Below are 51128 nucleotides of genomic sequence, written 5' to 3' on the forward strand. Positions count from 1 at the left end.
CGGCCGGTTGGCTCGGACCATGCCGAGGAGCACCCTCAGGTAACCGCGCGGCCCGCTGACGACGTACCGCAGATCGGCGATCTCCTCCTCACCGACCTGGCCAGGGTGAATAGGCGCAAGACGACTGGTGAAACGTCCCAGCGACTGACGCTGGGGAGGTTCCTCAGCCCCAGTGGCCCGCGGAGTCGCCAAACTCAGCACAACTTCTTCAACCGCCCGCAGGGCCCTTCTCTGAAGACGCAGGCCCCCCAGCGACGGAAGGGACAGCAGTGCCAGGCCGTCTTCATGACTCAGCTCCACCACGAGCTTGCGCCCGTGTGAGTGCAGCGGAAGATCGGTGAGAGCCACGACGATGTCCCAGTTCTCGCCTCGCCTGCGGTCCCTGATCCGGCGCGCCAGCGTGGACAGGTCCTCGGTCCCTGCGGTGAAGGGCTCACTGACCACCTTGACGTCGAACCGTCGCCCCTGGCCTGACTTGTCGGCGAGCCGATCAGGGAGTATCCGCGCCATACGCTGCGCGATCTCCGTCGGCGCATCCGGATCCGCCAGGAGAGCCACGACCGTGACGTCCTGCGACGACTCCCGCATGACCGGACCCTTCCCGTGCTGCCCCGGCGCTCACCAGTGCCCCCAGGATGCCCCCGAGACAACTTCAGCGCCCCCTGACGGGGGGCAAACAGACCGAAGCGTAGAAGTGCCTGAGGGCCTTCGAGCTGCGGAGGGGCCTGCCGGTGTTGTAGGGCCGGAGACGGTCACCACTTCGTCCGGTGGTGTCGGGACCATGCGTTCACCAGGCTCGTCATCTCGGACCGGGACAGGCCCATGCGGTGGGCGACCTCCATGCGCTCCTCCCATCTGCGTACAGGGCGCAGGGCCACGTACCGGAATCCGGTGCAGAACCCGGTGAAGGTGATGAGGAGCATGGCGCCCCAGAGGTCCAGCCAGGCGATGTCACGGGCCGGGTCGCCGCTCTTCCCGGCCGACCAGCCGATGGTGGCGCACAGCAGGACAGACGAGGCGGTGACGATGAACGCCCACATGACGTAGAGGAAGTTGAGCATCCTGTTGAGGTGGGCGCGGAGCATCCGGTAGATCCGCACCCCACTGCGCACCGCGACCCTTCGCGGTGCCGGAATCCCGACCCCGGTCCGGTGCGCCACGGCACTCTCGCGGATCTCGTCCGCGAACATGAGGCGCAACTTCTGCTTCTCCGCGGCCGCGGTCCGCTGCGTCCTCGCCGCCTCGACCGCGCTCACCAGCAGGATGGCGCCGAGCAGGGAACACAGGATCGCCGCGTAGTCCTGGGTCATGCGGAGCTCGTGCGGGTCGCTGGTGATCAAGTGAACGATCCGGCTCGACATCGACTCACCCCCCTGAGCGCGCCGTGCAGAGCGTATCCTCCCGGCCCGGGCGAGGGCGCGCTTCTGACGGGCGGGAAAATCGCTGTCCCGGCTCCGGGGACCGGTGATAGACAGCCGCAGTGGAAGACAACCTGGAGTTCTCCGGCCTGCTGCGGCTGATCGACGAACGGTCGGCCGCCTTCCGTGCCGCCGTCGCCTCCGCGCCCGACCTCGAAGCGCGGGTGCCGTCCTGCCCCGAGTGGACGCTGTTCGACCTGGTGCAGCACCTGGGCGGGGGAGACCGCTTCTGGGCCGCCGTCGTCGGCGCGGGACCCGCCGACGTACCCCCGGCCGAGGCCGTCGCCGAGCGCGCCGCTGTCGCCTCCGGCGCCACCGTGGCCGCGCCGCGCGAGCGCGAAGCCCTGTCGGCCTGGCTGGCCGAGGCGACGGAGCTGCTGCTGAGCGCGCTGCGCGAGGCGGGCCCGGACCGCGGCTGCTGGACATGGTGGGGTGCGTCGCAGTCGCCAGGCGACTCCGGTGGCGTCGCCCGGCACCGGGTCCAGGAGACCTCGGTGCACACCTACGACGTCCAGCTCACCCTGGGCGCCCCGCGGCCGCTGCCGGACGAGGCGGCGCTCGACGGTGTCGAGGAGTTCCTGTCCACCTGCTGCGCGACCACCAGCGCCTGGCCGCACAAGCCGACCGCCTTCGACTTCCACGCCACCGAGGGCCGCTCCTGGCGCCTCACGGTGGACGGCGACGGCGCACGGTTCACCCGACTGCCCGCCACCGGCGAGGGCCCGGAGAAGGCCGGCGCCTGCGTCCGGGGCACGGCCGGCGAGCTGGTCCTCTTCTTCTACGACCGGGTCCCCGCGGAGTCCGTACGAGTCGACGGGGACGCCGGGCTCATCGACCTGCTCCGGGCCTGGGAACCGGAGGACTAGGGAACTCCCGCGCGCGGGTCAGCAGTTGACGGGCCGGTTGCCGGAGGCGACCCGGCAGAAGTCCACCCCGGGCCCGCCGTCGACCGTGCCGGCGTTCGGGCCCACGAAGAGCGAGTCGCCGCCGTCGCCGCCGAGGATCCTGCCGCTCGCCGTGGTACCGGAGTTGGCCGTGACGAAGTCGCCGCCGGCGCCACCGTCGACGGTGCCGGCGACGACACCGTTGATGGCGATGTAGTCGCTCCCGCCCAAGCCGTTGACGCTGTCGCCCGGGGCGAGGGGACCGCAGCTGATGTAGTCGGAGCCGGCGGTGCCGTTGACGGTCGTGCCGGACATGGGAAGGCCGTTGACCGTGCACGACGTCAGGGCCTGTGCGGGCGTCGCGGTCAGGACGAGGGGAGCGGCCACGAGGGTGGCGGCGCACAGCGTGCGCATCGCGTGTCTGATCATGCAACGAATGGATTCACGGTGACCGCGTGATCGCAATCCAGCACCGTGGGTGAGGCCGCCGTCCGGGGCGGTCCGCCGCCCGGACGGGCCACCGGAAGTCGGTGGCCCGTCGTGCGGGTCATCTGCCCCGGGCCGCCTGCGCGGGGCGCTGCCGGTGGCGGGAGATGCGCTCGCGTGGTGGCCGGGTCAGAGTGACCTGACGGACCAGTTGCTGGAAGCAGGTCAGGGCGGCGAGGGCCGGCAGGACGGCCGCGGCCACCCCGGTGAACGACCTCTCGGCCTCGGCCACGCAGAGCGTCATCGCGACGGAGGAGAACAGCAGCACCACGCACCAGGAGTGCAGGGCGCGCCGCCGGTGCAGCGCGGTCCGCAGGACGGAGAGCGAGGCCACCATCCAGGGGCCGTAGACGAGCAGCGGCCACCAGTGCAGCGGGCCGCTCCGGGTCCTGGCCGCGATGTGCTGCAGCGGGGCGTAGGCGGCCAGGCCGCCGAAGACGCTCACCATCGCCGCGATGGCGGCGGCGAGGGCCGCGATCAGGAAGCTGACCGTCTGCAGCCACGTGAAGCGCAGTTTCCGCGTCCGCACCTTACGGTGCCCGACGGGATGGCGCCGGATGGGCGGCAGTTCACTGGTGATCCGCGCCAGATTCTCCATCGGATCGCCGGTGCCCGGATCGGCGCCGTACGACGGGTCGCTGCCGTACGACGGCTCGGCGCCGTAGGACGGCTCGGCGCCGTGGGACGGCTCGGTGCCGTGCGCGGGCGCGGCGCCGTACACCGGCTCGCCCCCGTACGCGGTCCCCGTGCCGTACGACGGCTCGCCCCCGTACGCGGTCCCCGTGCCGTACGACGGCTCACCCCCGTACGCGGTCCCCGTGCCGTACGACGGCTCACCCCCGTACACGGCCCCGGTGCCGTACACCGGCTCGGTGCCGTACGGCTGCCCGCTGCGCGGTGGCGGCACGGCGGCCCCCTGATAGGCCGCCTGCGCGCTCGCGGCGTCCTGCAGCAGATAGGTGAGTTCCTCGACCGGGTCCCAGCTCTCCTCCAGGGGGGCCGTCGAATAGAAATCCGCGTATTCGTTGTTCACGGAAAAGATCCGCCCCCGTCAGCCGGCCGCGTGGCAGCCGGAGCGTCCCTGGTCGTTCCGGCGCCGGCCGAGGTCCCCCTGGGCCGCTTCGAGCACCCTCAAGCGCCTTGCGTTCGTCATATTCCGCTAACGCCGCCGAACTCCTCCGGATGCGCGGCATTCGAGTGAGTCTGGACCGGATAAGGCGTGCGCGACGTCATTTCTGATGAAGAGTCGAATACTCCGTTAAGAAGTCGTTCAACCCGGAAACGCGGGGGACAGGCCCGCCGTCAGCAGACGCCGTGCGGTGCCGGTCCCGTCCGCCGGGACCGCGTAGAGGTCGGCCCCGTAGTCACCCGGCAGCGCGTACACCACCGTGTGGTCGTCCCGCCACAGCGCCTGGTCGTCCACGCTCCGGGTCTCCGCCAGCGGTGTCTCGCGCATCGTGCGCAGGTCCAGGACGTACAGGCGCCAGGGGGCGTCCTCGGGCAGGCCCTTCACCCGCTTCTTGTAGGCGACGCGGGTGCCGTCGGGGGAGAGGGAGGGGCACTCGACATCGGCATGCAGGGTGGTGACCGTGCGGGCTCGGAGATCGCCGCGCACCAGGTAGGTGCTGCCCCCGGTCGCCAGCGTCGCGTAGAACGTGCGGTCGTCGGCGGCGAACGTCACGCCCCAGAAGTTCACGTCGGCCGCCCGGTAGCGGCGCCCGTCCTTGACGATCCGGAAGGACTCCAGGGTCGGGATCAGCCTGCCGGTACGGGTGTCGACGATCGCCGCCCGGGTGGAGAAGTCGGTGCCCGCGTACGAGTCGCCGCCCACGAACGCCGTCCAGGCGGCGAAGTGCCCGGTGGGGGAGACCCGGGCCCGGGACGGGATGCCGGGGACGTCGTAGCGGGCGCGTTCCTTCAGGCGCGCGTCGAGGATCAGCGCGCGGTAGGTGTCCGAGACCGGGCCGTGCACGGCCTGCAGGCAGACCCCGGTGCCGGCGGCGGCGTGGAAGCGCAGGCACTTGACGCCCGAGGCGGTGCGCGGCCCGGACGGGGCGGCGGCCGGGACCGTGGTCAGCTCGTCGCGGTGCGGGCCCCACGCCATGTTCCGGAACACCATCCGGCCGTGCCCCGTCAGCGTCACCGGGCCGGGGGCCACGGCCGGGCCGCCGGCCTGCGTGCGGTCGCGGCGGTCCGCCCGCGCCGACGCGTGCAGCACGGACGCCAGGGCGACCGCCGCCAGCACCGCGACGGCCGTGAGCAGGATCAGGATGCGGGTGCGTGCGGTCATGCGGTCGCGGTGCCTTCCGGTGTGCCCGGGACGCGGGGTGTGCTCCCGGGACGCAGGGTGAGGGAGAACGCCGCGCACCCGGCCAGCGCGACCGTCGCCCCGGCCAGTGCCGCGCGGTCGCCCCACACCGTCCAGGCCGCGCCGAACAGCAGCGAGCAGGCGAAGCGGGCCAGCGCCTGCCCGGTCTGCACCACCGCCAGGCCCGAGGAGCGCAGGGCCTCGGGTACGCCGTCCGAGGCCGCCGCCATCAGCACCCCGTCGGTGGCCGCGTAGAAGGCGCCGTGCAGGGTCAGGACGAGGTACGGCAGGGCGGTGCCGTGCCAGGAGGTGAGCAGCAGGGCGTAGCAGAGGAGCAGGGCCGCGTGGCCGGCCAGGAAGACCGCCCAGCGGCCCACCCGGTCCGCCAGCCGGCCCAGCGGCATCGCCAGCAGCAGGAACGCGGCGGCCGTGCCGAGCGGCAGCAGCGCGAACCAGCGGTCGGGCACGCCGAGACGGCGCTGCAGCAGCAGGTAGACGAAGGAGTCGCTGACCGTGGCCAGGCCCAGCAGCAGCGCGCAGACCGTGACGCGGCGCAGGTCGCGGCGGCGCAGCAGGTCCAGCGCCGCGCGCACCGTGGGGCGTTCGGCGGGGGCGGGGGCCGGTCCCGCGGGGCCGCCGCCCGGCACGAACAGCACGAGCACCAGCACCCCGGTCACCGCCACGCAGAAACTGACCGTGAAGACCGCGTCGTAGCCGTCCACCGTGGCCCGCAGGATGAGGAAGGCCGCCAGCGGGCCGAGCAGGGCGCCCGCGGTGTCCATCGCGCGGTGCACCCCGAACGCCCGGCCGCGTGTCTCCGGCGTGCTGGACAGCGAGATCAGCGCGTCCCGGGGAGCCGTGCGCAGCCCCTTGCCGGTGCGGTCGGCGGCCAGGACCATCCCGATCGGCGTGAGCGAGTGCGCCACCAGCAGCAGGGGCTTGCACAGCGCCGAGACGCCGTAGCCCAGCCCCGCCACCCACTTGTGCCGGCCGCCGCCCCGGTCGGCCAGGTGCCCGCCCACCAGCCGCACGAGGGCGGAGAAGCCGTTGTGGATGCCGTCGAGCAGGCCGAAGCCCAGTGGGGACAGGCCGAGTCCGGCCACCAGGTACAGCGGCAGCACCGCCGTGACCATCTCCGACGACACGTCGGTGACCAGGCTGACCGTGCCGAGGGCGAGCACCGTGGGGGCGACCGCGGCACGGCGCCGCCCGGCCACGGGCCGGACGGCGCCTTCCGCGGACGCCGGCGTACCGGCGCGGCTGTCCGCTACGTACACGTCAGGACGCCCAGACGCCGGTGATGTCCTTGGCGGCGGCCGCGTTGCCCGCGTGCGTGCTCAGGCCCTGGGTGTCCTCCAGGGTGCGCAGCAGGTCGTAGTGGTTGTAGGTGGTGGCGGACGACGAGCCCGGGGTGACCGGCTGTCCGTACAGGACCGTCGGGATGCGGTTGCCGCTGAGCCGGTTGTCCTCGTCGAAGGTGACGACGAGCAGGCTGTTGTGGGTCTTGGCCCAAGTCGCGTACGTGCCCAGGTTGTTCTGCAGCCAGGTGTCACCGCTCGACACCGAGCAGTCGTGCATGTCGCTGCACAGGTTGGGGACCACGAAGGAGAGCTGGGGCAGCGTCGAGTAGTCCGCCGGGAACTGCGCGAAGGTCTTCGCGCTGGACGTCGGCACGTTGCTGAAGCCGAACCACGGGTTGTGCTTGCGGGCGTACTTGCCGCTGCTGCACGTGGTCGAACCCTGGCTGGGCAGCGTCTCGTTGTAGCTGGCCCAGCTGCGGCCGGCGGCGATCATCTCCGAGGCCAGGTTCGGCGCGGACGAGAAGCCCGGGGTGTAGCAGCTGTCGTCCGTGACGCCCTGCGTCGAACCGGAGAACAGGGCGAAGTAGTTGGGCTGGCTCGGGTGGGTCTCGGCGTACGCCTGGCTCAGGTTGGCGCCGCCGGACTTGAGCGAGTTGATGTACGGGGCGCTGGAGGACCCGATGACCTGGCTGTAGGCGTGGTTCTCGAAGACCACGACCACCACGTGGTCCGGGCTCGGCACGGCGCCCGCGGCATGCGCGGACTCACCGCCGAGCCCGGTCCACAGACCGATCGCGGCCGCGGCGAGCGCGGTCGCCGAGGCCACGAGCGTACGGGCACGGCGGTACACGGGACTGCCGGACACATCAACCTCCGGGAGGGGTACGGGGCTGGCGGTGCGGACAGAGCATGCGCACGCCAATATGCCCGTGGCCCACGGGCCCGAACCCCGCGGATGAAGAGCGGGTGAACTGCTGGGTGCCGGTCCCGTCCGGGCCGGGTACCCACGGGCCCATGGCGCGGATTCTCGTGGGCACATGCGGCTGGACCGACCGGGCACTGATGACGAGCGGCTGGTACCCGCGCGGCCACCGGGACACCGAGGGCCGCTTGCGGTACTACGCCGGCCGCTTCCCCGTGGTGGAGGCCGACTCGCCCTACTACGCGCTCCCGAGCCCCGGCACCACCCGCCTGTGGGCGGAGCGCACTCCGGCCGGATTCCGCTTCGACGTCAAGGCGCACTCGCTCCTCACCGGCCACCCCACCCGTCCGGCCGCACTCCCCGCCGACCTGCGGGACCGCGCCCGGGACGACGGCCTGCTGGACGAGGTGTGGGCCCGCTACGCCGAGGCGCTCGAGCCGCTGCGCCGGGCCGGCCGCCTCGGCACCCTGCTCTTCCAGTTCCCGCCCTCCCTCGCCCCGGGCCCGCGGGCCGAGGCGTTCGTCCGCGGCTGCCGCGAACGGGCCCGCGACTGGCCCTTCGCCGTCGAGTTCCGGAACCCGGCCTGGTGGCGGGCCGGCCAGGAGCGCGCCACGACCGCTCTGCTCGCCGGCCTGGACGCCACCGCCGTCGCCGTCGACACGGCGCAGGGCCTGCCCACCTCCATGCCCCCGGTCGCGCCGGTGACCACCACCCGCCTGTCGGTCGCCCGTTTCCACGGCCGCAGCCCGCACTGGGGCACCGGCGGCAAGGAGGACCGCTTCCGGCACGGCTACACGGAACGCGAGCTGGCCGGCTGGCTGCCCCGCGTCCGCGAACTCGCGGCCCGCACCGACGAGGTGCACCTGCTGTTCAACAACTGCTGCGCGGACGCGGCGGCGAGGGCGGCGGAGACCATGCGGGGCCTGCTGGACGTCACGGTGCCGCGCCAGGCGGGCCACGCCTGCCACGAGCCGATCTGACCGATCGGCCTCAGCCGGACGGCCCCCGCCCGCCCCCGCCGCGACCGCGCCGGGCACGGCGATCCACCCGTCCCGGACGGGCGTACGCCGGCCCGCCGCGCCGGGCACGGTTGTCCACTGGCCGGGGCCCGCCGCCGGCCGGGCCCGCCCGACAGTCGGCGTGAGCGAGCCGGTGATGGGAGCCGGTGATCCCCCCGCGCTCCACCACCCCGTAACGGCCCGCGCCCCGGCGCCGCCACGGGCACGGCGCCGCCACGGGCACGGCATCGGCCCGGGCACGGCATCGGCCCCACCCACAGGGCCGCCACCAGGACCCGGGTCGAGGGCGCCCCCGTCCGGTACCTGCGGGGCCCCGCGTCGCAGGCCCCGCCACCGAAGGCACGCCCGCCCGGTCGCCGCGGGCGTCCCCGCCGCCGGGATCAGGCGGCCCCGGCCCCACTGCGGTTAGGCTCGGCGCAGGACGAGGTGGACTGATCGCAGGGGAGGCCGGGCATGACGCCGGGGCGCAGGAGCAGTACCTTCACGCGGCTGCTGCGGCACGGCTTCACCGACCCGTCCGACGCCGAACGCCTCCTGGACGGTGCCGAGCTGGCGCCGGTGCGCGACGACCCGGTGCTGCTGGAGGCCCTCGGCGCCACCGCCGACCCCGACCTCGCCCTGCACGGACTGGTCCGGCTCCTGGAGGCGCAGCCCTCCCCGACCGCCCGCCGCGAGCTGCTGGACACCCTGACCGCGGCCAAGCCGCTGCGCGACCGCCTGCTCGGTGTCCTCGGCGCCTCCGCCGCCCTCGCCGACCACCTCGCCCGGCACGCCGGCGACTGGCAGGCCCTGGTCACCTACGAGCCCCGGGACCTGCACCGCGGGGTGGAGGAGTTCGAACGGGGCCTCGCGGAGGCCACCGACCCCGTCTCCCTCCGGGTGGCCTACCGCCGCTGTCTGCTCTCCATCGCCGCCCGGGACGTCTGCGGCACCATCGACGTCGCCGACACCGCCGCCGAGCTGGCCGACCTCGCCACCGCCACGCTGCGCGCCGCCCTCTCCCAGGCCCGGAAGGCCGCCCCGGAGGACGCCGCCGCCTGCCGCCTCGCGGTGATCGCGATGGGCAAGTGCGGCGGCCACGAGCTGAACTACGTCTCCGACGTGGACGTGATCTTCGTGGCCGAGGCGGCCGACGGCGCGGACGAGGACAAGGCGCTCAGATCCGCCACCAAGCTCGCCTCGCACATGATGCGGATCTGCTCGGAGACCACCGTCGAGGGCTCCATCTGGCCCGTCGACGCCAACCTCCGCCCCGAGGGCCGCAACGGCCCCCTGGTGCGCACCCTCAGCAGCCACCTCGCCTACTACCAGCGCTGGGCCAAGACCTGGGAGTTCCAGGCCCTGCTCAAGGGCCGCCCGGTCGCCGGTGACGCCGAGCTGGGCAAGGCCTACGCCGACGCCCTCCGCCCCCTGGTCTGGCAGGCCGCCGAGCGGGAGAACTTCGTCGCCGACGTGCAGCGGATGCGCCGCCGGGTCATCGAGAACATCCCCGCCGCCGAACTCGACCGCCAGCTCAAGCTCGGCCCGGGCGGGCTGCGGGACGTCGAGTTCGCCGTACAGCTCCTGCAGCTCGTGCACGGCCGCACCGACTCCGCCCTGCGCAGCGGCACCACCCTGGACGCCCTGCGGGCCCTCGCGGCCGGCGGCTACGTGGGCCGCGAGGACGCCGCCCGCCTCGACGAGGCCTACCGCTTCCTGCGCTCCATGGAGCACCGCATCCAGCTCTACCGGCTGCGCCGCACCCACCTCGTCCCCGAGGCGGAGGCCGACCTGCGCCGCCTCGGCCGCTCGCTGGGCCTGCGCACCGACCCGGTGGCCGGCCTGCAGCGCGAGTGGAAGCGGCACGCCGGCGTCGTACGGCGGCTGCACGAGAAGCTCTTCTACCGCCCGCTGCTCGACGCGGTCGCCCAGCTCGCGCCCGGCGAGGTCCGGCTCAGCGCCGAGGCGGCCCGCGAGCGCCTGGTCGCCCTCGGCTACGCCGACCCGGCCGCCGCCCTGCGCCACCTTGAGGCCCTCGCCTCCGGAGTGACCCGCAAGGCCGCCATCCAGCGCACCCTGCTGCCCGTCCTGCTCGGCTGGTTCGCCGACTCCGCCGACCCGGACGCCGGCCTGCTCAACTTCCGCAAGGTCTCCGACGCGCTCGGCAAGACCCCCTGGTACCTGCGGCTCCTGCGCGACGAGGGCGCGGCCGCCGAGAACCTGGCCCGCGTCCTGTCCGCCGGCCGCCTCGCCCCCGACCTGCTGATGCGCGCCCCCGAGGCGGTGGCGCTGCTCGGCGACGGCGACGCCGGCGGCCTGCAACCGCGCGAACGCGGCCAGCTCGAGCAGGAGGTCCTCGCCGCCGTGGGCCGCGCGGAGAACGCCGCCCAGGGCGTCACCGCGGCCCGCGGCGTCCGCCGCCGCGAGCTGTTCCGCACCGCCGCCGCGGACATCGTCGGCTCCTACGGCACCGAGACCAGCCCCGCCGAGGCCGACCAGGGCGCCCTGGTGGACCGGGTCGGCGCCGCCGTCTCCGACCTGACCGCCGCCACCCTGGCCGGCACCCTGCGCGCGGTGGTCCGCGAGGGCTGGGGCGACACCCTGCCGACCCGGTTCGCGATCATCGCCATGGGCCGCTTCGGCGGGAACGAGCTGGGCTACGGCTCCGACGCCGACGTGCTGTTCGTGCACGAACCGCAGGACGGCGTCGCCGAGCAGGAGGCCGCGGCGGCCGCCAACAAGGTCGTCGCCGAGATGCGCCGGCTGCTGCAGCTCCCGAGCGCCGACCCGCCGCTGCTCATCGACGCCGGCCTGCGCCCCGAGGGCAAGTCCGGACCGCTGGTACGCACCCTGAAGTCGTACGAGGCCTACTACCGCCGCTGGTCGCTGGTCTGGGAGTCGCAGGCGCTGCTGCGGGCCGAGCCGGTCGCCGGGGACGCCGATCTCGGGCGCCGCTTCACCGAGCTGATCGACCCGCTGCGCTACCCGCACGCGGGACTCGGCGAGGACGCGGTCCGGGAGATCCGCCGGCTCAAGGCCCGCATGGAGGCGGAGCGGCTCCCGCGCGGCGCCGACCCCAAGCTGCACACCAAGCTCGGCCCCGGCGGCCTGTCCGACGTCGAGTGGACCGTGCAACTGCTCCAGCTCCGCCACGGCGCCCACGAGCCCCGTCTGCGCACCACCCGCACCCGTGCCGCCCTGGCCGCCGCCCGGGAGACCGGGCTGCTCTCCGCCGAGGACACCGCCGTACTGGACGAGGCATGGGTGCTGGCCACCAGGGTGCGCAACGCGGTCATGCTGGTCCGCGGCCGGGCCGGCGACACCTTCCCCACCGAGCCGCGCGAACTGGCCGCCGTCGGCCGCTACCTCGGCTACGGCTCCGGGCACGCAGGGGACATGCTGGACGCGTACCGCCGCACCACCCGCAGGGCGCGCACGGTCGTGGAGCAGCAGTTCTACGCGGACGGCGCCTGAGCCCGCGCGGCGGCCCGCGACGGCACCAGCCTCGGCAGCCCGTACGGCAGGGTGCCGTACCAGAGCCGGGCCACCGTGAAGCCGAGGGCCAGGCAGACGGCCCCGCCCACCGCGTCCAGCCAGAAGTGGTTGGCGGTGGCGACGATCACCAGCAGGGTCGCCGCCGGGTACACCAGTCCCAGCACCCGCACCCACGGCACCGACGCCAGCGCGAAGACCGTCAGACCGCACCACAGCGACCAGCCGATGTGCATCGACGGCATCGCCGCGTACTGGTTCGACATGTGCTTCAGGTCGCCCGAGGCCATCGAACCCCAGGTGTGGTGCACCATCACGGTGTCGACGAAGCGCCCGCCGTTCATCAGCCGGGGCGGGGCCAGCGGGAACAGGTAGTAGCCGGCCAGGGCCGCACCCGTGGTCGCGAACAGCGCCGTCCGGGTCGCCGAATAGCGCCCGGGATGCCAGCGGTAGAGCCACACCAGGACCCCGATGGTGATCACGAAGTGCAGCGTGGCGTAGTAGTAGTTCATCCCGACGATCAGCCAAGTGACCGTGTTGACGGCATGGTTGACGGACTGCTCGACGGCGACGCCCGCCTGGTGCTCGGCCCGCCAGACCCAGTCGGCGTTGCGCAGCGCTTGCGCCCGCTGCTCCGGGACCGCGTTGCGGATCAGTGAGTACGTCCAGTAACTCACCGCGATCAGCAGGATCTCGAACCACAGCCGGGGCCGGCGCGGGCCGCGCGGACGGTACCGCGGACCCTGTCCGTCCTCGCCCGTGACGGCCCGCGGAACGGCCGCGTCCTCGCGGCCTTCCGGATCTGTCACGGCCGAGTCGCTCATGGTCACGCAGTCTGCCAGAAAAGACATCTCCGACAGATCATCCCAAGCCCGGTTCGGGGCCGCACGTTCTACGGCGCGCGCGGGGCTCCCGTCCGCGGTCCCGGGCGGGCCGCAAGGCGTGCTCGCACCGGCTCAGCCGCGGGCACGGTCCCCCGGGGCCGAAGCGGTCGAACCGCGCACCACCAGCTCGGGCATGAACACGAACTCGCTGTGCGGCGCGGGCGTGCCGCCGATGTCCTCCAGCAGCGTGCGCACGGCCGCCTGCCCCATCGCCGGGACCGGCTTGCGGACCGTGGTCAGCGGCGGGTCGGTGAACGCGATCAGCGGGGAGTCGTCGAAGCCCACCACCGAGATGTCCCGCGGCACCTCCAGGCCGAGCTGCCTGGCGGCCCGTATCGCGCCGAGCGCCATCATGTCGCTCGCGCAGACCACCGCCGTGCAGTCCCGCCCGATCAGCGCGGTCGCGGCCGCCTGGCCGCCCTCCAGGGTGTACAGCGAGTGCTGGATCAGCTCGGTCTCCACCGTCTGGGCGGCGAGCCCGAGCTGCTCCTGCACCGCCCGTACGAAGCCCTCGATCTTGCGCTGCACCGGCACGAACCGCTTCGGGCCGAGCGCCAGCCCGATCCGGGTGTGGCCCAGCGACGCCAGGTGCGTCACCGCCAGCGACATCGCGGCCCGGTCGTCCGGTGAGATGAACGGTGCCTGCACCTTCGGCGAGAACCCGTCCACCAGCACGAACGGGACGCCCTGCGCCCTCAGCCGCTCATAGCGCTGCATGTCGGCGGTGGTGTCCGCGTGCAGCCCCGAGACGTAGATGATCCCCGCCACCCCGCGGTCCACGAGCATCTCGGTCAGCTCGTCCTCCGTCGACCCGCCCGGGGTCTGGGTGGCGAGCACCGGGGTGTAGCCCTGCCGGGTCAGCGCCTGGCCGATGACCTGGGCCAGGGCCGGGAATATCGGGTTCTCCAGCTCAGGGGTGATCAGCCCCACGAGCCCCTCGCTGCGCTGCCGCAGCCGCACCGGACGCTCGTAGCCGAGCACGTCCAGCGCGGCCAGCACGGACTGGCGGGTGGTGGCGGCGACGCCGGGCTTGCCGTTGAGAACGCGGCTGACGGTCGCTTCGCTCACCCCCGCCTGCGCAGCGATGTCCGCAAGCCTTGTGGTCACGCCACTGGACTGTACCGGCCGGACCCCGCCTTGCACACCGACGGGACGCCGTGCGCGGGCGGCTGAACGGCCTGCCGTGGATTGCTGCCTCATCGCGCTCCTCGTCCTTCGCGGTCCCTTGTGAGGTCCTTGTCGAGCCGGTGTCCGCTCGCAAGGGGATGATTCCGGCGACGGAGGCGGATGGCAAGGCCTTGCAGAGTCTTGCACAAGTGTCCGTCAACCCGTGTACCGGCGGTGGATCAGGGTTTCGGTGGGATCCAGCGCAGGTCACGGCGAGGTAACCGTCGTGTTCTCTTGCACTTTTTTGCTGCAAGGTCTTTCGCGGGGCTTTCAACGCTGTTACGTTCCTGGTCGCCCGGCCGCCGCAACGGCGCAGTCGGCAAGACAGCAGGGCCGGTGGACGGGACCGCCCCTGCATCACACGGGCTTTAACCCTCAAGGAGAACTCATGCGGCGTGGCATAGCGGCCTCCGCGCTGGTGGCGTCCTTCGCCCTGGCGGCGACGGCGTGCGGCGGTGGCGACAGCGACAGCAAGTCGGACGGCCCGGTCACCATCACCTGGTGGGACACCTCCAACGCCACCAACGAGGCGCCGACGTACAAGGCCTTGGTCCAGCAGTTCGAGGCCGCCAACAAGGACGTCAAGGTCAAGTACGTCAACGTGCCCTTCGACCAGGCGCAGAACAAGTTCGACACCGCCGCCGGCTCCAAGGGCGCCCCGGACGTGCTGCGCTCCGAGGTCGGCTGGACCCCGGCCTTCGCCAAGAAGGGTTACTTCCTGCCGCTGGACGGCACGGACGCCCTGGCCGACCAGGCCAAGTTCGAGCCGAACCTGATCAAGCAGGCACAGTACGAGGGCAAGACCTACGGCGCGCCGCTGGTCACCGACACCCTCGCCCTGGTCTACAACAAGGCCCTCTTCAAGAAGGCCGGCATCACCGAGGCCCCCAAGACCTGGGACGAGCTGAAGTCCGACGCCGCCAAGGTCCAGGCCAAGGCGGGCGTGCCCGGCTACTGGGGCTCCACCCAGGCCTACTACGCCCAGTCCTTCCTGTACGGCGAGGGCACCGACACCGTCGACGCCGCCGCCAAGAAGGTCACGGTGAACTCGGCCGCCGCCAAGAAGGCCTACGGCACCTGGCTGAGCCTGTTCTCCGGCAAGGGTCTGCACAAGGCCGACACCACCGCCGACGCCTACGCCCACATCCAGGACGCGTTCGTCAACGGCAAGGTCGCCGCGATCATCCAGGGCCCCTGGGAGATCACGAACTTCTACAAGGGCAGCGCCTTCAAGGACAAGTCCAACCTCGGCATCGCCACCGTCCCGGCCGGCTCGGCCGGCAAGGCGGGCGCCCCGACCGGCGGCCACAACCTCTCGGTCTACGCCGGCTCCGACAAGGCCCACCAGACCGCGGCGCTGAAGTTCGTCAACTTCATGACCTCGGCGAAGTCCCAGGAGACCATCGCCCTGAAGAACTCCACCCTGCCGACCCGCGGTGACGCCTACACCGCCCAGGTCAAGGCCGACCCCGGCATCGCCGGCTACCAGGGCGTCCTCTCCGCCGCCCAGCCCCGCCCGGCGCTGCCCGAGTACAGCTCCCTGTGGGGTCCGCTGGACACCGAGCTGCCCAAGATCGCGGGTGGCAAGGAGTCGCTGGACAAGGGCCTGAGCAACGCCGAGCTGGCCGTCGCCAAGCTGGTGCCCGACTTCAGCAAGTGAGCCCGGGTGGCCGCCGGATCCTCTCCTTGAAAGGGGGAAGGATCCGGCGGCCACCGCCTGTGCCCGGCCCAACCCTGATCTTCCAGAAGGTGTCGAACCATGACAGTCGCCATCGACCGCGCGACCGGCAAGCGCCGCGGTGACCGCGCGCCTCGGCCCGGGCTGGGCCGGCGCATCAAGAGTGGCTACCAGAAACACTGGTACGCGTACGCGATGATCGCCCCGGTGGCGGTCGTGCTGGGCGCGCTGGTGATCTACCCGCTGGTGTACGGCCTGTACCTGACGCTCACCGACGCCAACAGCCTCAACACCGCCCGCACCATCGGCGTCAACCACATCGACGCCACCTACAAGTTCATCGGGCTCGACAACTACAAGGACATCCTGTTCGGCCCGACGGCGTACGACCGCTTCTGGTCGCACTTCATCTGGACGATCGCCTGGACCGCCCTCTGCGTCGCGCTGCACTACTGCATCGGCCTGGGCCTCGCCCTGCTGCTCAACCAGAAGCTGCGCGGCCGCACCTTCTACCGGCTGATCCTCATCCTGCCGTGGGCCGTGCCCACCTTCGTCACCGTCTTCGGCTGGCGCTTCATGCTCGCCGACGGAGGCGTCATCAACTCGGCGCTCGACGCGCTGCACCTGCCGGCCCCGCTGTGGCTGGAGGACACCTTCTGGCAGCGGTTCGCCGCCATCATGGTCAACACCTGGTGCGGTGTGCCCTTCATGATGGTCTCCCTGCTCGGCGGCCTGCAGTCCATCGACTCCTCGCTCTACGAGGCGGCCGAGATGGACGGCGCGAACGCCTGGCAGCGCTTCCGGTACGTCACCCTGCCCGGGCTGAGGTCCGTCAGCTCCACCGTCGTCCTGCTGGGCATCATCTGGACGTTCAACCAGTTCGCGGTCATCTTCCTGCTCTTCGGCAACACCGCCCCGGACGCACAGATCCTCGTCACCTGGGCCTACTACCTGGGCTTCGGACAGCAGCCGCGTGACTTCGCGCAGTCGGCCGCCTACGGCATCCTGCTGCTGGCCATTCTGATCGTCTTCACCTCGTTCTACCGCCGCTGGCTGAACCGCAATGAGCAGCAGCTCGCGATCTGAGGCAGGAGTCCCCATGAGCACCACGACACCTCCCGAGGCCACCGCCCAGAAGCCGGTGACCCCCCAGGTCCTCGAGGCCCTGAACCGCGGCCCGGCGCCCCGCCGGGGCAAGCGCCGCCCCCTGGCCTCCCTCGCCTCCCACGGCATCCTCACCGTCGCGAGCCTGATCGCCCTGTTCCCGATCGCCTGGCTGGTCTTCCTCTCCCTCGGACCGGACAAGGACGACTACCTGCACCCGGGCGGCATCTGGCACAAGATGACGTTCAGCAACTACTCGTTCGTCCTGCAGCACACCGGCTTCTTCGACTGGATGAAGAGCTCGCTGATCGTCTCGCTGGGCACCACCGTCATCGGCGTCTTCGTCGCGGCCACCACCGGCTACGCCGTGTCCCGGATGCGCTTCCCCGGCTACAAGAAGTTCATGTGGGTGCTGCTGGTCACCCAGATGTTCCCGATCGCCGTGCTCATCGTGCCGATGTACCAGATCCTGTCGGACCTGCAGCTCATCGACAGCTACCTGGGCCTGATCCTGGTCTACTGCTCGACCGCGGTGCCCTACAGCGCCTGGCTGCTCAAGGGCTACTTCGACACGATCCCGTTCGAGATCGACGAGGCGGGACGGGTCGACGGCCTCACCCCGTTCGGCACCTTCTTCCGGCTGATCCTGCCGCTCGCCAAGCCGGGCCTGGCGGTCGCCGCCTTCTACAACTTCATCACCGCGTTCGGTGAGGTCGCCTTCGCCTCGACGTTCATGCTCGACGACACCAAGTACACCTTCGCCGTCGGTCTGCAGAGCTTCGTCAGCGAGCACGACGCCCAGCGCAACCTGATGGCGGCCACCGCCGTGCTGGTCGCGATACCCGTGTCCGCGTTCTTCTACCTCGTGCAGAAGAACCTCGTCACCGGCCTCACCGCCGGCGGCACCAAGGGCTGACGCCCGCCGGAGTAATGCTCCCGCGCGCCGCGAGGCGCGCGGGTAGGCGGCCGCGGTGTCCATCCGACCCCGCCGGCACCGCGGCCGCCTCGCAAGCACCGGCCACCGCCGCCGTACATACGCCCATCACTGACCCTTCCCCCGCGCCCGGCCCCGCCCTGGCGGGGGGACCCCCACCGCATCAAGGACGCCATGAGCCAGCAGAATTCTGCAGCCCCGGCCACCGACTCCGCCGTCGCCACCGTCGCCGCCAGCCGTGACTGGTGGCGGGACGCGGTCATCTACCAGGTCTACCCGCGCAGCTTCGCCGACAGCAACGGCGACGGCATGGGCGACCTGGAGGGCGTGCGCTCCCGCCTCCCGTACCTGCGCGACCTCGGTGTCGACGCCGTGTGGCTCAGCCCCTTCTACGCCTCACCGCAGGCGGACGCCGGCTACGACGTCGCGGACTACCGCGCCGTCGATCCCATGTTCGGCAACCTGCTCGACGCCGACGCCCTGATCCGCGACGCCCGCGGGCTGGGCCTGCGGGTCATCGTCGACCTCGTCCCCAACCACTCCTCCGACCAGCACGAGTGGTTCAAGCGCGCCCTGGCCGAGGGCCCCGGCTCCCCGCTGCGCGAGCGCTACCACTTCCGCCCCGGCAAGGGGACGGACGGCGAGCTGCCGCCCAACGACTGGGAGTCCATCTTCGGCGGCCCGGCGTGGACCCGGGTGACCGAGCCGGACGGCACCCCGGGCGAGTGGTACCTGCACCTGTTCGCCCCCGAGCAGCCCGACTTCAACTGGGAGCACCCGGCCGTCGGCGACGAGTTCCGCTCCATCCTGCGGTTCTGGCTGGACATGGGTGTGGACGGCTTCCGCATCGACGTGGCCCACGGCCTGGTGAAGGCCGACGGCCTGCCCGACCTCGGCTCCCACGACCAGCTCAAGCTGCTGGGCAACGATGTCATGCCGTTCTTCGACCAGGACGGCGTGCACGAGATCTACCGTCAGTGGCGCACTGTCCTGGACGAGTATGCCGATACGATGGGGCCCGAAGGGCCTTCCGCAGAAGGGCGGGGGCGGGAGACGGGTGGGCGGATCTTCGTCGCCGAGGCGTGGACGCCGACCGTCGAGCGCACCGCCAACTACGTCCGCCCGGACGAGCTGCACCAGGCCTTCAACTTCCAGTACCTGAGCACCGAGTGGGACGCCGCCGAGCTGCGCACGGTCATCGACCGCACCCTGGAGGCGATGCGCCCGGTCGGCGCCCCGGCCACCTGGGTCCTGTCCAACCACGACGTCACCCGGCACGCCACCCGCTTCGCCAACCCGCCCGGCCTCGGCACCCAGATCCGCACCGCCGGCGACCGCGATCTCGGCCTGCGCCGGGCCCGCGCGGCCTCCCTGCTGATGCTCGCCCTCCCCGGCTCGGCGTACATCTACCAGGGCGAGGAACTGGGCCTGCCGGACGTGGTGGACCTGCCCGACGAGGTGCGCCAGGACCCCGCGTACTTCCGGGGCGCCGGCCAGGACGGCTTCCGCGACGGCTGCCGGGTGCCGATCCCGTGGACCCGCGAGGGCTCCAGCTACGGCTTCGGCGACGGCGGGAGCTGGCTGCCGCAGCCGGCGAGCTGGGCCGAGCTGAGCGTGGAGGCGCAGACCGGCGTGCCCGGTTCGACGCTGGAGCTGTACCGCTCCGCGCTCGCCCTGCGCCGCTCCCAGCCCGGTCTGGGCGCGGGCGAGTCGGTGGAGTGGCTGCGGGCCCCGGAGGGCGTGGTGGCGTTCCGGCGGGGCGAGTTCGTGTGCGTCGCCAACACCACCGGCGAGTCGGTGACCATGCCGGCGTACGGCCGGGTCCTGCTCACCAGCGGTGAGGTGACCGAGGCCGGCGGCGAGGCGAAGGTGCCGGCGGACACCACCGTCTGGTGGACCGCGGCGGTCTGACGCCCCCTCTGAAATTTCTTGCATCAACTTCACACGGGCCCGCTGCCTTTCAGGCAGCGGGCCTTTAACATCTGCGTCACCGCAAGTTTGCTGAAATATTTCAGCAAGCGCCTTCAGCGGTACCCCACACCCTTCGATGAAGAAGGAACCCCACATGGCACGCAGAACCCTCGCCGCGGCGGTCGCCCTCACGGCCGCTGCGCTTGTCATGACCCCGACTATGGCGCAGGCCTCCCCGCCCGGCACCAAGGACGTCACCGCGGTGCTCTTCGAGTGGAACTACGCCTCGGTGGCCCGCGAGTGCACCAGCACCCTCGGTCCCGCCGGCTACGGCTACGTCCAGGTCTCCCCGCCCGCCGAGCACATACAGGGCTCGCAGTGGTGGACCTCGTACCAGCCCGTCAGCTACAGGATCGCCGGCCGGCTCGGCGACCGCGCGGCCTTCCAGAACATGGTGAACACCTGCCACTCGGCGGGCGTGAAGGTCGTCGTCGACACGGTGATCAACCACATGTCGGCGGGCAGCGGCACCGGCACCGGCGGCTCCTCGTACTCGAAGTACAACTACCCGGGCCTGTACTCGTCCTACGACTTCGACGACTGCACCTCCCAGATCAGCAACTACCAGGACCGCTGGAACGTCCAGCACTGCGAACTGGTCGGCCTGGCCGACCTCGACACCGGCGAGGAATACGTCCGCAAGACCATCGCCGGCTACATGAACGACCTGCTCTCCCTGGGCGTGGACGGCTTCCGCATCGACGCGGCCAAGCACATCGACAGCGCCGACCTCGCCAACATCAAGTCGCGGCTGACCAACCCCGGCGCCTACTGGAAGCAAGAGGTCATCTACGGCGCGGGCGAGGCCGTCCAGCCCACCGAGTACACCGGCAACGGGGACGTCCAGGAGTTCCGGTACGCCTACGACCTCAAGCGGGTCTTCAACAACGAGAAGCTGGCCTACCTCACCAACTACGGCGAGGGCTGGGGCTACATGAGCAGCTCCAAGGCCGGCGTCTTCGTCGACAACCACGACACCGAGCGCAACGGCTCCACGCTCAACTACAAGAGCGGCGCCAACTACACCCTGGCCAACGTCTTCATGCTGGCCTGGCCCTACGGCGCCCCCGACGTCAACTCCGGCTACGAGTGGTCCGACGCGGACGCCGGCCCGCCCAACGGCGGCCAGGTCAACGCCTGCTGGCAGGACGGCTGGAAGTGCCAGCACAAGTGGCCGGAGATCATCAACATGGTCCCCTTCCGCAACGCCACCCGGGGCCAGTCGGTCACCAACTGGTGGGACAACGGCAACAACGCGATCGCGTTCGGCCGGGGCAGCAAGGGCTACGTGGCCATCAACCACGAGTCCTCCTCGCTGACCCGCACCTACCAGACCTCGCTGCCCGCGGGCACCTACTGCAACGTGCAGAACAACACCACGGTGACGGTGAACTCCAGCGGCCAGTTCTCGGCCACCCTCGGCTCGAACACGGCGCTGGCCATCTACGCCGGCAAGTCGAGCTGCTGACCCGCCCCTGACCGGGCCCACCGCGTCCCGCCCGGGCGCGGTGTGCCCGGTCACGGCCCCGGGGCCGACCGGAGCAATCGCGCGTGCGCGGCTCCGGCACCTGTTCGAGGCTGGCCCCATGAGCATCCGTCCCTGGGTCGTCGTCGAGGCACCGGACGGCCGTGGCCTGCGCCGGGTCACCATCGGCAACGACACCGTGGGCAGCGCCTGGTCGCAGCGTGAGCTGCGCCGGATACTGGACCGCCTCGGGTACCCGGAGCTCGATCTGGCGGACCCGGCCACGGTGTGCTGGCGCGGCGGGGACAGCGGCACCTGGCCCGACCGGGCCCTCCAGCGGCGCGTGACCGGTGTGCTCATGGCGGCGGGACTGCTCGCTTCCGCGGTCCTCAACGGTCTGATCGGATGGCCGGACGCCTCCGGCGCCCAGACGTTCGCGCAACGGCTGACCGGGGTCCTGTTCGTGCTGTCCGGTCTGGTGCAGCTCGCGGCGGCGGTCGCGGTGTTCGACCACTGGGGGAGGCGGCAGTCCCGGATCTCCGGTGCCGTCGTCCTGCTCGGCGTCCTCATATCGCTGGCCACCGACAGCCTTCTCGTCCTGATGTGGCTGGAGGAGACGGAGTACACGCCCTACATGCTGGCCTTCATGCCGCTGTGGTGCTGGTCTGTGTGGGCCCTCTGGCTGCTGGTCCGGCAGCGGGCGTGGCAAGGGGTGCCGCACCCCAGGACATTCGCGGCCGGCGTGTTCGTGCCGGCTGTCTTCACCGCTCTCAGCCTGGCGTACTCGACCATGTTCCAGCCCGCGGTGGCCCCCATACGCCTGACCCTGAAGACGGAATTCGGAACGGCGCGGGCGGACCGCACACTCCCCTTCGTCCAGATCCCGCTGAAACTCTCCGTCAAGAACACCGGGGATTTCTCCGTGCACGTCGTCATCGATGACTTGAGCGTCTACGGGAGAACCGCCAAGTATTCGGAGCGCGGCACGTCGACCACGGAAACGTGGCGGAAGAGCTTCGACGAGAACGACGAGGAGGCGGAACTTCACGTCGATCAGCCGTCCTTCACCCTCATAAGCAGCGAACGCTTCTACTCGCCCGGCCAGGTGATCGAGGGAGGTCAGGAAGACACCCTGGAGCACGTGTTCCAGATCCCCAGAAGCGCGAAGTATGATGTGCTCTACGCCATGGCGCAAATAACGTACATAAAGACGGACCGGGGTCGTATCGACGCCGATGAATTCAGCAAGCCGCATCCGTCGTGGAAGAAGAGCGAGGGGCGCTTCTACTGCTCCGCGGAGAATCCGTGCCAGCCGCAGCTCGTACATCTCGCCAGACTGCGCAGCGACAACAACCTGGTCGACGTGACCCGTGGCGCGCGCTACGTCCTGGCGATCTGGGCTCCCGAGAGAACGCCCGTGTACTCCATATCCTCGTACCACTTCCAGAGCAAGGGCATCATCTTCTCGCAGGAGAAGCGAGAGCGGGACCGGTACGGTGTCGCGACGATCAGCGCGCACTCGGAGGCCTCCATGGCGGAATTGATGAAGTCTATTCCTTCTCCTTCGCCACCTTGACCCAGGTGCCCGACTCGACACCCGAGTCCTGGTCGAGCTGCAGAGCGGCCCGCAGGCAATGCAGCGCCGGAGTTCCCAGTGCCCCGAACAGCTCGCTCGCCGGTACCGAGTCGGCCAGCCTGGGAATGAGTCGCTTGATCTCGAGCTGCGCGTCGGCGAACTTGTCGTTGCGCAGTTGAGTGAGGACATCGAGGAAGTCGTCGCCCTTCTCCCTGGACTTCCAGAAGTCCTTGACGCCCTCCGTGTTCCACTTCTCGGGGAGCAGGTCCTTCAGATTCCTGCCGAGGCTCTTCTCCGGGGCGTACTCGAAGATGGAATTGGTGCAGACCTCGGCCGCCTTGCCGAGCCGCACGTCCGGCAGGCCCTGCGCGGAGACCGCTTCCTCCTGCTTCTTCCTCATGCGCTCGATCTGCTTGCCCAGCTCCTTGCGCGCCTTCTCCCGTTCCTCGTCCGACGCCCTGGGGTCTCCGGCCCTGTCCAGCGACGAACTTGCCTCGTACGCGCTCTGCGCCAGTTCCTTGCGCCCCCCGTCGGGCGTGTTCGGGTCGCCGCTCGTGAGCATCGCCACCACGACCGCCTGCGCGCTCCGCAGGCCGCCCGGACCGGTATGACCCGTTCTCGCCTCGTTGCCTGTGTAGCGCAGCAGCCGGCTCGTGGTCCGGACGTGGTACTCGCGTACCGCCTGCGGCATGCCGCGGTCACCGAGCCGGGGGAGACCGGAGGCCAGACCGCCGACGACGGAGAAGGCCTGTTGCCGATCCTCGGGCGACAGCGCGGAGTTGCCGGCTGCGTCCAGGGTGGAGACCACCTGCTTCACGAGACCGGTCAGCTCCCTCCGCACCGCCGGGGGTGTCCGGGGGTCACCGATCACCTCCAGGGTGGAGCTCACCGCCCGGGCGCTGCGGAGGACCGCGTCACGTTCCTGCGGCGGGGTCCGCGGATCCCGCACCGTGCGCAGGGCGGCGGTCAGTCGCTCGATGCTCGGCGCCAGTTCCCCGGGCGCTTCGTCCTTCTTCCGGTCCAGGTCCGCGGTCGCCCCGTCGATCTCCTGCTCCGGCTGCTCGGGGGCGGTGGAGCGCGCCGTGTCGCTGTCGGTGGGGTTCGGGGTCCCCGTCCCGCTCGTGGTGGACGGGGAGGGCGATGTCTCCGAGGGCGTGCTGGGCGGCGTCGTAGGGCCGGGGGGCGTCGAGGGTGACGTGGTGGTCGGTGCCGGCGGAGGAGGCGTCGGCGACGGAGGCTCCGGAGAGGGAGGCGTGGACTCGGCGGGCGGATCCGACGAGGCCCGGTCGCCGGCCATGGGCGCCGGCGTGCCGGCCGCCTGGCCCAGGGGAAACGCGAGCGCCGCTGCCAGAACGGACGCACCGGCCAGGTGCGCGACGTGTCGCCGGGTGGTGCTGGCCATCATGAATCCTCTTCACCCGTTCGCCGTGTCCCGCGACGGAGTGCGCGCCGGTGGAGAGGCCGGATGGGCCCGGTCCTCGGCGATGGTCCCGGCCCGGCGGGCCGGGCGTCGCCGTCGCGGCCACCCCCCTCCACGCTCACTCCGGGGGCGGTGCGCCGCAACCGGGGTGCCGGGGGCGGCGCCGCTCCGTCCCGCGGCGGACGCGAAGCCCGATTGAAGCGTCAACGGTTGTTCCGTCAACCGATCGGTGTGAACGGCCTCTTCGTCCCGCTCGCGCCGGCCTCCGGAGCCCCCTCGCGACGCCCCCGGCGGCGGAGAGGCGGGGGTGCAAGTACTTGCTATGGGTTTCAACCCTCTTGCTGTAAACCTTTCGTGAGCGATACGGTCGCGCGGGCGCCCGGCATCGGAGCCGAGCCGCGGCGTGGGGTCGGACCCAGAAGAGCCGTAATCGCTAGGAGTTCCCGCCTGTGATACCGAGATGGCCGGCGCCCTCGAAGCGCCGTACCCCGTACCGGCGGAGGGCCGCGGCCGTGACCGCCGCCGCCCTCGCCGCCGCCCTCGTGCAGCCGGTGTCCGCCCACGCGGACACACCGCCCGCGCCCCCCTCGGACGCCGCGCTCGCCGCCCAGGCCGCCCGGCACGACGACACGCGCGAGCAGTTCTACTTCGTCATGCCGGACCGTTTCGCCAACGGGGACACCGCCAACGACAAGGGCGGCCTCACCGGTTCGCGCCTGAGCACCGGCTACGACCCCACCGACAAGGGGTTCTACCAGGGCGGTGACCTCAAGGGCCTGACCAAGCGGCTCGACTACATCAAGGGGCTCGGCACCACCTCCATCTGGATGGCGCCCATCTTCAAGAACCGCCCCGTCCAGGGCACCGGGGACAACGCCTCCGCCGGCTACCACGGTTACTGGATCACCGACTTCACCCAGGTCGACCCGCACTTCGGGACCAACAAGGACTTGTCGACCCTCATCTCCAAGGCACACGCCAAGGGCATGAAGGTCTTCTTCGACGTCATCACCAACCACACCGCCGACGTCGTGGACTACCAGGAGAAGTCCTACGGCTACCTGTCCAAGGGCGCCTTCCCGTACCTGACGAAGGACGGCAGGCCCTTCGACGACAGCGACTACGCCGACGGCACGAAGAAGTTCCCGGCCACCGGCGCCGGCTCCTTCCCCTACACCCCGAAGGTCACCAGCAAGAGCAAGGTCCCGGCCTGGCTCAACGACCCCACGATGTACCACAACAGGGGCGACTCGACGTACGCCGGCGAGTCCACCACCTACGGCGACTTCTCCGGCCTCGACGACCTGTGGACCGAACGTCCCGAGGTCGTGCGGGGCATGGAGAAGATCTACCAGCGGTGGGTCGAGGACTACGGCATCGACGGTTTCCGCATCGACACCGTCAAGCACGTCGACATGGATTTCTGGACCCAGTGGGCGACCGCGCTGGACGCCTACGCGGCCGCGCACGGGCGGAAGAACTTCTTCATGTTCGGCGAGGTCTACTCCGCCGACACCTCCGTCACCTCCCCGTACGTCACCCAGGGCCGGCTGGACGCCACCCTCGACTTCCCCTTCCAGGACGCGGCCCGCTCCTACGCCTCCCAGAGCGGCAGCGCGCGGAAGCTGGCGGGCGTCTTCGGTGACGACTACAAGTACACGACCGACAAGGCCAACGCGTACGAGCAGGTCACCTTCCTCGGCAACCACGACATGGGCCGCGTCGGGTACTTCCTGAAGCAGGACAACCCCAAGGCCACCGACGCCGAGATCCTCAAGAAGGACAAGCTCGCCAACGAGCTGATGTTCCTCAGCCGCGGCAACCCGGTCGTCTACTACGGCGACGAGCAGGGCTTCACCGGCGCCGGCGGCGACAAGGACGCCCGCCAGACGATGTTCGCCTCGAAGGTCGCCGACTACCTCGACGACGACGAGATCGGCACCGACCGCACCCACGCGAGCGACGCCTACGACACCGGCGCCCCGCTGTACCGGCAGATCGCCGCGCTCGCGAAGCTCCGCAAGGCCAACCCGGCCCTGACCGACGGGGTCCAGACCGAGCGCCACGCCGCCGACGGCGCCGGGATCTACGCGTTCACCCGCACGGACGCGAAGACCGGCCAGGAGTACGTCGTCGCCCTCAACAACGCCGACGAGGCGAAGACGGCCACCTTCACGACCGGTTCGGCCGGCATGTCCTACCGGGGCATCCACGGCGCCGACGACACCCGTGCCTCCGGCGCGGACCGCGAACTCACCGTCACCGTCCCGGCCGGCACCGCCGTCGTCTACAAGGCCGCGGGCACCCTCGCCAAGCCCGCCACCGAGCCGACGATCACCCTGAAGGCACCGGCCGCCGGCGCCACCGGGACCGTCGAGCCGAGCGCGGACGTCGAGGGCGGGCGGCTCAACCGCGTCGTCTTCGCCGCCCAGGTCGGCAACGGCAAGTGGCGCACGCTCGGCTCCGCCGACCACGCCCCCTACAAGGTCACCCAGGCCATCGGCGGGGACGTACCGGCCGGCACCGCCCTGCGCTACAAGGCGGTCGTGATCGACTCGGCCGGGCACACCGCGAGCGCCACGGCGAGCACCACCACCGGCACCCCGGCCGCCCCCGAGGTCCCCACGGCCTCCTCCCGCGACTACGCGGTCGTCCACTACAAGCGCACGGACGGCGACTACGCCGACTGGGGCCTGTACGCCTGGGGCGACCTCGCCGACGGCGAGGCGACGAACTGGCCGGCCAGCCACCCCTTCGTGGGCCGCGACGCCTACGGCGCCTTCGCCTACGTCAAGCTCAAGCCCGGCGCCTCCAACGTCGGCTTCCTGGTCATCGACAAGGACGGCAACAAGGACGTCTCCGCCGACCGGTCCATCGACGTCACCAGGACGGGTGAGGTCTGGATCGAGCAGGGCAAGGACGACGTACTCACCAAGAAGCCCGACTATCCGGCCCAGGACACCGCCAAGGCGGTCGTCCACTACCACCGCGCCGACGGCGACTACGACGGCTGGGGCCTGCACGTCTGGACGGGCGCCGCGAACCCCACCGACTGGTCGAACCCCCTGAAGCCGGTGAAGACTGACACCTATGGCGCGGTCTACGAGGTACCGCTCACCGAGGGTGCCACCAGCCTCAGCTACATCATCCACAAGGGCGACGACAAGGACCTCCCGACCGACCAGTCCCTGGACCTCAAGGCCGACGGGCACGAGGTGTGGCTGTTGAACGGCCAGGAGCAGTACCTCCTGCCGCAGCCCGCGGGCAGCGCGGCCGCCCTCGACCTGACCACCTCCAAGGCGGTCTGGATCGACCGGGACACCGTCGCCTGGAACGGCGCCGACGGCGCCGCCTCCACCCAGCTGCTCTACTCCCCGGACGGCTCCATCGCAGTCGAGGACGGGACGCTGACCAGCGACGACGAGCACTGGCTGCGTCTGGACAAGACGGCGCTCACCGACGCCCAGAAGGCGAAGTTCCCGCACCTGAAGGACTACACCGCCTGGTCCGTCGACCCGCGTGACCGGGACCGGGTGCGCGCGGCCCTGAACGGGCAGCTCGTGGCCTCGCAGCGGGCCGCCAACGGCGCCGTGCTGGCGGCGACCGGCGTGCAGATCGCCGGGGTGCTGGACGACCTGTACCCCGGCGCGACCAAGGCCGCCCTCGGGCCGACCTTCCACGACGGCAGGCCGACCCTCGCCGTCTGGGCGCCGACCGCGCAGAGCGTCCACCTCGACCTCGACGGCAAGGCCGTGAAGATGCGCCGGAACGCCACCACCGGCGTCTGGTCCGTCACCGGCCCGGCGTCCTGGAAGGGCAAGCCCTACCGGTACGTCGTGAAGGTGTGGGCGCCCAGCGTCCGCAAGATGGTCACCAACAAGGTGACCGACCCCTACTCGGTCGCCCTCACCGCCGACTCCGAGCGCAGCCTCGTCGTCGACCTGAACGACCGGACCCTGGCGCCGGGCGGCTGGTCGGCGCTGCGCAAGCCCGCGGCCGTACCGCTGAAGGACGCGCAGATCCAGGAGCTGCACATCCGGGACTACTCGGTCGCCGACAAGACCGTCCCGGCCAGGGACCAGGGCACCTACCTGGCGTTCACCGACAAGAACAGCGACGGCTCCAAGCACCTGCGCGCGCTGGCGAAGTCCGGCACCTCGTACGTGCACCTGCTGCCGGCCTTCGACATCGCCACCATCCCCGAGAAGAAGTCCGACCAGGCGAGCCCGGACTGCGACCTGGCCTCCTACCCGGCCGACTCCGGCAAACAGCAGGAGTGCGTGGCGAAGACCGCCGCCAAGGACGCCTACAACTGGGGCTACGACCCGTACCACTACACGGTCCCCGAGGGCTCGTACGCCACCGACCCCGACGGCACCGCCCGCACGGTCCAGTTCCGCAAGATGGTGCAGTCGCTCAACCAGGACGGCCTCCGGGTCGTCATGGACGTCGTCTACAACCACACGGCCGCCAGCGGCCAGGCCGACACCAGCGTGCTCGACCGGATCGTGCCCGGCTACTACCAGCGGCTCCTCGCCGACGGCTCGGTGGCCAACAGCACCTGCTGCGCCAACACCGCGACCGAGAACGCGATGATGGGCAAGCTGGTCGTGGACTCGATCGTCACCTGGGCCAAGGAGTACAAGGTCGACGGCTTCCGCTTCGACCTCATGGGGCACCACCCGAAGGCCAACATCCTCGCGGTCCGCAAGGCCCTCGACGCGCTCACCCTCAAGAAGGACGGCGTCGACGGCAGGAAGATCATCCTGTACGGGGAGGGCTGGAACTTCGGCGAGGTCGCGGACGACGCGCGCTTCGCGCAGGCCACGCAGAAGAACATGGCCGGCACCGGCATCGCCACCTTCTCCGACCGGGCCCGTGACGCGGTGCGCGGCGGCAGCCCCTTCGACTCCGACCCCGGCGTCCAGGGCTTCGCCTCCGGGCTGTACACCGACCCCAACTCCTCCACCGCCAACGGCACGAAGGAGGAGCAGAAGGCCCGGCTGCTGCACTACCAGGACCTGATCAAGGTCGGCCTGAGCGGCAACCTCGCCAAGTACCGGTTCACCGACTCGGCCGGCAAGGAGGTCTCCGGCGCCGAGATCGACTACAACGGCGCCCCGGCCGGCTACGCGGACGCGCCCGGCGACGCCCTCGCCTACGTCGACGCGCACGACAACGAGTCACTGTTCGACGCCCTGACCTACAAGCTCCCCAAGGACACCTCAGCGTCCGACCGGGCCCGCATGCAGGTCCTGGCGATGGCCACGGCCGCCCTCTCGCAGGGCCCGGCGCTCTCCCAGGCGGGCACCGACCTGCTGCGCTCGAAGTCGCTGGACCGCAACTCCTTCGACAGCGGCGACTGGTTCAACGCCATCCACTGGAACTGCGCGGACGGCAACGGCTTCGGGCGCGGGCTGCCCATGGCGGCCGACAACGAGTCCAAGTGGCCGTACGCCAAGCCGCTGCTGAGCACGGTGAAGGTGGGCTGCCCGCAGATCACCGGCGCCTCGGCCGCGTACCAGGACCTGCTGCGCATCCGTACCTCGGAGAAGGCGTTCTCCCTCGGTACGGCCGCGCAGGTGCAGGACCGGCTGTCCTTCCCGCTGTCGGGGAAGGACGAGACGCCCGGCGTGATCACCATGCGCCTCGGCGACCTGGTCGTCGTCTTCAACGCCACCCCGCAGCGGCAGGAGCAGCGGATCGGCGCCCTCGCCGGCGGCCACTTCCGGCTGCACCCGGCGCAGGCCACGGGCAGCGACCCGGTGGTGAAGTCCGCCTCCTACGCGGCCGGGTCGGGCACGTTCACCGTCCCGGCGCGGACCGTGGCGGTGTTCAGCCGGTCGGCCGAGTAGGGTCGGGCCGACGCCGAGAACAGGAGTGCTCATGCCGCAGATCACCGTCGACTACTCCCGCACGCTGGAGGACGCCTTCGACCGCGCGGGCTTCGCGCGGGCGCTGCACGAGGCTGCCGTCGGGATCGCGGCGGCGAAGCCGGAGGCCTGCAAGACGCAGTTCCGGCCGAGCGCTCACACGGCGTACGGGTACGAGGACCCGGCGGAACACGGGCACGCCGTCGTGCACGTGACCATCGGGCTCCTCGCCGGCCGCAGCGACGAGACGAAGGCACGGCTCATCGAGGCCGTGCTGGAACTGCTCCGGAAGTACATCGGCGAAGGCGGCCCGAGCGTGCACGGGTCCGCCGAGATCCGCGACCTGGACGCCTCCTACCGGAAGTTCGACCGGTAAGCGGTTAGGTCGTGTCCGCAAAGTCGCGACGCAGGCGCGACTTTGCGGACACGACTTAGGAAGCCAGGGCGATGAGCCGGCCGACGAGCTCCGCGAAGGGGCCGTCGGCCGGCTCGTTCTCCACCATCGTGCGCAGCAGCAGCGCCATGTCCGCGTCGTGGGCGGCGCTGACGGCGGCCAGGGCTGCGAAGTCGTGCACGAGCTGGACCTCCAGTTCGGCACGCGGGACGCGTCGGCCGTCCAGCCAGATCAGCGCCGTCGACTCGGCCAGCGAGATCCAGCTCCGGACGACCAGTTCCAGGCGTGGGGGAGCGTCGGTGACGCCCAGGTGCGCGAGCATCTGCTCGTAGGCGGCCTGCCGCACCGAGTCGATCAGCGCGTTGGTCGTGGAGGAGCCGACCGCCGGGCCACCGCGCATCAGCGCCGAGAAGCCGGGGCCGTGCTCGTCCACGAAGTCGAAGAAGCGGCGCATCACCCGCAGCAGCCGGGCCCCGAGCGGGCCTTCGTGCGGCTCGGCGAAGCGGCTCGCCAGATCCTCGGAGGCACGCTTCAACGCGGCCTCGTACAGGCTGAGTTTGCCGGGGAAGTAGTGGTAGACCAGCGGGCGCGAGATGCCCGCCGCGGCCGCTATCTCGTCGATGGAGACCTCGTCCGGCGAGCGCCTGCTGAACAGGTCCAGGGCGACACCGATCAACTGCTGGCGCCGCTCCTCCACGCCCATCCTGCGGCGAACCCCGGTAGTCATACGAACACCTTACCGATCGAATTCGGCCGTCGGCGTTCACATGTCGAGCACCAGCCGGTCGCTCCTGGCCCGCGACACACAGATCAGCATCGAATCGGCACGCTCCGCGTCCGTCAGCAGCTCGTCCCGGTGGTCGACCTCGCCCTCCACGACCCGCTGTTGGCAGGTTCCGCAGAAACCCTGCTCGCAGGAGTAGGCGGTGTCCGGCAGTTCGCTCCGGACGGCGGCCAGCACGGAGGAGCCGGCCGGGACGGTCAGCGTCCGCCCGCTGCGTCGCAGCTCCAGCTCGAACCCGGCGTCCCCCGCGGCGGACGCACGCGCCGCGAACCGCTCCAGGTGCAGCGTGGCGTCCTCCGGCAGCCGCGCCTCCACGGCCGCCATCAGCCCCTCGGGCCCGCAGCAGTACACGGCCGTGCCCTCAGGCAGACCGGCGAACAGCGCGTATCGAGCCCCTGCTCCCTGAGGTGCGGCAGGACCTCGTCGTGGGCCTGGGAGTGCATGGCCTCCTGCCCGATGAAGCCGATGACGTCCTCGCGGAGCCGGTCGTCCCGGATCAGCGGCAGCACCTGCTTGTACACGTGCACGAACCACCGCTCACCGGCGGGCAGCAGCAGATGCAGCACATTGATGGTGTGCGTGGTGAACGGGTCGCCGGGCACCCAGTGCAGCGGTGTGTCCTCCCAGGAGAAGGACACGTCGCGGGCCTTGAGCGGTATCCGCTCGGACTCCACCGGCCGGGCCTGCTTATTGGACATGGCGTCAATGTACTGACGGGTAGGCCCGCTGAGAACCCCTCTGCGCCGCCTTGTTGACGTCGGTGTCAACTAGGGCCTGTTGCGAAAGCGGCCGCCCTTCGGGCGACGAGGCCACTTTCGCAACAGGCCCTGGGGCCGGGGACGTCCCGTCTAGCGCAGCCCGCCGATCGTCCTGCCGTCCTTCAGGGTCCCCTTCAGGTCCGCCCGCGTCCCCTGACCGGCCTTGACCGCCAGCAGCGGCCCCTGACCGGCCGCGGTGATCCCGCCGTTCGCCCGGACCCCGGTGACGTCCGGGCCGCCCGCGGCCAGCAGGTACCAGTCCCCGGTCCTCGCCTTCCACAACACCCCGGCCAGCACCTGCGGATCACGGGCTCCGCAGGCCGCCACATCGGCGCCCTTGGCGACCACCGCCCCGGCGGCCCCGCCCGGCGTCCGGAACTGGGCCAGCGTGGCCGTACCGCCGCCGCGCCAGGTCTCGGTCCTGGTGCACACCCACTGGCCCGCACCGCTCCCGTCGGGCAGCGGCTGCTCGGCGAACGCCCAGGCGTTGACGCCGCGCACCCCCGCCGAGCGCTCCGTGGCCAGCGAGCAGGCGAACGGCGCCCAGGCGCGCAGCCCCTCGGCCCCGGCCGCCTCGACGGGGGCGCCCGGACGCCCGGCGGTGAGGTGCGCGGGCACCAGCTCGCCCAGATCGGTGTGGAGCTGATCGCCCGAGGGACCGGTGAGCTGGAGCACGTTCCACGAGGTGCAACTGCCGGTCCGCAGGGCCGGGCTGGCCAGCGGTGCGGTGACGCCGTCGGTGACGGGGAGCGGCAGCGGGGCCGCGTCCGGCTTCATCAGGTCCCGCTGGGCGGCCTTGCGCACCCAGGGAGCGGTCAGATAGCGCACGTTGCCGTCGGAGCGGCCCAGCACCAGCGCGCTCGCCTCGGTGCCGGTCGAGCCGTCGGTCCGGGCGAAGTCCAGGGCCGCGCCCGCCGTGCCGTCCCTGGGCTCGGCGTAACGGGCGATGCGCAGGCCGTCGTAGAGGATCACCACGCGCGCGCTGTCCACCTCGCCCGCGTACAGCAGCTGGGGCGGGCCCGCCGGGCCGCCGGTCTGGGTGCCCGGGGTCGCCGAGACGCGGACCGTGTCGCCGGGCCTGGCCCACACGGCGAGGGCGCGGCGCAGCAGCGCCCGGTCGCCGGTGAGCGCGCCCCGCGCCGGCCACACGGAGAAGTCGGTGCGGGCGGAGGACCGCCAGGCGGCCGGTGCGATCCGGATCAGCTTGCCGGGTTTCAGGGCGGCTTCGGCGGCCGGGTTCTCCGCGTAGAGCGGTGCGGCGGCGCCGTCGGGGCCCCAGCCGCCGCCCGGGAGGGTCACCAGGGCGCCGCACACCGCGAGCGCGGCCGCCCCGGCGAGCGCCGCCTTGGTGTGCTGGCGGCGGCGCACCAGATCGGTGGGCCTGGCCTGCAGCGAGCAGGGGTCGAATTCGGGGGAGGAGAGCAGGGCGTCCTGCGCGGGCACCCCGTTGGCCTCGGACAGCGCCGCCTCGGGGCGGTCGACCCCGGCGGACGCGAGGATCCCGCGGACGCCCGAGTCCGGCAGCCGCTCAAGACCGCGCAGCACGTACGCGGCGCGGGCCGGTCCGGACAGCACGGACAGCCGCTGGTCCAGCGCGAGTTCGTCGGCCCCGCCGGAGCGCGGGAACAGCCGCAGACCCCACACGCGGGGGAGCGGCGGGCGCAACGGCGACAGCCGCGGCCGGCCCCTGCGGGTGCGGGCCGCCGCCAGCGCCGTACGCACGACCTCCTGCCGGACGAACGCGTACCCGGGGTCGCCGTCCCGGCCCGCGGACTGGGCCGGGATCACGGACTTGCGCCGGCGGCCGCGGGGCAGGGCACGCTGGGCGAGGGCGTGTGCCGTCAGCACCCGGCGGCCGCGGGCGAGGTCGGGTGGCAGGATCAGGTAGGCGAGCCGGACCAGCCGCGGGTAGTGCTCGACGAGCGCGGCCTCGGCCTGGTCGACGCCGACGTCGCGACCGGCGGCGGTTTTCGTGTGACGCTGGGCTACATCCTGTGACTGCACATCCCGGTGAACGAGCGAGCCGTCGGCAGGTCACCGCCGGGCAGGTGGCTCGCTCCGGGCGGCTCACTCCTCCGGTTCGACCAGCAGGCGCGCGTAGTTGGCCATCGACCGCTGGTAGCGCGGCAGGTGCGGGGCGAGGGCGCCGAGCACCAGGGACAGTCCCTCGCGGTCGCGGCCCAGGCTGGACAGGCACAGGGCGAGACAGGCCCGCACCGCGTCGTCCAACTCGTCGGACGGGCCGTCGAGTTCGGGGGTGAGCAGGGCGACGCCCTCCTCGGCCCGCCCGGTGTTCCGCAGCGAGCTGGAGAGCTGGATCCGCGCCCGGCGGCCCTTGTAGCCGTCGAGGCCGCGCGCCAGCGCCTCCCGGTACAGCGGCACCGCCCGGTCCGAGTGGCCGGTGGAGTCCCAGGCGCAGGCCCGCTCGAACGGGCCCAGCGGGCTGTCCTCCGGCAGCTCGGCGACGAGCTTGTCGATCAGGTCGCGGAACTCCCGCGCGCGCTCCTCCGGATAGTCGTCGAAGGAGGCCCAGGCGGCGGTCACACGGTCTTCCCAGTCTTGGTTCACCGGGTCACCCTCGCACACCTGTGCCCGCCGCCACACAGGATTGAGCGCGCCGGGCCCCGCGGCCGTATCCGTTGGGCGGGGTCCCGTGCCAGGGGCTCCACGCGGCATGCTGGTACCAGGACCGGAGGAACGATGAGGGTGACACGTGCGGTGCTCGGCGCCGCGGCCGTACTGGCGCTGGCGGGCTGCGGTGCGGGCGGGGAGGGCGAGAAGGTGCCGCCCACCGCGACCGGCAGCCTGGAGAGCCTGGCCGCCGAGGTGCGCTGCAAGCCGAACATGCAGACCGACGCCGACGAGATCCGCCAGGCCATCTGCCGCAACGGTGACGGGAAGTTCATCCTCGCCACCTTCGCCACCGACCGCGGCCAGCGGGAGTGGATCAACGACGCCAAGGACTACGGCGGTTACTACCTCGTCGGCCGCAAGTGGGTCGCGGTCGGCGACGACGGCGTCGTCCAGGCGCTGCGCGGCACGCTCGGCGGTGATGTGGAGACCGGCACGAACCACCACGCGCACAGCGGCTGAACCGGCCGCGCGGACACGGCGAAGGCCGGTGGCGGGAGGGACCCGCCACCGGCCTTCTTCCGTGCGCGCGTCTCAGGGGATCACGCGCAGTTCTGACCGCGGTTGACGCAGTTCGCGATCTTGTTGGCCAGTCCGCCGGTCGTGACGCTGATGAAGTCGTCGTGGTCGGTGGCCGGCTTGTGCAGCTGCTCGGGGAAGCCGTCCACCGCGTAGGCGTTCTTCACCTGGCCGTTCTGGATGACCGGCGGGGTGATGTTGTACACGAGGCGCATCGTGAGCTGCGGAATGGCCTTGAAGCCGTTCTGGCAGTTCCCATTGGCATCGGCGAAGGCCACGTGCGTGCGGTGGTTGGCGCTGTCGACGTTCTGCCCGTCCCAGCAGCTCTGGAAGGCGAACGTGCGCACCACCTTGCTGCCCTGCGGGCAGATCGGGTACTGCGTGGTCAGCTGCACCTTGTTCTCGAAGCCGGTGCAGCTCCAGTGCGCGTTGGCGTTGGCCAGACCGTTGGTGGTGGTCTTGGCGTCACCGGTGATGATCCGCAGGAACTGCGGCATCGCGACGACCTTGGCGGTCGGGCTGCCCACGTACTTGATCTGGGCCTGGGCCGGCACCAGGATCTTGCCGACGTTGCCCTCCTTGCCGCCGCCGTCCGCGTTCTGGTCGAAGTCCTGCGAGCCGTCCTGGACCCGGACCACGGGCCAGTAGTACGACGACAGGTCGTTCTTGTTCTGGCAGCTCGTGCCGCCCTGGAGGAACGTGTTGTTGCTGGAGAACGCGTTGACCTTCTGGTTGCCGACGTAGTCGTGCAGGTGGTGGGCGCCGTTGGTCACGCCGGGCGCCACGATCACGTTGTCGGTGTTGTGGTTCTTGTTCGCGTTCACCCCGCAGCGCGTGGTGAACGTGCCGGTCGACGCGTTGCGGGACTGGCGCGGCTTGGCCTGCACATTCGCCTGGACCTTGGTGATGTCGACGAAGTCGGCCGCGGCCGGGCCGTTGCCGGCCTGCCCGCCGTTGTTCTGCTGCTGCCCGTTGTTGCCCTGCTGCTGACCACCCTGCTGCTGGTCGCCTTGCTGCTGGTCGCCTTGCTGCTGGTCGCCGTTCTGCTGGTCGCCGTTCTGCTGTTGACCGCCCTGCTGCTGGTCGCCGTTCTGCTGCTGCCCGCCGGTGGTCTGGTTGGCGTTCTGCGCGGTGCAGGTGGCCAGGGTGTCCAGGTCGCCGGGCGCGGTGCCACCGACGCGGGTGATCTCCAGCCTGATCCGGTCCAGGATGACCTTCCGCCGGTCCTGGAGCGGCTGCAGGATGGAGTTCTGGACGAAGCTCGTGTCTCTGGCCTGCGCGTCCCGCGTGGTCGCCAGACGCTGGTAGGCGTCGGTGATCTGGCGGTCGAGGTTGGACAGCTCCCCGGCGACCTCGCCCCGGGCCTGGTTCGGCACGTTGGTCAGCTTCTGGCCCACGTCCGGACACGAGATCGTCGCGACCTGCGCCGTGGCGGCCTTGGTCTGGTTGCCTCCCCACGACTGGTTGCTCGACTCGTGCGCCGAGGCGTAGAAGTTCGCCCAGATCAGCCCGCCCCCACCGAGCGCTAGGGCCGCCGATGCGGCTATGGCCTTGGTGGCCAGCGGCGTACGGCGTTTTCGTGTGTTGCGTCCCATGGAACTCCTCTGACTTCCTTGCGGGGCAGCATCGAGGCGCCCGACAGGAGTGAAGCGGCGTCCTTCCATACGGACGCCGCCCCGGAGGTGTTCAGCCGTCTCCCGAACCAGTCGGCGGAACGCGGTGTGTCATGGGCCTCAAATGGCGTGTGACCAGCGGTAGTTGAGTTTCACATCAGCGGCCGCGGTCGAGGTACGCCAGCACCGCCAGTACGCGCCGATTGTCGTCGTCCGACACCTCCAGGCCCAGTTTGGTGAAGATGTTGGAGGTGTGTTTGGCGATGGCCCGTTCCGTCACCACGAGCTGCCCGGCGATCGCCGCGTTCGAGCGGCCCTGCGCCATCAGCTCCAGCACCTCCAGCTCGCGCGGGGTGAGATGGCCGAGCGGACGGTCGTCGGCCGCCCGTCGCGACAGCAGTTGCTGGATCACCTGCGGGTCCATCGCCGTGCCGCCGGCGGCCACCCGCCGTACCGCGTCCACGAACTGGCCGGCGTCGAACACCCGGTCCTTGAGCAGATAGCCCACCGCGCCGCTGCCGTCGGCCAGCAGCTCACGCGCGTAGAGCTGCTCGACGTGCTGGGACAGGACCAGCACCGGCAGTCCGGGCCGCTCCCGCCGGGCCCGCAGCGCGCACTGCAGGCCCTCGTCGGTGTGCGTGGGCGGCAGGCGCACGTCGACGACGGCGACGTCCGGCTTCAGCTCCGCGAGGGCGCGGTCGAGTTCGGGACCGGACTCGACGGCCGCCACGATCTCGAAGTCGTAGGCCTCCAGCAGCCGGACCAGTCCGTCGCGCAGCAGGAAGAGGTCTTCGGCTAGGACAACGCGCACGGGAGCTCCATGGTGACCAGGGTGGGACCGCCGACGGGGCTGCTGACGGCCAGGACGCCGTCGAATGTACCCAGCCGCCGCTCCACCCCGGCCAGCCCGGATCCCGCGCCGACCACCGCGCCGCCCCTGCCGTTGTCGGTGACGGTGATCCGCAGCATCCCGTCGGCGTGGTGCAGGTCCACCCAGAGCCGGTCGGCACCGGAGTGCTTGACGGCGTTGGTGAGCACCTCGCTGACCGCGAAGTAGGCGGCGGACTCCACCGGCGCGTCCGCCCGGCCGGACAGCTCCACCGTCACCTCGCTCGGCAGCGGCAGCCGCAGCGCCAACGCCCGTACCGCGTCGCCGAGTCCACGCTCGGCGAGCACGGGCGGATGGATGCCCCGGACCAGGTCGCGCAGTTCCTCCAGGGCCTCCACCGAGTTGCGGCGGGCCTGGGTGAGGAGCCGCTTGGCCTGTGCCGGGTCCTTGTCGAGCAGCATCTCCACGGTCCCGAGGTCCATGCCCATCGCGACCAGCCGGGCCTGGGCGCCGTCGTGCAGGTCCCGTTCGATGCGGCGCAGTTCGGCGGCCGAGGTGTCCACGGCGTCGCGCCGGGTCTCGGTCAGCACCCGCACCCGCTCGGCGAGTTCGCCCCGGTCCGCGCCGAGGACGGCCCGGGTGAGACGGAAGTGGGCGGTCAGCAGGCGCGGGGTGAAACGGAGGGCGGCGAACAGCAGGACCGCGGCGAGGGCGGCGGCACCGAGCGCGGTCGTCCGGCCGGTGACCGGCACGAAGCCGTACCAGTAGGTATCGCCGTCCGCGAGCACCCGCCACAGCCCCGCGGCCACCGCGAAGCCCTCCAACGGGTAGAGGACGAGCACCGCGGGCAGCAGCGCCGTGACGAAGCCCGCCGTCAGGTCCACCGGCAGCCACAGCAGGTCCCGCCGCACCTGCCGGTCCCCGAGCATCGTGAAGGTACGCGTCCAGGGGTTGGCGCCGGCGGGCACGGGCCGGTACGCCGACGGGATCGGCACCCCGCCCCACTCGGCCGCGATCCTGCGCCGGGTGTCCGCGACGTCCCGCACCCCGCCGAGGATCCAGGGGGTCGTGACGATGCCGATGCCGATCGGTATGAGCGCGATGGAGACCAGGGTCAGCGTGAGACACAGCACCGTGACGGGCAGCATCGCCACGGCCAGTACGAGCCCCCGTACGGCGGCGAGTGCGGCGTCCCGTGCCCGCGCGCGCACCGCGCCGCCCTTCGTGTCGGTAGTCATGCGGTCAGTCTGGCCGACCCTCCGGCGCCGGTCACTCGCCCGGAGCCCCCGGTCAGGGGGTGGCGCCAGGTACACCCCGGGCCGCGGCGAGCACCTCCGCCTCCACCCGCGGATCGACACCCACCGAGGTCCGGTCGGACCGCTGCGGTGCCGTGCCCCCGATACCGGTCAGCCACCGCCAGGTGTCCGCGACGGTCTCACCCGCGGGCCGGCACCGCAGTCCCGTGGCCAGCGCCCGGGAGACGTCCGAGCGGTGCACGGCGTCGTACATCTCGCCGCCCGGCGGCACCCACACCGGCAGCCCGGTCCACGGCTCGATCCCGGCGTCCAGGATCAGCCCCGGTGCGGTCCACCGCAGTTCGGCGTTCGCGCCGGTCGCCCGGACGCACGCCTCGAGCAGCTCGCCCATCGTGGTCAGACCCGGCGGGCCGACCAGGTCGTACGGGCCGCTCAGCGCCCGCTCCACCGCGCCGAGCAGCCAGCCGGCGAGGTCACGGACGTCGATGTACTGCACGGCCAGGTCGCGCGGCCCCGGTGCCAGGACCGGGCCGCCGCGGGCGATCCGGTTCAGCCACCAGGGCAGCCGGCCCACGTTCTCGTACGGGCCGAGGATCAGCCCGGCCCGGACCAGCAGCGAGTCCCCGGCGCCGAAGGCCTCCACGGCCGCGAGTTCGCCGCCCCGCTTGTCCCGCGCGTAGTCGGTCGCCTCGGCACCGGCGGCGGCGCCCTCGACCAGCGGGGCGTCCTCGCGGGCCCCCCTGGGCCAGGGCCAGGCGTACACGGACCGGCTGGAGACGTAGACGTACCGGCCGGCGCGGCCACGCAAGCGCCGCGCCGCGTCCCGGACCGCCCGGGGCGCGGCCGACCAGGTGTCGACCACCGCGTCCCAGGTGCCGTCGTCGGCGGCGAGGGCGGCGAGCCCGTCGGGCGCGGTGCGGTCGCCGTGCAGCGACCGCACCCCCGCGGGAGGCGCGTGCCGCCCCCGGTGGAAGACGGTCACCTCCCAGCCGCGCGCGAGCGCGGCCTCCACGACGGTCCTTCCCACGAACTCCGTACCGCCCAGCACCAGAAGTCTCATGCCGGTGAGCGTGCCCGGTACCGGCCCGGGGAGGGAAGGGCTGTCTGCCGACGGCAGACGGCCCGGCTCAGTCCCCGGTCGGCGGGGTGTACTTGTAGCCGACCCGGCGCACCGTCTGGATCGACCGGCGGTGCCGCTCGCCCAGCGCCGGGCGATGTGGACGTCGACGGTACGGCCGTCGCCGACGTGGCCGTACCCCCACACCGTGGTCACGAGCTGGTCGCGGGTGTGCACCCGGTTCGGGTGCGCCACGAGGTGGGCCAGCAGCTCGAACTCCAGGTACGTCAGGTCGAGTTGACGGCCGTCGACGCTGACGGTGCGCTGTACGGCGTCGATCCGCACCAGCGGGTCGCCGTCCGTCCCGGCCGCCGAGCCGGCCGCCGCCCCGGTTCCGTCCGGCAGCGCGACCGGGAGGAACGGCGGCCGCTGGTCGGCCGGGACCAGCACCAGGTAGCCGACCATGGGCGGCTGTCCGGGGAGGGTGGGCAGGGTGTGCTGCGGCGCGGGCAGCCAGGTGGCGCCCGGCGGCAGAAGGTCCGCGACGTCCACGACCTCGTCCCGGTCGACGGCCCGCAGCCGGTGCCGGGAGCCGCTCTGGGAGGGGGCGGGAAGGGTGGCGGTGGAGAGGGAACGAGTGGTCGCCATGAGAGGTCAGCTCTTTCGCGCGAGGAGTTCGTCGGAAGGTGCGGCGGCCGCGATTCGTGGTCGGGCGCGCCGGGAGACGTACGTCGTTCCGCGCTGGCCGAAGGCCGGGGTGTACGGCTTTAGAGGGCCCGCGCGTTCGCCGCGCGGCAACACACCCGGTCGAAGTCGTGGTGCTGACGGGAGGGCCAGAACGGCTCGAGGTCGTGACGACCCGTCGCGGTGCGGTTCTGGAAGCTGGCCATGGGCCCATTGAAGCAGAAGCGGGGCCCGGGCAGGACCCCTCTCTCACAGCTTGGACGGCCGCCCGGCTCGAAGTGGGCCCGCGGGCGCGACCGGGACGCCGAAGGGGCGCCCGCCGTCCTGGCGGGCGCCCCCTCGGGAGAGCGGTGCGGATCAGACCTGGCCGGCCTTCTCCAGCGCGGAGCAGCAGGTGTCCACCAGCAGGCGGGTCACCACGTACGGGTCGACGTTGGCGTTCGGGCGGCGGTCCTCGATGTAGCCCTTGCCGTCCTTCTCGACCTGCCACGGGATGCGGACCGAGGCACCGCGGTCGGAGACGCCGTAGGAGTACTCGTTCCACGGGGCGGTCTCGTGCAGGCCGGTGAGGCGGTCGTCGATGCCGGCGCCGTAGTTCTTGACGTGGTCCAGCGGCTTGGAGCCCTCACCGAGCGACTCGCACGCGGTGATGATCGCGTCGTAGCCCTCACGCATCGCCTTGGTGGAGAAGTTGGTGTGCGCTCCGGCGCCGTTCCAGTCACCCTTGACCGGCTTGGGGTCGAGGGTCGCGGAGACGCCGAAGTCCTCGGCGGTGCGGTAGAGCAGCCAGCGGGCCACCCACAGCTGGTCGGAGACCAGCAGCGGGGCGAGCGGGCCGACCTGGAACTCCCACTGGCCCGGCATGACCTCGGCGTTGATGCCGGAGATGCCAAGGCCCGCCTTCAGGCAGTTCTCCAGGTGCGCCTCGACCACGTCACGGCCGAAGATCTCGTCGGCGCCGACACCGCAGTAGTAGCCGCCCTGCGGGGCCGGGAAGCCGTTCTCGGGGAAGCCCAGCGGACGGGCGCCGTCGAAGAAGGTGTACTCCTGTTCGATGCCGAAGATCGGCTCCTGGGCGGCGAACCGCTCGGCGACCTCGGCCAGCGCGGCACGGGTGTTGGACCGGTGCGGGGTCATGTCGATGTCGAGGACCTCGCACAGCACGAGGATGTCGTCGCCGCCGCGGATCGGGTCCGGGCAGGTGAAGACCGGCTTGAGCACGCGGTCCGAGGAGTGGCCCTCGGCCTGGTTCGTGGAGGAGCCGTCGAAGCCCCAGATCGGCAGCGCGTCGAGACCGGCCGGAGCACCCGTGATGATCTTCGTCTTGGAACGGAGCTTGGCCGTCGGCTCGGTGCCGTCGATCCAGATGTACTCAGCCTTGAAGGTCACGGGGCCACATCCTTCGGGGGTGGGTCGGGCGCACTCGCGGGTGCTTGCGGCGCTGCGGCACCGGTGCGCCGCTTCTATCTGCCCGCCAGCCTGTCAACAGGCGATTTCCCGGCCGTTGCTCGCATGTGAACCCCGTGTTACCCGGCCTTTCTGTGTCCGGACTCAAGTGGTGAGGCGGCGCGGGAGGCAGGAGCGCGGCGGCGCGCGAGGGACGGGGGACGCTCACCCGGCCCCGGCGGCCGCTTCCCGCACCCCGTCGAGGAAGCCCCGGACGGCCGCCAGCTGATGCTCGTCGTACCCCCGCAGCAGCTCCACCGACCGCTCGATCAGCGGCCCGAAGAAGGCCCGGCCCAGCTCGACCGCCCGCTCCTCCACCTCGATGACGACCCGCCGCCGGTCCCGTTCCCCGCGAACCCGGCGCACCTGCCCGGCCCGCTCCATACGGTCCACCAGCGCCGTGGTCCCGGCCGAGTTGATGCCCAGGACCGCACCGAGCCGTCCGGCCGTCATCTCCTCACCCGCGCGCCGGGCATCCATGAGCGCGATCAGGGCGCGCACATCGGTGGGGTGCATGCCGTTCCGGCTCGCGAACCGGGCGCTGTGCAGGCCGAGTTCGACGGTGACAGCGCGCAGCAGGTGGACGATCTCCAGCTCGGGCACCGCATCGGGGCTGGGCGGGGTCGGCATGCGATCCTCCGGGTTATCATCTCGCCGAACGAATATCTTGCTCGACGAGATAATAGGGGGTTCCGCCATGCCATGGGCGAGCGGGTACGACGCCGGCGCCTTCCGGGTCGCATACGACAAGGTGCTGGCGAAATGGCCGGCGGACCGCGAGGCGCTGACGGTCGTCACACCCTTCGGCGAGACCCGGGTCAACGCCTGCGGTCCGCGCGACGCGCCGCCGCTGCTCCTGCTGCCGGGCGGCGGCGGAGCGACCTCGGTGTCCTGGTACGCCCAGGCCGCGGAACTGGCACGCACCCGCCGCGTGCTGGCCGCCGACCTGGTCGGCGCGCCCGGACTGAGCGTTCCGGCCGGCGACCGACACCCCCGCACGGTCGCCGACCTGGCCGCCTGGGTGGACGCCCTGCTGGACGGTCTCGACGTGGCCTCGGCCGACGTGGGCGGACACTCGTACGGCGCCTGGATCGCCCTGCACCACGCCCTGCGCTCGCCCGCCCGGGTACGCCGCCTGTTCCTCCTGGACCCGACCGAATGCTTCGCCGGGTACAAGGCGGCGTACCTGCTGCACGCCCTGCCGATGCTGCTGCGGCCCGCGCCCCACCGGGTCCGCGCCTTCCTGGAGTGGGAGACCGGGCGGGGGACCTGCGACCCCGACTGGCTCCGTCTGCAGGAGGCGGCCGCCCGTTTCCCGTCCGTGCGGCCGGTGACGGACCCGCGCCCGGCACCCGAGGCGCTGCGCGCCCTGGACGTACGGGTCCTGCTGCTCGTGGCCGCGAACAGCAGGACCCATGACCCCGTCCGGGTGGCGGACCGGGCGGCCGCGACACTGCCGCGCGTGGAGACCGGCGTACTGCCGGAGGTCTCCCACCACGCGCTGCCGCAGTCGGCGCCGCCCGGCCTGGGCCGTCACCTCACGCGCTTCCTGTCCCTCTGAGCCTCACCCCACCTTCTCGATGAGCGCGCGGCGGATGAGGAACTTGCCCGGCTCCCGGACCTGTTCGAAGGCGGCGTTGTTCAGCAGCGCGCAACTGCCGGACACCGAGGTGACCTTCACCGTCGTGGACTTGTTGTTGTCCAGGTTGGTGACCTTCAGGGTCGTGCCGGCCGGGAACTGGTTGCTGGACGCGGCCGGGGCGCCGCCCTCACCGGAGAGCGTGACCGTCGAGCCCTTGCACACCTGCTGGCCCGAGGCCGCGGCGCCGCCGGCGCCGTTCCCACCGGCCGCCGGGTCCGAGGGCTGCGCGGACTGCTGCGCCCCACCGGCCTGCGCCCCGCCCGCCTGTGCGCCGGCACCCTGCTGTGCGCCGGCACCCTGCTGCTCGTTGCCCTGCTGGCCGCCCTGCGCCGCCTGGGAGTCCTGAGCCGACTCCCCAACGGTGCATCCGGCGGCCTTCTGCTGGACCTCGATCTGCTTGATGACCGCCTCGCGGTTGGCGATCCGGGCCGCCGACTGCGCGTCCGGGTTCGCCTTCTGGTCCGCGATGAACCGGTCGTTGTTGCCGTGGGCCGTGGCCAGCCCCTGGCACACCGTCGAGTCCCCGGCGGACAGCGTCCGGGCGTTCTGCGGGCTCTGTGCGGCGTTCGAGGTGGACGCCAGCGCGAAGGCTCCGCCGCCCGCCACCGCCGCGGCACTGACGAGCAGCGCGAGCTTCTTCTTCGTGCTGAGAGTTCTCCTGCGCGACATGCGCGCCTCCTGAAGAGGTAGGGGAGCGTACGCCGCTATGTACGAGATCCCGAACAGGGTTACTCAGCGGTCACCGGAGTTCTTCCAAGTAACCTGCGTCACAGTTCGGTTGAGCACCGCTCAGCTCTTGCTCCGGGACACCGCCTCCTGCACGGCCTCCTCGGTGCGGCCCACCAGGGCGGTCCCGTCGTCCGCCGTGATGATCGGCCGCTGGATCAGCTTCGGGTGCTCGGCGAGGGCCGTGATCCACCGGTCCCGCGCGCTCTCGTCCCGCGCCCACTCCTTGAGCCCCAGCTCCTTGGCGGCGTCCTCCTGGGTCCGGGTGATGTCCCACGGCTCGAGTCCGAGCCGGCCGAGCACGGCCCTGATCTCGTCCTCGCTCGGCACGTCCTCCAGATAGCGGCGGACGGTGTAGTCGGCCCCCTCGGCGTCGAGCAGGCTGATGGCGCTGCGGCACTTGGAACAGGCCGGGTTGATCCAGATCTCCATGCGGCACACCGTACGCGACAACCGGGCCGGCGCACGCCGCGCGGCGGTCTCGGAGCGATGAGCCTGTTCGATTTTCCGCCGCCCCATCCGCACCTCCCGAACCTGCCGTGACACGGCGGCAACTTCCGTTCCCACCTGCGCATTTGAGCCTTCCGCTGACTGCCTGAATGTCAGTGCCCGGCAGTAGAATGGGAGCAGTGTTCGAGGGAATCGCCGGAGACCTTCCGGCGGGTGCCCTGACCGCGACAGGAGGATGCCCGTGCCCGCTGCCGCCCTGAAGTCCAAGCCGTTGCCGACCCAGTCCACCGCCAAGCGCGCCGTCCGGCTCGACTCGCCCTACGCGCCGGTGGAGAAGCGTCCGCTGCCCGCCGGGCGGCCCCGCGAGTGGTACGTCACCCACAACCGGCGCCTGAAGGCCATGCGCCTCGCCATAGCCCTGCTCGACACCGGCGTCCACCTGCCGAACCAGGCCCACGACGAGGCGATCCGCAGCACCGCCGAGCGGATCGGCGTGCACCCGCCGTCCGCCACGACGTGCCACATGGTGCGGGCGCTGATGCGTTACACCCGGTGAGAACCGGTGCCGGGTGCCCCGGGCCGGCGCGGGGCACCCGGACCGTCAGGCCGACAACTCCCGCTCCAGCGGAGTACGGAAACGCGGGGTGACCCTCGTCGTGCCCAGCCACCCGCGCAGCCGCTCCGCCTCCACCGCCACCACCGGCTCCGCCTCCCGGCGCACGCCGGCGTCCGGGATCCGCCAGACGATCCCGCCGTCCGCGCGCTGGGCCCAGCCGCCCACCACCCGGCCGTTCCACCACACGGTCGGGCCCACGTTGCCACTGCGGTCGAAGAGCTCCGGGCGCAGCCCGTCGGGCAGGTACCAGTCGCGCTGCTGCCAGGCCATGACCGTCGGGTCCAGCGCCGGCAGCAGGGCCGCCCAGGGCCGGCCGGGAGCCGCCACCGGGTCCACGTCACCGGCCGCCACGAAACCCGTGCCCTCCTCCAGGGCGACCTCGTGCGCGCCGATCGCGGCCAGGGCGCGGCGCACCTCCGTCACCCGCCAGCCGGTCCACCACTTCAGGTCCGCCTCCGTGGCGGGCCCGCAGACCCGCAGCCAGCGCTCCAGCAGACCGGCCTGCGCCCGCGCCGGATCCAGCTCCGGGTGCGGCGGTGCCGGCGCCCAGCGGAACTGGCTGGACGTCCAGGAGCCGAGCGGGCGGCCCCGGACCACCTTGCCCTCCACGCCGAGCACCCGCAGCAGCCGCGAGGAGACCGTGTGGACCCCCTCGTAGCTCTTGCCCGCCGCGTACACGAACTGCTCGCGCAGCCGCGGCTCGTCCGCCGTCAGCTCCGCCGCCGTCGCCTGGCCGCGCCGGGCCAGCGCCGCCAGCGCGGACGCCTCGACCTCCGCCAGCCAGGCGGCGTCCGGGGCGCCCGCCCTGGCCATGTCCTTGACCAGCGAGGCGCGTTCCCGCGCCGCCACCGTGAGGCCCGTGGACGCGTGCACGACGGCGGTCAGCTCCGTGGGGAACACGAACACCGTGTGCCGCATGCCGTGCATACGGACGAGCGTCCGGTCCTCGTACAGCGCCCGTTCCGTCTCCGGCACCGCCTTCGCCGCGTCGGCGAGCCGCGCCGACACCGCCAGATACACCGTCGCCGGGTCCGTGCCGTGCAGGGCCACCAGGGCGGCGGCCACCTCCTCGGGGGCCGCCGCCCGCGCCGTGTCCGCGAGACGGTGGCGCAGCGCCAGCCGCGCCCGCCGCTCCGCCGTACCGATGTGCCGCCGTCCGTCGCCCATGCCGACCTCCCCCTCGCTCACCGTGCCACTCCCAGCATGCTCGCCGGTACCACCGACAACCGGTGTCCGGCGCCCGCGGTTCAGCCGTACCGCTCCATCAGCCCGCCCACATAGGCCGCCAGCCGCTCGCCCAGCACCCCGGGGGTCAGATCCGTGCGGCCCAGCTCACGCCAGGGCCCGGCCAGCTTCGCGGCGTCGGGGGAGTAGGCCAGCGCGTCGAGCAGCCGCCAGTACAGGTGGTCCGGCCCGTCCGCCAGACCGTCACCGCCGTGCCGCTCGTACCGGTCCCGGAAGGCCAGCCCGTGCTCCGGGCCGTGCAGCAGGGCCAGCGCCGTGGAGCAGTGGGCGACGTCCAGGTCGGCCGGACCCCAGGAGGTCTCCACCCAGTCGACGACCCCGCTCACCCGGAGCCCGTCCCCGGCCCCGGTGAACAGCACGTTGCCGGGGTGGTAGTCCCGGTGCAGGAACCGGCCGCGGTACGGCGGCGGGTCGCGCCGGATGACGTCCACCGCCCGCTCCCACAACGCGCCCTCCGGCGTACGCACTCTCTCGGGCGAGGTCCACGCCTGGTACGGACGCGGGCGCTCCGCCGGCTCGACCGCGTGGATACGGACCAGCTGGGCGGCGAGCAGGTCCAGCCGCCGGTCCAGGAACTCCCCGTCCTCGTCGTCCACCCGGACCAGACCCGGCATCCGGGTCATCAGCAGGCTGGGGTGGTCGCAGTGCTCCGCGGTGGCGTCGACGGCGACCAGGGCCGGGGCCGGAACGCCCTCCTGCCCGGCCAGCAGACCGAGCACCGCCGCCTCCCGGGACAGCAGCCCCGGGGCGTGCCGCCGGAAGAACGGCCGCACGAACGTGCGCAGCACCAGCTCCTCCCCGTCGTCCAGCGTGAGCCCCCGCATCTGCGCGGACCAGCCCCCGGACAGCGGACGGGAGGCCACGACCTCACGGCCTCGCGGCAGCCGCTCGGCCAGCCAGCCGCGCGTCGACGCCCAGGCACCGTCCTCGAGCCCGTCCAGCAGCGCGGCCGCCAGGTCCCGCCGGTCCTCGGCGTGGTCCTGGAGCCACAGGCCCAACCGGTGCCCGGCGTCCGGGAGTTCGAGCCGGGTGTACTGGGCGCGTGCCGACAGCGCGTCCTGCACGGCCTCCGTCACCTCCGGCGGGATCACGTCGTCGGTGCCCGGCACCGCCAGCACCGCCCGCCCCTCGAACGCGCGCAGCACCTCCAGTGCCGGGGAGGTCCGCCAGGTCCCGGGCGTGCGGATGATCGTGCTGAACCGCCGGCTGCCGTCGCCGAAGGGCTCGTCCCAGGCCTCCGGCGCGTACACGGCGGGTGCGCACAGGCCCACCGCCACCACCCGGCGCCCGTAGTGCCGGACCAGATCCGCGACCGTCTGCCCGCTCATGCTGAACCCGACCAGCACCAGCGGATCGCCCGCCGGAGCGTGCGCGTCGATCACCGCGACCGCCTGCGCGAACCGCCGTCGCAGGCTCGACTCCGCGAGCGCGCCGCTGCTTTCGCCATGCCCGGAGAAGTCGAAGGCCAGGGCGTGCGCGCCATGTGCGGCGAACTCGGCGAGCAGCGGCAGCAGCCGTTCCTTGCTGCCGGTTCCCGCGCCGTGCAGGAGCACGGCCGTCGCCCGTCCGGGCGGACCGGTGCTCACCCCGCTGATCCGCTCGCCGTCGTACGCGTACACGAAATCCTTGTACTCACCTGTGGATGCGGGGAGTTCGCTCATGAGCGCCATTCACTCACACGGGCCGGACGGCGCGGAAAACGAGGTGCGTACCGGGATGCGGCCTCTCTACGCTGAACAAACGGCGCGAAGCCGACACCCCGTCCCCACTCACCTCATGGAGGAGGTCCGTCATGCGTGGCGTCGTCAGCACCGGGACCGTCGTCCTGGTGATCCTCGGATTCGGAAACCACACCTGGTGGCTCGCCGCCGCCGTGCTGCTGTACCTGTACGCGAAGTACGGCCGGGGCTCGCCCGCCGCACCCCCGCCGGGCGGCGCGGGCCCGATGCCCGACTCCTACCGGGCGTACCGCGAGCGCCGTGACCGCCAGGCCAAGTGGGAGCGCCGCTACCGCCGCGAGCGCCCCTTCGAGACCCGGCGCCAGGCGCGCGCGAAGAGCAGGTGAGCCGAGTCGCCCCCGGCCGTCACAGACCGGGCGCGCCCCACACCGGGAACCACCGGCCGAGGTCCGGCTCGATCCGCAGATCACTCCCGAGCGCCGCCTTCACCCGCAGCTCCAGCGCGCTGTCCCGGCGTTCGGAGGCACCGGGAAGCGGGGCGAACGGGAAGAAGGTCCCCCGTTTGTACAGATAGACGAGGGCCAGCCGGCGGCCGGTGTCGTTCGTGAAGGCGGCCAGTGAGCACAGGAGCTGGGGGCCGAAGCCGTTGGCCTCCAGGGAGGTGTTCACCGCGTGCAGGTCGTTGACCAGCTCGGGGAGCTGCTCGGGGGCCCGGCGGGAGATCAGCCAGGAGTAGCCGTAGCCGTCCTGGGTGAGTTCCACCGGGCTCCCCGCCCGGTCGGCGTCCGCGTCGAGCAGTGCCTGGATCTCGCGGTGGGTCTGCTCGAAGGCGGCGCCCTCGACCGTGGCGAAGCACACCGCGCCGACGCCGGCCGGGGTGAACCCGGCCGCCGCCTCGAGCGTGATCGCCGCCGAGGGCAGCGCGAACAGCCGGTCCAGATCGGGCGCGACCGGCTTCGTACGGCCGAGCAGGATGTCCAGCAGCCCCATGCTCAGCCCGCCTTCCCCGGCGTGGCCGCCTCGCCCAGCTCCGCGGAGATCCGCCCGAGCTGGTCGAGCCGCTGCTGCAGGGTCGGGTGGGTGGAGAAGAACCGCTCGATGCCGGGCTCCTTGCCGGTCGCCGGGGTGAAGTAGAAGGCGTTGAAGGCCTGGGCCGTACGCAGGTCCTCGGTCGGGATCCGGGCGATGTCCCCGGAGACCTTGGTGAGCGCCGACGCCAGCGCCGACGGCCGGCCGGTCAGGTGCGCGGCGGCCCGGTCGGCCGCCAGTTCCCGATACCGGGACAGTGCCCGGATCAGCAGGAAGCTGATCGCGTACACGGCCGCGGAGACGGCCATCACGGCGGCGAAGACGGCGGCCGTGTTCTGGTCCCTGCGGCCGCCGCCGAGGACCTGCGAGTAGAAGGCGAACCGCACGATCAGTCCCGCGATCACCCCGAGGAACGAAGCGATGGTGATCACGGCGACGTCCTTGTGCGCCACGTGCGACAGCTCGTGCGCGAGCACGCCCTCCAGCTCGGCGGGCTCCAGCCGGCGCAGCAGTCCGGTGGTCACGCAGACCACGGCGTGATCGGGGCTGCGCCCGGTCGCGAACGCGTTCGGCATGCCCATCTCGGAGACGGCGATCACCGGCTTCGGCATGTCCGCGATCGCGGACAGCCGGTCGACCACGGCGTGCAGTTCGGGGTACTCCTCCCGCTCCACCACCCGCCCGCGCATGGCGAACATCGCGATCCGGTCGGAGAACCAGAACTGCGCGACGAACATCGCCCCGACCACCGCGACGACCAGCAGCCAGGACTTGAGCAACACGATCAACGCGGCGACGAAGGCCACGTACAGCAGTCCGAGCAGGAACAGCGTGACCGTCATCCGTACGGTCAGCCGCCGATCGCTCCGGAAGCGGCTCTGCATCTTGCACCACCCCACGGTCAGGCACTCGTCCCGCTGTCCAGTGTGCACCTGCGGATACCCCTGCGGGGGACCCCGGACGGCCGTTCACGCGCAGTGGCGGGCTAGTACGGCGAGTGCATCTGCGCGTAGCCGAGCAGGGCTATCACCGCGGCGACGCAGCCGAGGACCACGACCGTCGATATCCACGAGGACCGGCGCGGCGCCGAGCGCTCCGGGTCGGCACGGAAGGGCGCCGGGTCCGGAGGGTTCTCCTTCCAGCGGGCGGCGAGCATACGGGCGCGGGCCGAAGGCTCCTTGTGCTCAGCCGAGTTCGCCCACCTGTGATCGAACTCTTTCTCCCAGTCGTCCTGTTCGGACATCCCCGTTGCACCTCTCTCGTCGGACGGAGCCAGGGTGATGATCTCCCGAGAATAGGAGTCATGAGAAGCGGCAAAGGTTGCCCAGGATGCTGGGTGACCGGTGGACGGCTAGCATCGAGATGAGAAGCCGCACTGCGGGCTGCGTCATGGTGACGCCCTGCTACGACATTCGTGCGGCCCCCTACGACCGCGCCGGACTCTCGCTCCGAGGCCGCGGCCATCCGACTCGTGCCCGGAAAGCCGCACGAGGGGTGGAAGGAAGGTGGATCCATGAAAGCACATCGCGCGAGGCGTCTCGCCGCAGTGTCCGCCGTCGGCGTGCTGATGGCAGGCGGAGCCGTCGTCACCTCGGCGGCCGGCGCGTCGGCCGCTACCCCGGACCACGTCACGCAGGTCAGCACGAACCGGGGCTGCGACTGGTGGGGCAACTGCTTCGACGGCTTCAACCGCTTCGACCGGGGCGGCTTCTTCCACAACAACTTCAACAACGGCGGAGTACCGGTCGTCATCGTCGTGGTGAGCTGACGGACGCACGGCGGAGGGCCGCCACATGCTGCTGCTCCCGCGCGGAGCGCTGCAGGGAGTCCTGCGCCGTCACCCCTATCAGGGTGCCCGTCACCGGCGCGGCCACGGCGATCAGCACCAG

The 51128-nt window shown here is 71.8% G+C and carries 42 protein-coding genes and 4 pseudogenes; 16 read left to right on the forward strand and 30 right to left on the reverse strand.

Annotated elements, in window-relative coordinates; genetic code table 11:
- Both AB0924_RS36175 and AB0924_RS36180 read right to left on the reverse strand, forming a co-directional pair.
- A pseudogene (locus AB0924_RS36175) lies at positions 1 to 588 on the reverse strand (hypothetical protein); the annotation flags it as partial.
- 164 nt (positions 589 to 752) lie between these two features.
- Positions 753 to 1361, reverse strand: a complete 609-nt coding sequence (locus tag AB0924_RS36180; RefSeq protein WP_366913719.1) for a hypothetical protein — start codon at positions 1359 to 1361, stop codon at positions 753 to 755.
- A 119-nt stretch (positions 1362 to 1480) separates the two neighbouring features.
- Between AB0924_RS36180 and AB0924_RS36185 the strand changes: the two genes are divergently transcribed.
- Positions 1481 to 2284, forward strand: coding sequence for a maleylpyruvate isomerase family mycothiol-dependent enzyme (locus AB0924_RS36185; protein ID WP_366913720.1), 804 nt, complete (start codon positions 1481 to 1483; stop codon positions 2282 to 2284).
- 18 nt (positions 2285 to 2302) lie between these two features.
- Here AB0924_RS36185 and AB0924_RS36190 read toward each other — a convergent pair whose 3' ends face one another.
- From AB0924_RS36190 to AB0924_RS36210, 5 genes are all read right to left on the reverse strand, one after another.
- Positions 2303 to 2731, reverse strand: coding sequence for a hypothetical protein (locus AB0924_RS36190; RefSeq protein WP_358939914.1), 429 nt, complete (start codon positions 2729 to 2731; stop codon positions 2303 to 2305).
- A 118-nt stretch (positions 2732 to 2849) separates the two neighbouring features.
- Entirely contained in the window at positions 2850 to 3821 is a 972-nt protein-coding gene (locus AB0924_RS36195) for a DUF2637 domain-containing protein (protein ID WP_366913721.1), read from the reverse strand.
- A 237-nt stretch (positions 3822 to 4058) separates the two neighbouring features.
- Positions 4059 to 5078, reverse strand: a complete 1020-nt coding sequence (locus AB0924_RS36200) for a TolB-like translocation protein (protein ID WP_366913722.1) — start codon at positions 5076 to 5078, stop codon at positions 4059 to 4061.
- Positions 5075 to 6373: an MFS transporter gene (locus AB0924_RS36205; RefSeq protein WP_366913723.1), complete on the reverse strand. Its 1299-nt coding sequence runs from the start codon at positions 6371 to 6373 to the stop codon at positions 5075 to 5077. The genes AB0924_RS36200 and AB0924_RS36205 overlap by 4 nt, the downstream gene beginning before the upstream one ends.
- A gap of 1 nt (position 6374) precedes the next feature.
- Complete coding sequence (locus AB0924_RS36210) at positions 6375 to 7262, reverse strand: alkaline phosphatase family protein (RefSeq protein WP_358939922.1); 888 nt, start codon at positions 7260 to 7262, stop codon at positions 6375 to 6377.
- A gap of 149 nt (positions 7263 to 7411) precedes the next feature.
- On the opposite strand from AB0924_RS36210, the gene AB0924_RS36215 reads away from it, so the two are divergent.
- Together AB0924_RS36215 and AB0924_RS36220 are read left to right on the forward strand one after the other, a co-directional pair.
- Positions 7412 to 8299, forward strand: coding sequence for a DUF72 domain-containing protein (locus tag AB0924_RS36215; protein ID WP_366913724.1), 888 nt, complete (start codon positions 7412 to 7414; stop codon positions 8297 to 8299).
- 492 nt (positions 8300 to 8791) lie between these two features.
- A complete protein-coding gene (locus AB0924_RS36220) occupies positions 8792 to 11791 on the forward strand; it encodes a bifunctional [glutamine synthetase] adenylyltransferase/[glutamine synthetase]-adenylyl-L-tyrosine phosphorylase (RefSeq protein ID WP_358939926.1) in 3000 nt (999 codons plus the stop codon).
- Here the strand turns inward: AB0924_RS36220 and AB0924_RS36225 are convergent.
- Together AB0924_RS36225 and AB0924_RS36230 are read right to left on the reverse strand one after the other, a co-directional pair.
- Positions 11773 to 12633 (reverse strand): phosphatase PAP2 family protein, encoded by an 861-nt coding sequence (locus AB0924_RS36225; protein ID WP_358939928.1) that lies wholly within the window; start codon positions 12631 to 12633, stop codon positions 11773 to 11775. The genes AB0924_RS36220 and AB0924_RS36225 overlap by 19 nt on opposite strands.
- A gap of 132 nt (positions 12634 to 12765) precedes the next feature.
- A complete protein-coding gene (locus tag AB0924_RS36230) occupies positions 12766 to 13800 on the reverse strand; it encodes a LacI family DNA-binding transcriptional regulator (RefSeq protein ID WP_358939930.1) in 1035 nt (344 codons plus the stop codon).
- Between the two features lie 448 nt (positions 13801 to 14248).
- On the opposite strand from AB0924_RS36230, the gene AB0924_RS36235 reads away from it, so the two are divergent.
- The 6 genes from AB0924_RS36235 (at position 14249) to AB0924_RS36260 (ending at position 22588) form a co-directional block, all read left to right on the forward strand.
- Positions 14249 to 15520 (forward strand): extracellular solute-binding protein, encoded by a 1272-nt coding sequence (locus AB0924_RS36235; protein ID WP_366913725.1) that lies wholly within the window; start codon positions 14249 to 14251, stop codon positions 15518 to 15520.
- Between the two features lie 99 nt (positions 15521 to 15619).
- Positions 15620 to 16624: a sugar ABC transporter permease gene (locus AB0924_RS36240; RefSeq protein WP_366913726.1), complete on the forward strand. Its 1005-nt coding sequence runs from the start codon at positions 15620 to 15622 to the stop codon at positions 16622 to 16624.
- Between the two features lie 13 nt (positions 16625 to 16637).
- Positions 16638 to 17558 (forward strand): ABC transporter permease subunit, encoded by a 921-nt coding sequence (locus tag AB0924_RS36245; RefSeq protein ID WP_358939936.1) that lies wholly within the window; start codon positions 16638 to 16640, stop codon positions 17556 to 17558.
- Positions 17559 to 17750: 192 nt separating this feature from the next.
- A complete protein-coding gene (locus AB0924_RS36250) occupies positions 17751 to 19487 on the forward strand; it encodes a glycoside hydrolase family 13 protein (protein ID WP_358939938.1) in 1737 nt (578 codons plus the stop codon).
- Between the two features lie 154 nt (positions 19488 to 19641).
- Positions 19642 to 21015 (forward strand): alpha-amylase family protein, encoded by a 1374-nt coding sequence (locus AB0924_RS36255; RefSeq protein WP_358939940.1) that lies wholly within the window; start codon positions 19642 to 19644, stop codon positions 21013 to 21015.
- 118 nt (positions 21016 to 21133) lie between these two features.
- Entirely contained in the window at positions 21134 to 22588 is a 1455-nt protein-coding gene (locus AB0924_RS36260) for a Yip1 family protein (protein WP_358939942.1), read from the forward strand.
- Here AB0924_RS36260 and AB0924_RS36265 read toward each other — a convergent pair.
- Complete coding sequence (locus AB0924_RS36265; protein ID WP_366913727.1) at positions 22563 to 23990, reverse strand: hypothetical protein; 1428 nt, start codon at positions 23988 to 23990, stop codon at positions 22563 to 22565. The two genes, AB0924_RS36260 and AB0924_RS36265, sit on opposite strands and share 26 nt — an antisense overlap.
- 467 nt (positions 23991 to 24457) lie before the next feature.
- Between AB0924_RS36265 and pulA the strand changes: the two genes are divergently transcribed.
- Complete coding sequence (gene pulA / locus AB0924_RS36270) at positions 24458 to 29863, forward strand: pullulanase-type alpha-1,6-glucosidase (protein WP_366913728.1); 5406 nt, start codon at positions 24458 to 24460, stop codon at positions 29861 to 29863.
- A 31-nt stretch (positions 29864 to 29894) separates the two neighbouring features.
- Positions 29895 to 30257: an isomerase gene (locus AB0924_RS36275; protein WP_358939948.1), complete on the forward strand. Its 363-nt coding sequence runs from the start codon at positions 29895 to 29897 to the stop codon at positions 30255 to 30257.
- Positions 30258 to 30312: 55 nt separating this feature from the next.
- On the opposite strand, the gene AB0924_RS36280 is transcribed toward AB0924_RS36275, so the two are convergent.
- The 5 genes and pseudogenes from AB0924_RS36280 to AB0924_RS36300 form a co-directional block, all read right to left on the reverse strand.
- The gene (locus AB0924_RS36280; protein WP_358940287.1) at positions 30313 to 31002 is read right to left on the reverse strand and encodes a TetR/AcrR family transcriptional regulator; all 690 of its coding nucleotides are present in this window, start codon (positions 31000 to 31002) and stop codon (positions 30313 to 30315) included.
- Positions 31003 to 31038: 36 nt separating this feature from the next.
- Positions 31039 to 31434, reverse strand: a pseudogene (locus AB0924_RS36285) (2Fe-2S iron-sulfur cluster-binding protein); the annotation flags it as partial.
- Between the two features lie 11 nt (positions 31435 to 31445).
- Positions 31446 to 31757 (reverse strand): annotated as a pseudogene (locus tag AB0924_RS36290) (metal-dependent hydrolase); the annotation flags it as partial.
- Between the two features lie 150 nt (positions 31758 to 31907).
- A complete protein-coding gene (locus tag AB0924_RS36295) occupies positions 31908 to 33821 on the reverse strand; it encodes a hypothetical protein (RefSeq protein ID WP_366913729.1) in 1914 nt (637 codons plus the stop codon).
- Positions 33822 to 33884: 63 nt separating this feature from the next.
- Positions 33885 to 34403, reverse strand: coding sequence for a tetratricopeptide repeat protein (locus AB0924_RS36300; RefSeq protein WP_366913730.1), 519 nt, complete (start codon positions 34401 to 34403; stop codon positions 33885 to 33887).
- Between the two features lie 114 nt (positions 34404 to 34517).
- Here AB0924_RS36300 and AB0924_RS36305 point away from each other — a divergent pair, with 114 nt between their 5' ends.
- Positions 34518 to 34910 (forward strand): hypothetical protein, encoded by a 393-nt coding sequence (locus tag AB0924_RS36305; RefSeq protein WP_358940285.1) that lies wholly within the window; start codon positions 34518 to 34520, stop codon positions 34908 to 34910.
- Between the two features lie 80 nt (positions 34911 to 34990).
- Here the strand turns inward: AB0924_RS36305 and AB0924_RS36310 are convergent, their stop codons facing one another.
- From AB0924_RS36310 to AB0924_RS36345, 8 genes and pseudogenes are all read right to left on the reverse strand, one after another.
- Positions 34991 to 36562, reverse strand: coding sequence for a DUF1996 domain-containing protein (locus tag AB0924_RS36310; RefSeq protein WP_366913731.1), 1572 nt, complete (start codon positions 36560 to 36562; stop codon positions 34991 to 34993).
- A gap of 175 nt (positions 36563 to 36737) precedes the next feature.
- Positions 36738 to 37391: a response regulator transcription factor gene (locus tag AB0924_RS36315; protein ID WP_358940283.1), complete on the reverse strand. Its 654-nt coding sequence runs from the start codon at positions 37389 to 37391 to the stop codon at positions 36738 to 36740.
- Complete coding sequence (locus AB0924_RS36320) at positions 37376 to 38647, reverse strand: sensor domain-containing protein (protein WP_366913732.1); 1272 nt, start codon at positions 38645 to 38647, stop codon at positions 37376 to 37378. Before AB0924_RS36320 ends, AB0924_RS36315 begins: the two co-directional genes overlap by 16 nt.
- A 52-nt stretch (positions 38648 to 38699) precedes the next feature.
- Positions 38700 to 39725: an NAD-dependent epimerase/dehydratase family protein gene (locus AB0924_RS36325; protein ID WP_366913738.1), complete on the reverse strand. Its 1026-nt coding sequence runs from the start codon at positions 39723 to 39725 to the stop codon at positions 38700 to 38702.
- Positions 39726 to 39932: 207 nt separating this feature from the next.
- A pseudogene (locus tag AB0924_RS36330) lies at positions 39933 to 40370 on the reverse strand (winged helix-turn-helix domain-containing protein); the annotation flags it as partial.
- Between the two features lie 119 nt (positions 40371 to 40489).
- On the reverse strand, positions 40490 to 40612 hold the full coding sequence (locus AB0924_RS36335; protein ID WP_268894189.1) for a hypothetical protein: 123 nt from the start codon (positions 40610 to 40612) through the stop codon (positions 40490 to 40492).
- A 151-nt stretch (positions 40613 to 40763) separates the two neighbouring features.
- Positions 40764 to 41795, reverse strand: coding sequence for a glutamine synthetase (gene glnII / locus AB0924_RS36340; RefSeq protein ID WP_358940279.1), 1032 nt, complete (start codon positions 41793 to 41795; stop codon positions 40764 to 40766).
- A gap of 222 nt (positions 41796 to 42017) precedes the next feature.
- Positions 42018 to 42482 carry a MarR family transcriptional regulator gene (locus tag AB0924_RS36345; RefSeq protein ID WP_358940278.1) on the reverse strand — a complete coding sequence of 155 codons (465 nt, stop codon included), beginning with the start codon at positions 42480 to 42482 and terminating at the stop codon, positions 42018 to 42020.
- A 67-nt stretch (positions 42483 to 42549) separates the two neighbouring features.
- Between AB0924_RS36345 and AB0924_RS36350 the strand changes: the two genes are divergently transcribed.
- Positions 42550 to 43413: an alpha/beta fold hydrolase gene (locus AB0924_RS36350; protein ID WP_358940277.1), complete on the forward strand. Its 864-nt coding sequence runs from the start codon at positions 42550 to 42552 to the stop codon at positions 43411 to 43413.
- A gap of 3 nt (positions 43414 to 43416) precedes the next feature.
- Here AB0924_RS36350 and AB0924_RS36355 read toward each other — a convergent pair whose 3' ends face one another.
- Positions 43417 to 44163, reverse strand: a complete 747-nt coding sequence (locus AB0924_RS36355) for a hypothetical protein (RefSeq protein WP_366913734.1) — start codon at positions 44161 to 44163, stop codon at positions 43417 to 43419.
- A gap of 120 nt (positions 44164 to 44283) precedes the next feature.
- Positions 44284 to 44652 carry an arsenate reductase family protein gene (locus tag AB0924_RS36360; RefSeq protein ID WP_358940275.1) on the reverse strand — a complete coding sequence of 123 codons (369 nt, stop codon included), beginning with the start codon at positions 44650 to 44652 and terminating at the stop codon, positions 44284 to 44286.
- 259 nt (positions 44653 to 44911) lie between these two features.
- Here AB0924_RS36360 and AB0924_RS36365 point away from each other — a divergent pair, with 259 nt between their 5' ends.
- Positions 44912 to 45226, forward strand: a complete 315-nt coding sequence (locus AB0924_RS36365) for a hypothetical protein (protein ID WP_358940274.1) — start codon at positions 44912 to 44914, stop codon at positions 45224 to 45226.
- 45 nt (positions 45227 to 45271) lie between these two features.
- Here AB0924_RS36365 and AB0924_RS36370 read toward each other — a convergent pair whose 3' ends face one another.
- Positions 45272 to 46453, reverse strand: coding sequence for a winged helix DNA-binding domain-containing protein (locus AB0924_RS36370; RefSeq protein ID WP_366913739.1), 1182 nt, complete (start codon positions 46451 to 46453; stop codon positions 45272 to 45274).
- An 80-nt stretch (positions 46454 to 46533) separates the two neighbouring features.
- Complete coding sequence (locus AB0924_RS36375) at positions 46534 to 48192, reverse strand: alpha/beta fold hydrolase (RefSeq protein WP_366913735.1); 1659 nt, start codon at positions 48190 to 48192, stop codon at positions 46534 to 46536.
- A 131-nt stretch (positions 48193 to 48323) separates the two neighbouring features.
- On the opposite strand from AB0924_RS36375, the gene AB0924_RS36380 reads away from it, so the two are divergent.
- Entirely contained in the window at positions 48324 to 48596 is a 273-nt protein-coding gene (locus AB0924_RS36380; RefSeq protein ID WP_358940272.1) for a hypothetical protein, read from the forward strand.
- A 19-nt stretch (positions 48597 to 48615) separates the two neighbouring features.
- On the opposite strand, the gene AB0924_RS36385 is transcribed toward AB0924_RS36380, so the two are convergent.
- The 3 genes from AB0924_RS36385 to AB0924_RS36395 form a co-directional block, all read right to left on the reverse strand.
- Complete coding sequence (locus AB0924_RS36385) at positions 48616 to 49200, reverse strand: hypothetical protein (RefSeq protein WP_366913736.1); 585 nt, start codon at positions 49198 to 49200, stop codon at positions 48616 to 48618.
- Positions 49201 to 49202: 2 nt separating this feature from the next.
- Complete coding sequence (gene htpX, locus AB0924_RS36390) at positions 49203 to 50123, reverse strand: zinc metalloprotease HtpX (protein WP_358940270.1); 921 nt, start codon at positions 50121 to 50123, stop codon at positions 49203 to 49205.
- Positions 50124 to 50224: 101 nt separating this feature from the next.
- Positions 50225 to 50482, reverse strand: a complete 258-nt coding sequence (locus tag AB0924_RS36395; RefSeq protein WP_358940269.1) for a hypothetical protein — start codon at positions 50480 to 50482, stop codon at positions 50225 to 50227.
- A gap of 270 nt (positions 50483 to 50752) precedes the next feature.
- Between AB0924_RS36395 and AB0924_RS36400 the strand changes: the two genes are divergently transcribed.
- Positions 50753 to 51007 (forward strand): hypothetical protein, encoded by a 255-nt coding sequence (locus AB0924_RS36400; protein WP_358940268.1) that lies wholly within the window; start codon positions 50753 to 50755, stop codon positions 51005 to 51007.
- Positions 51008 to 51128 lie beyond the last annotated feature (121 nt).

It is taken from the genome of Streptomyces sp. NPDC047869, from assembly GCF_040704065.1.
Classification (GTDB): domain Bacteria; phylum Actinomycetota; class Actinomycetes; order Streptomycetales; family Streptomycetaceae; genus Streptomyces.

Coding starts and splice junctions, on each gene's coding strand:
- AB0924_RS36395 (WP_358940269.1), bottom strand. CDS start 50,482: ATGTCCGAACAGGACGACTGGGAGAAAGAGTTCGATCACAGGTGGGCG.
- AB0924_RS36265 (WP_366913727.1), bottom strand. CDS start 23,990: ATGGCCAGCACCACCCGGCGACACGTCGCGCACCTGGCCGGTGCGTCC.
- AB0924_RS36275 (WP_358939948.1), top strand. CDS start 29,895: ATGCCGCAGATCACCGTCGACTACTCCCGCACGCTGGAGGACGCCTTC.
- htpX (WP_358940270.1), bottom strand. CDS start 50,123: ATGCAGAGCCGCTTCCGGAGCGATCGGCGGCTGACCGTACGGATGACG.
- AB0924_RS36280 (WP_358940287.1), bottom strand. CDS start 31,002: ATGACTACCGGGGTTCGCCGCAGGATGGGCGTGGAGGAGCGGCGCCAG.
- AB0924_RS36240 (WP_366913726.1), top strand. CDS start 15,620: ATGACAGTCGCCATCGACCGCGCGACCGGCAAGCGCCGCGGTGACCGC.
- AB0924_RS36220 (WP_358939926.1), top strand. CDS start 8,792: ATGACGCCGGGGCGCAGGAGCAGTACCTTCACGCGGCTGCTGCGGCAC.
- AB0924_RS36235 (WP_366913725.1), top strand. CDS start 14,249: ATGCGGCGTGGCATAGCGGCCTCCGCGCTGGTGGCGTCCTTCGCCCTG.
- AB0924_RS36225 (WP_358939928.1), bottom strand. CDS start 12,633: ATGAGCGACTCGGCCGTGACAGATCCGGAAGGCCGCGAGGACGCGGCC.
- AB0924_RS36345 (WP_358940278.1), bottom strand. CDS start 42,482: ATGCCGACCCCGCCCAGCCCCGATGCGGTGCCCGAGCTGGAGATCGTC.
- AB0924_RS36260 (WP_358939942.1), top strand. CDS start 21,134: ATGAGCATCCGTCCCTGGGTCGTCGTCGAGGCACCGGACGGCCGTGGC.
- AB0924_RS36245 (WP_358939936.1), top strand. CDS start 16,638: ATGAGCACCACGACACCTCCCGAGGCCACCGCCCAGAAGCCGGTGACC.
- AB0924_RS36310 (WP_366913731.1), bottom strand. CDS start 36,562: ATGGGACGCAACACACGAAAACGCCGTACGCCGCTGGCCACCAAGGCC.
- AB0924_RS36250 (WP_358939938.1), top strand. CDS start 17,751: ATGAGCCAGCAGAATTCTGCAGCCCCGGCCACCGACTCCGCCGTCGCC.
- AB0924_RS36255 (WP_358939940.1), top strand. CDS start 19,642: ATGGCACGCAGAACCCTCGCCGCGGCGGTCGCCCTCACGGCCGCTGCG.
- AB0924_RS36325 (WP_366913738.1), bottom strand. CDS start 39,725: ATGAGACTTCTGGTGCTGGGCGGTACGGAGTTCGTGGGAAGGACCGTC.
- AB0924_RS36320 (WP_366913732.1), bottom strand. CDS start 38,647: ATGACTACCGACACGAAGGGCGGCGCGGTGCGCGCGCGGGCACGGGAC.
- AB0924_RS36200 (WP_366913722.1), bottom strand. CDS start 5,078: ATGACCGCACGCACCCGCATCCTGATCCTGCTCACGGCCGTCGCGGTG.
- AB0924_RS36375 (WP_366913735.1), bottom strand. CDS start 48,192: ATGAGCGAACTCCCCGCATCCACAGGTGAGTACAAGGATTTCGTGTAC.
- AB0924_RS36190 (WP_358939914.1), bottom strand. CDS start 2,731: ATGATCAGACACGCGATGCGCACGCTGTGCGCCGCCACCCTCGTGGCC.
- AB0924_RS36370 (WP_366913739.1), bottom strand. CDS start 46,453: ATGGGCGACGGACGGCGGCACATCGGTACGGCGGAGCGGCGGGCGCGG.
- AB0924_RS36215 (WP_366913724.1), top strand. CDS start 7,412: ATGGCGCGGATTCTCGTGGGCACATGCGGCTGGACCGACCGGGCACTG.
- AB0924_RS36350 (WP_358940277.1), top strand. CDS start 42,550: ATGCCATGGGCGAGCGGGTACGACGCCGGCGCCTTCCGGGTCGCATAC.
- AB0924_RS36385 (WP_366913736.1), bottom strand. CDS start 49,200: ATGGGGCTGCTGGACATCCTGCTCGGCCGTACGAAGCCGGTCGCGCCC.
- AB0924_RS36360 (WP_358940275.1), bottom strand. CDS start 44,652: ATGGAGATCTGGATCAACCCGGCCTGTTCCAAGTGCCGCAGCGCCATC.
- AB0924_RS36180 (WP_366913719.1), bottom strand. CDS start 1,361: ATGTCGAGCCGGATCGTTCACTTGATCACCAGCGACCCGCACGAGCTC.
- AB0924_RS36400 (WP_358940268.1), top strand. CDS start 50,753: ATGAAAGCACATCGCGCGAGGCGTCTCGCCGCAGTGTCCGCCGTCGGC.
- AB0924_RS36305 (WP_358940285.1), top strand. CDS start 34,518: ATGAGGGTGACACGTGCGGTGCTCGGCGCCGCGGCCGTACTGGCGCTG.
- AB0924_RS36335 (WP_268894189.1), bottom strand. CDS start 40,612: ATGGCCAGCTTCCAGAACCGCACCGCGACGGGTCGTCACGACCTCGAG.
- AB0924_RS36355 (WP_366913734.1), bottom strand. CDS start 44,163: ATGTCGCGCAGGAGAACTCTCAGCACGAAGAAGAAGCTCGCGCTGCTC.
- AB0924_RS36380 (WP_358940272.1), top strand. CDS start 48,324: ATGCGTGGCGTCGTCAGCACCGGGACCGTCGTCCTGGTGATCCTCGGA.